Source organism: Curtobacterium sp. Leaf154 (assembly GCF_001424595.1).
GTDB classification, from domain to species: Bacteria; Actinomycetota; Actinomycetes; order Actinomycetales; family Microbacteriaceae; genus Curtobacterium; species Curtobacterium poinsettiae.
The window spans coordinates 112,881-170,551 of the sequence record NZ_LMOS01000006.1 but is presented as its reverse complement, the minus strand read 5'-3'; the positions used below and the strand labels follow the sequence as shown (position 1 = coordinate 170,551).

Sequence of the window (57,671 nt, the reverse complement as noted above, 5' to 3'; positions counted from 1 at the left end):
CGCGGACAGCGCCTCGAGCGCCGATGCCGTGTTGGTCGGCCCGGGACTCGACGAACCGGACGGTTCCCGTGACCTCGTGGCCGGACTCGCCGACGTCGTCGGTCCGCGGACCACCGTCGTGCTCGACGCCTTCGCCCTCGGTGTCGCCGCCGACGTACGGGACCGCCTCGAACCGCTGCGTGGACGGCTCGTGATGACGCCGAACTCCGGCGAGGCAGAACGCCTGCTCGGTCGGGAGTGCAGCGACGACGACGTGGCCGACGCCGTCGCGATCGCGAACCGGTTCGGTGCGGTCGTCGCCCTCGGTGACGCCATCGCGACACCGCACGGTCGTGCGTGGCTCAAGGGCACCGGCTCGGGTGGCCTCGGCACCAGCGGGAGCGGGGACGTGCTGTCCGGCGCGGTCACCGGGCTGCTCGCCCGCGGTGCCGATCCGGCACAGGCCGTGGCGTGGGCGTCGTACGTGCACGCTGCCGCCGGTGACCGGCTCGCGGTGCAGGTCGGACCACTCGGCTACCTGGCGAGCGAACTCGTGACCGAGATCCCGCGGGTCCTCGTCGAACTCGGAGCCTGAGCGCGCCCGGAACGACCCGCGGCACCGTCGTCGTGAACCGCATCCGCGCCTCCAGGCCTGGTGCGGGCGCAACCCTGCGCCCAGAACGAGCAATGCGTACAGCCGCACCCGCTGTTCCGCCGTCGTTCACCACCGGAGCACGGGCCGGAAACCGGCTGCGTCCACGATCGACCAGAACCCGGACACCCGGTCTGGCGCAGCACCCTCTCCCACCCGAAAGGCCCACCCGTGCAGCACAAGCGCACCCTGGCCGGCATCGCCCTGGCCGCCGCCGCAGTCGTCACCCTCGCCGGATGCTCCTCGACGAGCTCCGCCAGCACGAGCAAGGGCGACGCCGACTGGAAGACCACCACCAGCGCCCAGTCCGCCGGCGGCATGGACGCCCTGGTCAAGGCCGCCAAGGCCGAGGGCCAGCTCAACGTCATCACGCTCCCGCCGACGTGGGCCAACTACGGCAAGATCATCGACGGCTTCACCAAGAAGTACGGCATCAAGATCAACTCCGCGAACCCGAACGGCTCGAGCGCCGACGAGGTGGCAGCGGTCAAGTCGCAGAAGGGCCAGTCCACCGCCCCCGACGTGCTCGACCTCGGCAACGCCGTGCTGCAGGAGAACCTCGACCTGTTCGCCGACTACAAGGTCGCGAACTGGGACGACATCCCCACCAACCTGAAGGACAAGGACGGCGCCTGGACGCGCGACTACACCGGCCTGATGTCGATCGGGTACGACTCGTCGAAGATCTCCGACGCCCCGAAGGACATGACGGACCTGCTCGGCTCCGAGTACAAGGGCAAGGTCTCGATCGGCGGCGACCCGACGCAGGCCAACCAGGCCGCGTCCGCGGTGTACCTGGCGGCGCTGGAGAACGGCGGCTCGGCCGACGACATCACCAAGGGCGTCGACTTCTTCGGCAAGCTCAAGCAGGCCGGCAACTTCCAGAACGTGCTGCCGACGCAGGCCACCGTCGCCTCGGGTGAGACCCCGGTCGTCGTCCAGTGGTCGTACAACAACCTGGCCTGGGGTCCCGCCGCCGGCGGCTCGGGCAACAAGGACTGGAAGACCGTCGTCCCGAAGGGGCAGGCGCTCGGCTCGTACTACTCGCAGGCCATCAACAAGGACGCCCCGCACCCCGCGGCCGCCCGCCTGTGGGAGGAGTACATCGCCAGCCCCGAGGTCCAGAACCTGTACCTGCAGGCCGGCGCCTTCCCGTCCACCCTCGCCGCGCTGACGAAGTCGGGCAAGGTCGACCAGGACGCCCTCGACGCCGCCGGTGGTGCGCCGAAGGACTACGTCGAGCTGACCGACGCGCAGGTCGCCGCCGCCGCGAAGGTGCTCAAGGCCAAGTGGTCCTCGACGATGGGGTCCTGAGCAGCATGACCACCGCATCGGCAGACGCGCCCGCGACGGCGACGAGCGCCCCGAGCACTGCGCGCACGGCGTCCGCGGCGGCGCCCGCCGATGCCGTCCGACGCGGCGCCGGACCCCGTGTCCGGCGCCGCGTCGGCCTCGCCTGGCTGGGGCTGACCCCCTTCGCCGCCTACGTCCTGCTCTTCCTCGCCGTCCCCGCCGTGATCGCGATCGGCAGCGGGTTCTTCGACGGCTCCGGCGCGTTCACGCTCGCGAACCTCGCAGCCTTCGCCGACCCCTCGGTGCTGCAGGCGTTCGCCGGGTCCTTCGGCCTGTCCGCCGCATCCGCGGTCATCGGCGCGGTGCTCGGCGCGGTCGTCTGCTGGGCGCTCTCGGCGCTGCGGCCGGACGGACTGGTCCGGTCGATGATCGACTCGGCGGCCAGCGTCCTCGCCCAGTTCGGCGGCGTCATGCTCGCGTTCGCGTTCATCGCCACGATCGGCGTGCAGGGACTCGTCACGACCTGGCTGGTCACGGTCTTCCACGTCGACCTCAACGCCGACGGGGCCTTCCTGTACACGGTGCCCGGGCTCGTGATCCCCTACGTCTACTTCCAGGTGCCGCTCATGGTCCTCACGTTCATGCCCGCACTCGAGGGCGTCAAAGCGCAGTGGGGTGAGGCCGCGGCGACGCTCGGCGCCTCGCGCCTGACGTACTGGCGCCGCATCGCGTTGCCCGTGCTGGCGCCGGCGTTCTGGGGGTCGCTCCTGCTGCTCTTCGCGAACGGCTTCTCGTCGTACGCCACCGCCGCGGCCCTCATCTCCCAGGGCGGCATCGTGCCGCTCACCATCCGCACGCAGCTCACCAGCGAGACGATCGTCGGCCTGCAGAACGTCGCCGGGGTGCTCGCCTTCGGCATGGTCGTCGTGATGGCGGTCGTGATGGGCGCCTACTCGCTGCTGCAGCGCCGGGCCGCCAGGTGGCAGCGATGAGCGCCGCGGCTCCGGTGCGGCCGGTGCGGCCGGTACGTCCCGTCCGGTCTGGAGGCTCGTCCCGCGTCCGCCGGTTCGGCACCGCCCCGTCCCGTGGTGCGGCAGCCATCGTGCTCACCGTGATCGGGCTCCTGTTCGCTGTCCCGCTGGTCGCGCTGCTGCAGTTCACCTTCCGGCAGGGCACGGACGGTGGGCTCACCCTCGCGCACTGGGCGGCGATCGGTGACCCGGCCAACGCCTTCACCTACCAGCCGGTGTTCGACGGGCTCGGGGCGTCGTTGCTCATCGCCGTGATCACCGTCGGGATCGTGCTGTTCGTGCTGCTGCCCGCCCAGATCATCACCGCGCTCCGCTACCCCAGGCTCCGGAGCGTCCTGGAGTTCGTCTGCATCGTGCCGATCACCGTGCCGGTCGTGGTGCTCGTCGTCGGGTTCATCCCCGTGTACCAGGTCGTCTCGCAGGTCTTCGGGTCCGGCTCGTGGACGCTGGCGTTCGCGATCGGCATCATCACGCTGCCGTTCGCGTTCCGCCCGATCGCGGCCGCCATCACGGCGACGGACCTGATCGTCCTGTCCGAGGCGGCCAGGTCGCTCGGCGCCTCGTGGTGGACCGTCACCTGGCGCGTGCTCCTGCCGAACCTGCGCCGGGGCATCACCGCCGCGTGCTTCCTGACGATCACCGTGGTCCTCGGCGAGTACACCCTCGCCTCGTTCCTCTCCCGCTCCACGTTCCAGACCGGGCTCGTCCTCGTGCAGGGGACTGACCCGTACGTCGCCGCCATCTTCTCGGTCGCCGCGCTCCTGTTCGGCTTCGTGCTGCTCGTCCTCATCGGCCGGATCGGGACCCGCCGCACCACCCGCGTCCGCCGCACCCGCACCACCCGTCGTCCCCGACTCGAGGAGTCCGCATGACCGTCACCGCCCCGGTAGCCCCGGCGTCCCTCGCCACCACCGGTGCCGTCGTCGAACTGCACGCCGTCGAGAAGCACTACGGCCCGCACCGGGCCCTCGCCGGACTGTCGCTCCGGGTCGAGCCGGGGGAGTTCGTCTCGCTCCTCGGTCCGTCCGGCTGCGGCAAGACGACCGCGCTCCGAGCACTCGCGGGCCTCGAGGCCATCGACGCCGGCTCCATCCGCATCGACGGCCAGGACGTCGCGGACACCCCGGTCAACAAGCGCGACATCGGCATGGTGTTCCAGCAGTACTCGCTGTTCCCGCACATGACGGTCCGGCAGAACGTCGCCTTCGGTCTCGAGATGCGCCGGGTCCCCGCCGCCGAGCGCAAGACCCGCGTCGTCGAGGCCCTCGACATGGTCCGCCTCGGCGAGTTCGCCGAGCGGTACCCGCACCAGCTCTCGGGTGGGCAGCAGCAGCGTGTCGCCCTGGCCCGAGCGCTCGTCACCCGGCCCCGTGTGCTCCTGCTCGACGAGCCGCTGTCGGCGCTCGACGCGAAGGTCCGGGTCTCACTGCGCGACGAGATCCGCCGCATCCAGAGCGACCTCGGCATCACCACCGTGTTCGTCACGCACGACCAAGAGGAAGCGCTCGCCGTCTCCGACCGGATCGCCGTGATGCAGGCGGGTGACATCGAGCAGATCGGCACGCCCGAGGAGCTCTACCGGACCCCGTCGTCGGCCTTCACCGCGGACTTCGTCGGGCAGTCGAACCGGCTGCAGGGCGACCTGCGCGGCGCGGACGTGTTCGTCTACGGGTTCCGCGTGCCGGCGCTCGACTCGTCGATCGCGGACGGACCGGTGCTCGCCTACGTCCGACCGGAGGACATCGCCTTCGCCGCCGAGGGCGTCACCGGCACCGTCGTCAGCTCGAGCTTCCTCGGGTCGATCCGCCGCACCACCGTTCGCCTGGACGACGACACCGTCGTGACCGTCCAGCACGAGGTCGGTGACCGCCGGGCCACCGGCGACCCCGTCGCCGTGCGCCTGCTCGGCGCACCCGTCGCCGTCGCGCCGCTCGCGTAGTCGCGAGGGCGACAGTTCCCGCCGGGCCTGCCGGTGTCCTCTGCGGAAGCGACAGTTCGCTGCGGAACGTTCGCGGCACACTGTCGCTTCGGCGGGGTGGGCGCGACCGACGGGCGGACGGGAGGCCCGTGGCGGCCTGGCACCGCGCCTCCAGGCCGGTGAGGTCAGCGCTGGAAGCGCGCCTCGCGCTCGTCGGCAAGCCCGGCCTCGACGCGTGCGCGCATGTTCTCGGACATGTCGGGCAGTGCGTCGAGCCGGGCCCAGAACGCCTCGGTGTTCTCGCCGTCGGCGGGGTTCGGCGTGCCGGAGACGTACCGGCAGGCGAAGACCAGGTCGAGGTACTGCGAGCGGTCGCCGTTCGGGTAGGTCATCTCGGGCAGCACCTGGACCCACGCCAGGCGTTCGGCGACCGCGACGACGTCCGCTTCTTCCAGGACCTCGCGTTCGGCGGCGACGGCGGGCTCCTCGCCCGGGTCGACGATCCCGGTGACCGGGGTGTACGCACCGGTGTCGGCCCGCCGAACCACGAGCAGTTCGCGATCGGCGCCGGAGCCGCGGGTCACGATGGCGCTCACGCCCGACAGCCAGAGCGGCGCCGTGCCGATCTTCTCGCGCAGGGACAGGACGAAGTCGGGGGTCGGCATGCCTCCACGCTACCCACCCGACCCCTGTCGCAGACTGGTCATGACCAGTAGGCTGGTGGTGTGGAGATCATCATCCTGCCCACGCCGGACGAGGTCGGTCGCGTCGCCGCGGCCAAGATCGCGTCCGTCGTCGCTAAGAAGCCGTCCGCCGTCATCGGTCTCGCCACCGGATCCAGCCCGCAGGGCATCTACGCCGACCTGCAGCGCCGGGTGCAGGCGGGCGAGATCTCGTTCGCCGAGGCCCGTGGGTTCGCCCTCGACGAGTACGTCGGCATCCCGCTCGAGCACCCCGAGTCGTACGCGGCCGTGATCGCCCGCGACGTCGTGGCACCGCTCGGCTTCGACGCGTCGCGTGTGCGTGTGCCGGACGGCCGTGCCGCCGACCTGGAGTTCGCGGCCAAGGAGTACGACGCCGCGATCCGTGCCGCGGGCGGGATCGACGTGCAGATCCTCGGCATCGGAGCGAACGGCCACATCGGGTTCAACGAGCCGACGTCGTCGTTCGCCTCGCGTACGCGCATCAAGACCCTCGCGCCGTCGACCCGTGACGCCAACGCGCGCTTCTTCGACTCGCCCGAGCAGGTCCCGACGCACTGCATGACGCAGGGGCTCGGCACCATCCTCGAGGCCCGCGAGCTCGTCCTCGTCGCCCAGGGACCGTCGAAGGCAGCGGCCGTCGCCGCCGCGGTCGAGGGGCCGCTCAGCTCCTTCGTGCCCGGATCGGCCCTGCAGCTGCACGAGCACGCGACCGTCGTCGTCGACGAGGAAGCCGCCGCCGGGCTGCAGCTTGCCGACTACTACCGCTACACGTACGCGAACAAGCCGGCCTGGCAGCGGTTCGAGTAGGCGCTGCGCCCTTCTCTCCACTCACACGCCGGCGTCTCGCGGCAGCCACACGCCGGTCGACGCAGCTCGGGTTCAGGCGCGGGCGGCTGCGGCCAGGCGGCTGAGTCCCTCGTCGAGGGTCTCCGCCGAGCACCCGAAGTTCAGCCGCGCGAAGCCCCGGCCCTGCCGTCCGAACGCCGGGCCGGAGCCGAGCGCCACCTTCGCCCGGTCGACGAGTTCCGCTGCGGGGTCGTCGCCCCACGGCTGTGCCCGCAGGTCGAGCCACGCCAGGTACGACGCCTGCGGCTGCCGGTACTCGGCGCCGGGCAGCACGTCGCCGATCCGCTCGGCCAGGGTGCGCCGGTTTGCCGCGAGCTCGGTGAGCAGTGACGCCAGCCACGGTCCGCCCTCGCTGAAGGCCGCGACGCTCGCCGTGTAGCCGAGGATGCCGGTGCGCTCGACGACCTCGGTCGGCAGGCCGTCGAACCACGCGCGGGCCCGCTCCGAGGCGCCGATCATCATCGCGCACTTCGTGCCGGCGAGGTTCCAGGCCTTGCTCGCGCTCGTCAGGGCGACGCCGAGCGACGCGGCCTCGGGGCAGGACTCCAGGAACGGCGTGAACACCGCGTCGGCGTGCACGAGCGGCGCGTGGATCTCGTCGGACACCACGACGGCGTCCCACTCGGCGGCCAGCTTCGCGAGTGCGACGAGCGACTCGCGGTCGTGCACCAGGCCGAGGGGGTTGTGCGGGTTGCAGAGCAGCACCGTGCGGGCTCCGTCGGCGAACGCCTGCGCGAGGCCGTCCAGGTCCATCCGCCAGCCGGCCGTGGTGTCGAAGGGGTCGGCCGGGCCCGCGGGGGCGAGCAGCGGGACCTCGGTGACGGTGCCGCCGGCCTCGGACACGTACTCCCAGAACGGCGGGTACACGGGCGGCATGATGACCACCTGGTCACCCGGCTCGATGACCCGGCGCAGCACCTCGACCGCAGCGACCGACACGTCCGTGGTGGTGCGGACCAGGTCGGGGTCGACCCGCCACGCCCACCGGCTCTCGGCGAAGTCGGCGAACGCCTCGGGCAGGGCCCGTCCGTGCCCGACGTAGCCGGTGTCGCCGTTCGTCACCGCGGTGACCAGGGCGTCGCGGATCGGTTCGGCGAGCATGCTGTCCATCTCGGCGACGAACATGGGGAGCACGTCCGGCGGGTAGGCCGTGTACTTCTCGCTCGTGCGGGACCGGTACGCATCGAAGACGGACACCATGACGCTCATGCGCCCATCCTGACAGCGACCCCCGCGGGGCGCGAGGGTCGGGCCTGGGCGGCGCCGCGTCCGACGCCGGACCCGACGTGAACAGCGGGAGAGCGATCGGTGACGCGGGCGGCGTCCCCCGTCCGAGGGGGCTAGCGTCGCCGATGTGAACCGATCTCGCGTGCACCGTCGCCCGCTCGTCCGTCCGTTCCCGCTCGCCGCGGTGGCCGCGATCGCCGCCCTGGTGGGAACAGCGATCGTCGCCGCGCCCGCTGTGGGCTCGCCCTCGGCACAGGCCGGGCGGACCGTCAGCGATCCTGCGCGGTACGTCGACCCCTTCATCGGCACGAGCAACAACGGCAACACCTGGCCGGGTGCCACGGCGCCGTTCGGGATGATGCAGTGGAGTCCCACGGGCACCGCGGGTGACCAGACGTCGACCCCGGTCGCGAACGGGTACTCGTACGACGTGAACCGCTTGCGTGGCTTCAGTCTGACGCACCTGAACGGCGCCGGGTGCGCTCCGGGGGCAGCCGGCGACGTGCCGATCATGCCGGTCACCACCCCGGTCACGACCTCGCCGTCGGCAGACTCGAAGGACGCCGTCTACGCCGCCGGGTACTCGCACGACCAGGAGTCGGCGAGCCCCGGCCGCTACGGCGTGACGCTCGACAACGGCGTCCGCGCCGACCTCGCCGTGACCACGCGTGCCGGCGTCGGTGCGTTCACGTTCCCGGCGGGCAAGGACGCGAACCTGCTGTTCCGCACCTCGAACTCGATCAACGGCAGCGAGGCCGCGGTCACCCGCGTCGACCCCCGCACCCGCACCGTCAGCGGCAGCGTCCTGACCGGCGGCTTCTGCAGCCGCCGCGCGAACGGCGGCGGCGCCACCAACCCGGACCGTCGCAGCTACTACCGCCTCTACTTCACCGCGACCTTCGACACGGCGTTCGCGAGCACCGGCACCTGGAAGGACGGCACGGTCCAGCCTGGAGGCACGTCCTCCTCCGGTGGGGAGGGCTACCTGACCGGCGCCGACCGCGCCGGACGCGGCTCCGGCGCGTGGGTCGGGTTCGATGCGCGTCGCGGAGCGACGGTGCAGGCGAAGATCGGCATCTCGTACGTGAGCGCGGCCGGGGCGGTCGCGAACCGTGACGGCGAGGTGACCGGCCGCTCGACCGTCGCCAGCGTCGCGGCCGGCACACGGGCCTCCTGGAACCGTGAACTGTCGCGCCTGCGCGTCGGTGGCGGCACGGCGGACCGCACCACCCAGCTCTACACGTCCGTCTACCACGCACTCATGCAGCCGAACACGCTGAACGACCGCGACGGGCGCTACCTCGGGCCGGACCTGCGGGTGCACCGGATGGACCGCGGACACCGGGCCGTCTACGGCACGTACTCCGGGTGGGACCAGTACCGGGCGCAGATCCAGCTGCTGGCCCTGCTGCGGCCGGACGTCGCCGGGGACATGGCGCAGTCGATGCTGCGGTTCGCCGAGCAGAACGGCGGGGTGTGGGACCGGTGGCTGCACCTCGGAGCGCCGACGCACGTGATGACCGGCGACCCCTCGGCCGCGACGCTCGCCACCTGGTACGCCATGGGCGTCCGGAACTTCGACGTCCGGGCCGCCTACGCCTCCCTCAAGCGCCAGGCGACGGTCGAGAACGCGGACGCCGAGAGCGACGTCGGGTGCCCCGGACAGTGCCTGTCGCAGCGGCCCGCGCTCGACGAGTACCTGGACCGGCAGTACGCCGCGAACGACGACTGCGCCTGCTGGGGTGGTGCGGCCGAGACCCTCGAGGACTCGATCTCCGACAGCGCGCTCGGGTACTGGGCAGGCGCACTCGGACTGCACTCCGATGCCCGGATGTTCGCCGCTCGTGGTGGGTACTGGAAGAACACCTTCAACGCGGCGGTCGGCCACCAAGCCGCTCGGCAGGCCGACGGATCGTGGACGACGGACTGGTCGCCCTCGACCGGCACCGGGTTCGCGCAGGGCACCAGTGCGCAGTACACCTGGCTCGTGCCGCAGGACGTGCGGGGGCTGTCGAGCGCGCTCGGTGGTGACGACGCCGCCGTCGCACGGCTCGACGACTTCTTCCACGACGCCTCGGGCAACTGGGCCGTCACGGGCGGGGACGCCACGAAGTTCGACCCGACGAACGAACCCGACATCCACACACCCTGGATGTACAACGCACTCGGCACGCCCTGGAAGACGCAGGAGACCGTGCGCCGGGTCGTGGACGACGCCTACTCGACCGGCCCCGGTGGGCTGCCGGGCAACGACGACCTCGGCACGATGAGCGCCTGGTACGTCTTCGCCTCGATCGGGCTGTTCCCGCAGACGCCCGGGCGAGCGGAGATGCTCATCGGCAGCCCGACGTTCAGCACGGTCGACATCCGACGCTCCAGCGGAGAGCGGCTCGTCATCCGGTCCTCGGGGACCGAGCCGTACGTGCAGGGGGCGCGGTTGAACGGGTGGACGCACGAGCGGTCGTGGGTGCCGGCGTCGTTCGTGACGCGCGGCGGGACGCTGTCGCTGCGGGTGGGCAACTCGGCGGACACGGGCTGGGCAAGCGGCGAGCGGGGGCGCCCGATCGATCACTGAACACCCCTTGACACACCGTACTTCAGCGGTGATATGTTGACCTCCTCGGGGAACACGAGGGGGAACCATGGGGGATCTGACGGTCGATCTGCCGACCATGCAAGCGGTCGCGCGAGCGGCGGGGCGAGCGGTCACTGACCTGCATCCCGAGCGACCGTTGTCCGGTTCGGACGGCGGTGCGTTCGGCTCAGGGGCGGTCGCATCCGCGTTCATCGCATCGTCCTCGGCCCACGATGCGATGATCCGTTCGCTCGGCGACGACGCGGACACACTCCGTGCGTACGTGACCACCGCCGCCGAAGCAGTCCTGCGGGCGGACGCCGACCTCGCCCGGCGGGTCCGGTGAGCGCGGACCCCGTGGCGGGCGATCCGGACGGCATCCAACGGATCGCCCGAAGGCACGAAGACCGCTCGGACGCGGTCCGTGACGGCGCCCGGCACGTGCTCGTCGCTGCCGAGCACGCCGCCTCGGGCTGGGCTGGGCGGGCACAACAACAGTTCCTCGTGGCGGCAGCGGCGATGCCGGCGAGTGCGCATCGCGTCGCGGCGAGGCTGGACGCGGCGTCGGCTGCACTCGCCACCTACGCGCGCCAGGTGCGGGAGATCCAGGACGACGCCGCGAGCCTGCAGACGACGCGGCGGAACACCGCGGATGACATCGCGGCCAACGACCGAGCGATCCGCGACGCGACCGCGGTGGCATCCGGACCGGACGCGGTCGAGTCGGATCGGGCACTCCTGCAGCAGCTGCAGCACAGCGGCGAGTGGCTGGCCGGGCTGGACGCTCGGCTGTCGGCGCAGTGGGACGAGCTCGTCGCCCGCCGGGCCGCAGCTGACCGAGCGGCGGCCGCTGCACTCGAGGACCGCTCGGTGCTCGGCAAGCTGGTCTCCGCCGCGGTCGTGTCCGCGATGAGCGACGGGCAGTTCCTCACGTGGCTCGCCACCCTCGATCCGGAGAGCATCGCTGCGCTCGGTGGCGACTCGCGGGTCGTGAAGCGGCTCGCCGGCATCGACGCGGCGCAGGTCGCCGGGTGGTGGCAAACGATGTCGGGCGCCGACGGTGCGCCGTCCGCGGCCCAGCGGGCGTTCGTCGCGGCGATGCCGGCGGTCATCGGCAACCTGAACGGTGTCGCCTCCTGGGCGCGGGCACGGGCGAACACGACGGTCTTGGCCGACCGGCTCGCACACGCACGGCGGCAGGTGCGCCACTGGCGCGAGCTGCACGACGCCGCCCGGAACCCCGCCGACGCGGCCGCGGCGCGCGAGCAGCTGCTCGTCTGGGAACGGCAGCGTGACGCCTACCGGAACATCCAGGACACCCTCGCGACGACGCCGGTCTCACTGGTGGCACTCGTCGACGACCGTCCACCGCTCGCGCAGATCGTCGCGGGTGACCTCGACCGTGCCACGCACGTCAGCGTCATCGTGCCGGGCATGAACACCGCGACCTACCAGGACGGCACGGTGCAGGACTACAGCGCGATCGCCCGCGGGATGCGTCGTGAGGAGGCCCGTGTGGCTGGGATCCGCCGCAGTGACATCGCCGTCGTGTCCTGGATCGGCTACCATCCGCCGATGGCCGACGACCCGTCCTTCCGGACCGTCCTGGCGGACGACCGAGCGCGAGCGGGCGCCGAGCGACTCGTCGCCGACCTCGACGGGTTCCACGCGGCGCGAGCGGCTACCGGGCGGGACGCCGACCTGACCGTCATGGGGCACTCCTACGGCACGACCGTGGCGACGATCGCCCTGACGAAGACGCACGCCGACCACGTGGTGCTGCTCGGCTCGGCCGGCGTGACGGACGCCGTACCGAACGCGTCCGCGCTGCACGTGCCCGAGGGGCAGGTCTTCGCCACCCAGGGCGCGAAGGACGGCTGGGCCGTCACCGGGCAGAACCTGTCCGGTCGCCGTGACCCGACCGAGTCCACGTGGGACGCGCACGAGTTCAGCTCCGAGACCGAGGGTCGTGGGTCGGACACCCTGCACGGAGTCACCCGCCACGGGCCGTACGACGGCGATGACGACGACGGCCGGTACTCGTACTTCGACGACGGGACCACCGCCCAGCACAACGCTGCACGAGCGGCGATGGGACACGGGGACGAGATCCCCGAGCGGGGCGGCCCCTTCGACCGGATGCGGCAGCAGACCAAGGACGACTGGCTCATGTACGGCTGGCAGACCGGGGGCACCGGTGACCCCACGCTCTGAACCGCGGGGCGCCGCACTCGCCGGAGCCCTGGTGGTCACCGCACTCCTGACCGGGTGCACCGGCCCCGCCCCGGACTCCCCGATCCAGAAGGACACGTCGATGAACGTCGAACAGTCGCACCAGGACGTCCTGGACATCTTCGCCGCCGTGCGCTCGGTCGTCGGGCAGGACGGTTGGGGTGACGAGGACCCCGGGTGGAACCTCTGCGGAAGTGATGGCGAGGACGCTGCGCAGTACACCTACGCGAGCACTCGGCGGCTCCCGCTTCCTGGTACAGCCGATCAGGTCGCCGAGCGGGTCACCCGGGCCCTCGCAGCGATCGGGTACGAAGGTGCGCGTGTTCAGCACGACACGGAACTCACGCCGGAGCGGACGGTCATCAGCTACCCGAAGGGGTACCTCGGTGGGACAGCAGCAGACGGGTTCGCCATCTTCTTCCAGGCGTTCGATTCGTACGCGGACGTGTCCATCGACGGCCATTGCGTCCCGGGCCGGGCCCCGAGGTTCGGTGAGCCCCTCAACCCCCGCCCGACCGACCTGCCGTGACGTCTCCGAGCGAGCCGTCTACGCCGTGTTCGCTTCAGCGCAGCTCGCGCCCGCCGCCCCAGACGCGCTCGACCTCGAGCGACGGCGACAGCGCCACCAGGTCCGCGGCGAACCCCGGCGCCAGCCGACCCAGGCGGTCGCCGAGCCCCAGCGCGCCGGCCGGCACACTCGTCAGCGCCGCCACGGCCTCGGGCAGGGTCCGCCCGGCGAGCGAGACCGCGTTGCGGAGCGCCACGTCCTGCGTCAGTGTTGATCCCGCGATGGTCTCGGTCCCCGCGACGTGTGCGACGCCGTCGGTCACCGTGACGTCGAGCGACCCGAGTCGGTACGAGCCGTCCGCGGCGCCGGCAGCACCCATCGCATCGGTGATCAGCGCGACACGACCCGGCGTCGCCCGGAAGAGCGTGTCCGCCACGACCGGGTGCACGTGCACGCCGTCCAGGATGAGTTCGAGCGTCACGCGGTCGTCCGCCACGGCAGCGCCGATCGGTCCCGGCGCGCGGTGGTGCAGGCCGGGCATCGCGTTGCACGCGTGGGTCAGGATCGTCGCGCCGGCGTCGAAGGCGGCCCGGGCCTGGTCGTACGTGCCGACCGTGTGGCCGACGGCGACCGTGACACCGGCTTCGACGAACCGACGGACGGCGTCGAGCGCACCCGGCAGCTCGGGCGCGATGGTGACCTGGCGGATGACGCCCTCGCCCGCTTCGAGCAACGCGTCGACCGCAGCGGGCGTCGGGTCGATCAGGAACGACTCGTTGTGGGCGCCCTTGTTGTGCGGGGACAGGAACGGCCCCTCCAGGTGCACGCCGAGCACGAGTGGGTCGGTCGCCATGACGGCACGGACGTGGGTCAGCGACGCCACGAGCGCGGGGACCGGGTTCGCGACGAGCGACAGGACGGAACGGGTCGTGCCGTGCGCGCGGTGCATCGCGAGCGAGCCGTCGAACGAGTCGTCCTCGTACGCCTCGGTCGCCCCACCGTGCCCGTGCAGGTCCACGAACCCGGGCGTCAGGACCCGGTCGCCCAGGTCGACGACCTGGTCGGCCGCGGGGGCCTCGGGGCCGGAGCCGGTCGCGTGGATCGTGTCACCGACGACCAGGACCCAGCCGTCGGCCGTGGTGCCGGCCGCGTCGACGACGCGGGCCGCGCGGACCAGCGTGCGCTGGGCCTCCCGGCCGGTCTGGAGGCCCGTGGCGGTCATGCGGTCTCCTTGCGGAACGCGATCACGCCGCTCAGGGCGGCGATCACGATGAAGACGATCCCGACGACCGGGTGGCCGATGGAGATCCAGGTCGCGCCTGCGGCGACGACCAGGGCGACCTCGACGATGGTCTTGCCGACGATGTCGGTCTCGATCGGGGAGCGCGGTGAGCGGAAGAAGTACCAGACGACCGCGGCGAACAGTGGGGCGCCGACCATGAACAGGTAGCCGGGGAGTGGGAGCTGCCACGACCAGTAGCCCCAGAAGGCCAGGGACAACAGGCCGAACACCATCACGGCGATGCGCAGGACCTTCCAGGCCTCGAACCGCGGTCGAGGCTGCCGGACGGCTGCCGGGTCGGGGACCGATTCCCAGTCGACGGGGGACTGCGGGGCGTTGGTCATGGTGCTGCCTACTTGAAGATGATGGTGCGGGCGCCGTCGAGCAGGACGCGGTCCTCGGCGATCCAGCGCACCGCCTGGGTGAGCGTGCGGGACTCCTCGTCCTGCCCGATGGACACCAGCTCGGCCGGTTCCTTGGTGTGGTCGACGCGGACGACGTTCTGCTCGATGATCGGGCCCTCGTCGAGGTCGCTCGTGACGAAGTGCGCGGTCGCGCCGATGAGCTTCACCCCGCGGGCGTGCGCCTGCCGGTACGGGTTCGCGCCCTTGAAGCCGGGCAGGAACGAGTGGTGGATGTTCACGGCACGGCCCTCGAGCGCGGCGCAGAGTTCGGGCGACAGGATCTGCATGTAGCGGGCGAGGACGACGAGCTCGATGTCGTGCTCCTCCACCGCCTGCAGCACGCGCCGCTCCATCTGCTCCTTCGACTCGGCGTCGGTGACCGGACGGTGCTCGAACGGCACGGAGTAGAACGCGGCGAGCTCGGACAGGTCCGCGTGGTTCGACAGCACGAGGGGCACCTCGATCGGCAGCTGTCCGCCGCGCTGCCGGTAGAGCAGGTCGTTGAGGCAGTGACCGGCCTTCGACACGAGCACGAGGGTGCGCAGCGGACGACCGACGACGTCGAGCTGGACGCGGGCGTCGTAGCGGGTGGCGACGGGCGCGAGTGCTGCCTCGAAGGCGGCGCGGTCGACCGGCGCCATCACCTGCAGGCGCATGAAGAACGTGTTGGTGTCGGCGCTGGAGAACTGCTGCGACTCGGTGATGTTGCCCTGGGCGGCGACGATCGCTCCGGAGACGGCGTGCACGATCCCGGGCTGGTCGTCGCAGACGAGCGTCAGGGTCCAGTGCGTGGGGGTCGGGTCGGTCACCGGATCAGGGTACCGGCCGCGGAAGCGTCAGCGCCGGTGCGCGAGCAGGCGGCGGACGAAGGAGACCTCCATGCACAGGGCCAGGACCGTCGCGGCGATGCCGATGCCGACGGACGCGGAACCCCGGTCGGCGTTGACGATCGCCGCGATCGGGATGCCGATGCAGAGGATGCCGCAGATCACCACGTTCCAGATCGCGCCTGCCGTGGTGTCACTGCTGAACCCGCCGCCCTTCGCCATGCCCCGACGCTCCCGGTCCGCGGGCGGCGAGGCTCCAGGACGTCCGGCGGTCGTCGAGTGAGCAGAAGACGTCGGGTGCGGGGGTGCGAGCCGTCGTCTTCTGCTCACTCGGCGTCGGGCGAGGCTTCCGATGTCGTTCAGGGAACGGCGGACCCGTCGTCGCCCGCGTCCGGCTCGAGCAGCGGGAGCAGGGTCGCCGAGATCGGTTCCGCACCGTCGCCGAACCACGCGTTGCTCGCCCGGACGATCGGGTGGGCGCGTGCCAGCAGCGCCTCGCCCTGGTCGGTCAGTCGCATCCGGGAGGCCCGTCCCCGGCCCGGTGCGGCGCCCCGCTCCACGAATCCCCGCGTCGAGAGCCCCCCGACGAGCGTCGTCATGCTCTGCGGTCGGACGCCGACCGCGCGCGCCAGGTCGGCCTGGCTGAGCTCGCCGGCCGCTGCGAGCTGGATGAGCGCGCCGAACTCGACGGGCGTCAACCCGAGCGGCGCCAGCTCGGCCGCGAGTCGGCGGGAGAGCGTCCGTGCGGCCCGGATGACCGTCCACGCCACGATGCCGTCGACGTCGTCGCGCGGGGCTGGGAGTTCCTGGGGCACGGGGCGATCGTACCGGCGTACGTTCTGGTATCAGGAAACTGATACCAGAACGGGTCAGTGGGACGAGGAGCAGACATGGGCGAGATCGTGGCGGTCACCGGCGTGACCGGGGACGTCGGGGGCAAGACCGCGGAGCTGCTGCGGGCGGCAGGGGTGACGGTCCGCGCAGTGGTCCGACGCCCCGAGCAGGTCGACGCGCTCCGGGCACGCGGCATCGACGGTCGCCTGGCCGACCTGGACGATGAGGACGCGCTCACCGCGGCGCTCGACGGGGCCGACCGCTTCTTCCTCGTGACGCCGGTCAGCCAGCGGCAGCGGGAGCAGGGCGCCAGCGGGGTCCGAGCGGCACAGCGGGCCGGGGTCGGACGGATCGTGCAGCTGTCGGGCGGAGACGCCGCCGAGCACTCCCCGATGTCGTGGGCGAGCGCCGCCTGGCACACCGACCGGCTGGTACGCGAGAGCGGGTTGGCGTGGACGATCCTGCACCCCTCGTCGTTCATGACGAACGTGCAGCCCTCGGCACCGGCGATCCGACGGGGGTGGTTCCCGCACACCACGGGCCGCGGGGTGATCGGCTGGATCGACACCGAGGACATCGCCCGGACGGCGGCGCGGGTGCTGACCGAGGACAGCCACGACGGCACCGAACCGGTGCTCACCGGCCCGGACCTGCTCGATGCGCGGGGTGTCGCCGCCGCGCTCGCCGAAGGGCTCGGCCGACCCGTGCGCCCCCTGCACCTGCCGAGCCGGGTCTACGCCGCTGTGCTGCGCCTGAGCGGGGTGCCCGCCTGGCAGGCCGAGGGGCTCCGGCAGCAGTTCGGCCGGGTCGTCCGCCGCGGCCTCGACGGCGTCGACGTGATGAGCGCCGACGTCCTGCGCATCACCGGCACCGCACCGCGGAGCCTGGCCGACTGGGCGCGAGCCCACCGCGACGACCTGCTGGGGTGACCCGTCGCGCCGGAGGTGATCCGGGCCTCCAGGCCGTGGGCCGTCAGCGCGACGTGAGCGTGACGACCAGGTGTTCCTGTACGAAGCCGAGCCAGTCGTAGACGTCGCGCAGGCCGACGCCCGCGTCGGCCTCGACCGAGCGCTCCTCGTCGTCGGCGTCCTCGATGCCCAGCCGGTCGGCGATCGTCAGCCGCAGGTCGGTGAGGGTGCGGAGCCACGCCTGCTCGTCCTCGGCGTCGAGCGAACCGTCGCGGGTGCCCGTCAGCCACTCGTGCACGATCGAGGCGTTCGTCGTCTTCTGCGTGAGCAGGTCGGACTGCGTGTACTTCCGGAACTCCGCGCTCGCCTCGTCGTCACCGGGGTAGGCGTCCGGGAACATCCGCTCGCTGATCGGGTCGGCGGACAGGTCGCCGCCGAGCACCTGCCGCAGCTGCTCGGTGAGCGAGGCGAGCAGGTCGCGCTCGCCGGAGGACAGGCCGAGGTGGACGCCGTCGGCGCGGCGGACGAACGGGATCACGCTTCGGGGGCCTTGTCGACGGTCGCCTGCAGGCCGTAGCCGTGCATCGACTGGACGTGGGCCTCCATCGACTCGCGCGGGCCCGTTGCCACGATCGCGCGGCCGTCGTCGTTCACCTGGTGCATGAGCCGCTCGGCCTGCGCGCGCGAGAACCCGAAGTGCTGCTGGAAGACGTAGGTGACGTAGGACATCAGGTTGACCGGGTCGTCCCAGACCACGGTGACCCACGGGGTGTCCGCCCGTGCACTGGTCCGTTCGTCCGTGGTGGTCCGTTCGTCCACGTCGGGCGAGAGCAGCGTCATGCATCCAGGGTGACACAGGGCGGGGTCGCTCGGTACGATCGTCACGTCGCGACTGGCGTTGGATGGGTCACCATCAGGGAGCGACAAAGACACGGTGCGCGGCCGTACGCCTGGGCTGCACCGACCGACCGTCCGAGTGCGACCAGCTGGTCGTCCGCACACCGTAGGAGTCCCGTGTCCATTGCCGATCTGCCCCCGTTCGTCTCCGACTCTGCCGAGGTGGCCGAGCAGGCCGCCGCCCGCGCCGCGTTCAACGCCCCGCTCACCGAGGTCGACCCCGAGATCGCCGCCGTCCTGCAGCAGGAGCTCGGCCGCCAGCGCGACACCCTCGAGATGATCGCGTCCGAGAACTTCGTGCCGCGTGCCGTGCTCGAGTCGCAGGGCTCCGTGCTCACCAACAAGTACGCCGAGGGCTACCCGGGCAAGCGCTACTACGGCGGCTGCGAGTACGTCGACGTCGCCGAGCAGCTCGCCATCGACCGTGCCAAGGCGCTGTTCGGTGCCGAGTACGCCAACGTCCAGCCGCACTCCGGCGCGACGGCCAACGCCGCTGTCCTGCACGCCATCGCCTCGGCGGGCGACACCATCCTCGGCCTCGAGCTCGCCCACGGTGGTCACCTGACCCACGGCATGAAGCTGAACTTCTCGGGCCGCATCTACAACGCCGTGGCGTACGGCGTCGACCCCGAGACGTTCGAGGTCGACTACGACGACATCCGCGCCAAGGCCATCGAGCACCAGCCGAAGGTCCTGATCGCCGGCTGGTCCGCCTACCCGCGCCAGCTCGACTTCGCGAAGTTCCGCGAGATCGCGGACGAGGTCGGCGCGAAGCTCTGGGTCGACATGGCGCACTTCGCCGGCCTCGTCGCCGCCGGGCTGCACCCGTCCCCGGTCCCGCACGCCCACGTCGTCTCGTCGACGGTCCACAAGACCCTGGGCGGCCCCCGCTCGGGCATCATCCTGTCGAACGACGAGACCCTGTTCAAGAAGCTGAACTCCGCGGTCTTCCCGGGCCAGCAGGGCGGCCCGCTCATGCACGTGATCGCCGCCAAGGCCACCGCGTTCCTGCTCGCCGGCACCCCCGAGTTCAAGGACCGTCAGGAGCGCACGATCCGCGGCGCCCAGGCCCTCGCCGCCCGCCTGACCGCGGACGACGCCAAGGCCGCGGGCATCGACGTGCTCACCGGTGGCACCGACGTGCACCTGGTGCTCGTCGACCTGCGCACGTCCGAGGTCGACGGCAAGCAGGCCGAAGACCTGCTGCACGAGGTCGGCATCACCGTGAACCGCAACTCCGTGCCGTTCGACCCGCGTCCGCCGATGGTCACCTCGGGTGTCCGCATCGGCACCTCGGCGCTGGCGACCCGCGGCTTCGGCGACGCCGAGTTCACCGAGGTGGCCGACATCATCGCGCTGACCCTCATGCCGAACCCGGACGTCGCAGCGCTCTCGGCACGGGTGAAGGCCCTGACCGACGCGTTCCCGCTGTACGCGTGAGCGGCACGATCCCTCGGACGCTCTGGGACGGAGAGGGCAGTGCCGTCCGCATCGACGGCACGGCCCTCGCCGCCCGGACGCTCGACGAACTGCGGGGCCGGATCGACCGCCTGCACGAGCACGGCATCCGTCCGGGCCTCGGCACGATCATGGTCGGCGCGAACCCCGGCTCGATCTCCTACGTCGCGGGCAAGCACCGCGACTCGGCGTCGATCGGCCTCGACTCGCACCGCATCGACCTGCCGTCGTCCGCGAGCGCCGCGGACATCCGGGCCGCGATCCTGCAGATGAACGACGACCCCCGCGTCACCGCCTTCATCGTGCAGCTCCCGCTGCCGCAGGGCATCGACCCGACGCCGATGCTCGAGCTGATGGACCCGGCGAAGGACGCCGACGGCCTGCACCCGACGAACCTCGGCGAGCTGGTGCTCGCCGTGCCGGGTGGTGCCGGCACGATCGACGCACCGCTGCCGTGCACCCCGCGGGGCATCGTCGCGATGCTCGACGCGTACGAGATCCCGATCCGTGGTGCGCACGTGACGATCATCGGCCAGGGGCTGACCGTCGGACGGCCGCTCGGCCTGCTGCTCACGCGACTCGAGGCCACCGCGACCCTGACGCACTCGCTGACCGCCGACGTCGCCGCGGAGTGCCGTCGCGCCGACATCATCGTCGCCGCTGCCGGGGTCGCCGGGCTCGTCAAGCCGGACTGGGTGCAGCCCGGTGCCGCCGTGATCGACGTGGGCATCACCCGCGTGGTCAACGAGGAGACCGGCAAGGCGAAGCTGCACGGCGACGTCGACCCCGCGGTCGCATCGGTCGCGGGCTTCCTGTCGCCGACTCCCGGTGGTGTCGGGCCGATGACCCGCGCGATGCTCATGAAGAACGTGGTCGAGGCCGCCGAGCGCCAGCTGTCGTAGCGGATGGGTGGCTCGCGGTCGCGGGGCTCGGTCGCGCGGGGCTCGGCGCGGTCGCGATCGTGAGCAGCAATGGTCGGGTGGCGTCATCGCACCCGACCATTGCTGCTCACGAAGTGCACCCCGCCGGTGCTACGGTCGCGGCATGGGGGACGAACGACTGCAGACGGCGCCGGTGATGCGACCCCGGCCCGAGCCGTCGCAACTGACCAAGGACGCCCGGTGGCTGATCGTCATCGTGGCGATCTGCGTGCTGTTCCAGGCTCCGGGATCGAGCTGGGCGACGACCTTCGTGCACGCCGGCCAGGAGTACACGTTCACGTCGGGTCCCTGGTTCGGGTGGACGCTCGCGACGGTGGGGTTCGCGGTCGTCGGGTTCGTCGTCGCGATCGCCCGCCGTGGGGCAGCCCGGTTCGACGAGCACACCGTGATGGGCCTGACCCTGGCTGCCGTGCTCGGGACCACCGCGCTGGTGTGGCTGCTCATGCCGGCGCAGTCCACGTGGGTGGAGTGGGCCGTGGAGCACGGTCGGCCACACCCGTTCGTGCTCGGGAACGTCGTGGAGCACGTCCGGTACGCGGACTACCTCGGCTGAGTCGGCCGAGCCGTCGAACGCGCGGCGGGCACGGCTCGTCCGGCCTCGCCGTGCTTTCGTGATGAACGACAGCTCACGGGCTGATCGCCGCGTGACCTGTCGCTGAGCGCGAAACGTCGAGCGCCGAGCGGCCGAGCGCGCGGGTGACGGCCTGCGCCGCAGCGGTCAGTCGCGCCGAGCGCCCTGCGCGGCGTGCACCGTGAACACGTTCGGCTCGCGGTACCCGGCGTCGGCGAACGCGGCGGTGACTGCTGCGGCGATCGCGTCACGCGACGCCTGGTCGACGAGCGCGATCGCCGCACCGCCGAACCCCCCGCCGGTCATGCGGGCACCGACGGCGCCGTGCTCGACGGCCGTGGCGACGGCCAGGTCGAGCTCCGGAACGGAGATCTCGAAGTCGTCGCGCATCGACTCGTGCGACGCGACCAGCAGTGGACCGATCGCCCGGGGGCCCTGTTCGCGCAGGGTGCGGACGGTGTCCAGGACACGCTGGTCCTCGGTCACGATGTGCCGCACACGACGGAAGGTCTCGTCGTCCAGGAGCTCCTGCGCACGGGGCAGGTCCTCGATGCTGACGTCACGCAGTGCCTCGACGCCGAGCACCTCGGCGCCCTTCTCGCACGAGGCCCGACGAGCGGCGTAGCCACCGGTCGCGTGGGCGTGCTCGACACGGGTGTCGATCACCATGACCTCGAGCCCGTTCGCTTCGAGCGCCAGGTCGACGACGGCGGTGTCGAGCGTGCGGCAGTCGAGGAACACGACGGCGTCCTGCTCGCCGAGCAGCGAGGCCGACTGGTCCATGATCCCGGTGGGGGCGCCCACAGCGTGGTTCTCCGAGTACTGCCCGACGCGCGCCAGGGACTTCCGGTCGAGGCCGAGTGCCCACAGGTCGTTGAACGCCAGGGCGACACCGCACTCGATCGCGGCACTGGACGACAGGCCGGCACCGACCGGGACCTCGGAGTCGATGAAGACGTCGAACCCGGTCTTGTCGCTCAGATCGGCACCCGCCTGCTCGCGCAGGGCCCAGGCGATCCCGAAGACGTAGGCCGACCAGCCGTCCATGGCCCCGGGCGACAGGTCGTCGAGGGACAGTGCGACAGGCTCGCTCGCGGCGTCGAAGGCCGATGCGACGCGGATCATCCGGTCGTCGCGCTGGGCGATGGACGCGGTGGTGCGGCGGTCGATCGCGAAGGGCAACACGTAGCCGTCGTTGTAGTCGGTGTGCTCACCGATCAGGTTGACGCGACCCGGTGCGGAGTACCGCACCGTCGGCTCGTACCCGTAGACCTGCTGGAACGTCATGCGCGCTCGACTCCTTGTCGGATGAACTCGGCCGCCTTCTCGGGCACGAGGTCCCCGATCCAGGCGCCCATGGCGGCTTCGCTGCCGGCCAGGAACTTCAACTTGTCCGCCGCGCGTCGCGGCGAGGTGATCTGCAGCATCAGCCGCACGGTGTCGCGGGCGGTGTGCACCGGCGCCTGGTGCCACGCGGCGATGTACGGCGTCGGGTCGCTGTAGAGCGCGTCGAGCCCACGGGTGAGCCGGAGGTGCATGTGCGCCAGCTCGTCCTTCTCGGCGTCGGTCAGGCCGGCGAAGTCGGGCACGTGGCGGTGCGGCAGCATGTGGATCTCGATGGGCCAGCGCGCGGCGAACGGGACGAAGGCGGTGAAGTGCTCGCCGGCGAGGACGACCCGCTCGGAACCCCGCTCGTTCGCGAGGTGCTGCTCGAACAGGTCCGGCCCGAACCGCTCGATGCTCGCGAGCAGGCGCTGGGTGCGCGGCGTGATGTACGGGTACGAGTAGATCTGCCCGTGCGGGTGGTGCAGCGTGACGCCGATCGCCTCGCCCCGGTTCTCGAAGGGGAACACCTGCTGGATGCCCGGCATCGCGGAGAGCGCGGCGGTGCGGTCGGCCCAGGCTTCGACGACGGTGCGGGCACGCGACTCGGAGATGGAGGCGAAGGAACCGGAGGTCTCGGGGGAGAAGCACACGACCTCGCACCGGCCGACCGAACGGAGCTGGCGGTTCAGGCCGACGTCGCTCAGGGAGTCGAGCGACTCGGGGGCGTCGTCGGCTTCGAGCAGCGGGCCGAACGACGGCGAGCGGTTCTCGAACACCGCGACGTCGTAGCGGCTCGGGATCTCGGACGGGTTGGCCGGGCTCTGGGGCGCGAGCGGGTCCTGGTCGGCCGGCGGCAGGAACACACGGTTCTGCCGGGACGCAGCGATCGACACCCACTCACCCGTCAGGACGTCCTGCCGCATCCGCGCCGTCTCGGGCCGCGGGTCGAGTACGCGGTCGTCGATGCTGCGTTCCGCGGGCAGCGTCGAGTCGGCGTCGTCGAAGTAGAAGAGGTCGCGGCCGTCCGCGAGCTTCGTCACGCGCTTGGTGATCACCGGAACAGCTTAGCGCCCATCCGAAGCGTTGCGAAGGACATCGGAAGCAAGCGAAACTGTCCACATGACGGACGCCGACCTCTCCTTCCTCGCCGGCGCGCTGCCCGCGCCCCTGCGGCAGGACCGCATCGTCGCGATCGTCGACGGTGCCCCGGGCATGGTCCGGACGGCCGCGTTGGCCGCGTCCCTCGGCACCAGCGAGGTGACCGTCCGCCAGGACCTCGCCGTCCTCGACCAGGAGGCCCGGATCCGCCGGGTGCACGGGGGCGCGGTCCGCCTCGGGGCCGGCTCCACCGAGCGCCCCTTCGAGGAGACCGCCGTCGAGCACCAGGTGGCCAAGGCAGCCATCGGCCGTGCGGCCGCGGCGCTGGTGCGGCCGGGGGAGTGCGTCGTCCTCGACGTCGGCACCACGCCGGCCGCCGTCGCCGAGGCGCTCGTGGCCCGGACCGAGCTCACGGGCGTCACCGTCGTCACGAACTCCCTCACCACCGCGCTCGCGCTCGAGCGAGCGGTCCCGCGCTTCACCGTGATCGTCACCGGCGGCACCCTCCGGCCCCTGCAGCACTCGCTCGTCGCACCCTTCAACGGCGCCGTCCTGCCGATGATCGCGGCCGACCTCGTGTTCCTCGGCGGCACCGGCCTCGACGTCGACCACGGCCTGACGAACGTGAACCTGCCCGAGACCGAGGCCAAGCGGATGCTCGCCACGACGGCCCGGCGTACCGTCGTGGTCGCGGACGGGTCGAAGTTCGGCCGGGCCCACATCGGGGTCGTCCGCGCGCTCGAGGACATCGACGTCGTCGTCACCGCCGACGCCGACGCCGACGCGGTCGCCACGATCCGGGCGGCCGGGGCCCAGGTGATCGTCGCCGACGGCGAGCAGCGCACCGAACCAGCCGGAAGGAAGAACACCCCATGACCGCAGCACCCACTGGTGGCCAGTACCGCCTCCACCACGCCGGACCCGACGGGGTCGTCGAAGCCGTGGTCACCGAGGTCGCCGCGGGCATCCGCGAACTCCGTGTCGCCGGCTTCGACATCACCGAGCCGTTCCCCGTCACCGAGCAGCCGCCGGGCGCGAACGGCATCGTCCTGGCGCCCTGGCCGAACCGCGTCGCCGGTGGTGTGTGGGAGCTCGAGGGCAAGCGGCAGCAGCTCGACATCTCGGAGCCGAAGTACGGCAACGCCTCGCACGGGCTGCTCCGCTTCGCACCGTACCGGGTGGTGTCGCAGACCGAGACCTCGATCCAGCAAGAAGCGACGATCCACCCGCAGCACGGGTGGCCCTTCACCCTCGAGACGCGCGTGCTGCACGAGCTCGTCGACGACGGCATCCGTGTCACGCACGAGGTCACGAACCGCTCGGGCGTCCGCGCACCCTTCGCCGTCGGCGCGCACCCGTACCTGCGTGCCGGTGACACCCCCGCCGACGACCTGGTCGTCACGCTCGACGCCGCGACCGCGTTCACCGTCGACGAGCAGAAGGTGCCGAACGGGTCGGTGCCGGTCGAGGGCACGCCGTACGACCTCCGTCAGGGCCGGCGGGCCGGGGACTCGGACCTCGACACCGCGTACACGGACGTCACCCCCGACGCCGAGGGGATCCGCCGCACGACGATGCACGGGCCCGAGGGCGACGGGGTGGAGCTCTGGCAGGACGCCTCGTTCCCGTACGTGCAGGTCTTCACGTCGCGCGAGTACCCGCGCGGCGACGGGAAGGGCCTGGCCGTCGCGGTCGAACCGATGACGGCACCCGCGAACGCCCTGAACTCCGGCGAAGGTCTGCGCTGGCTCGAGCCGGACGAGACCTGGACCGGTTCGTGGGGGATCCGCCGCGTCTGGTCCTGAGGACTCCGGTCGGCTCGCACTGCTGACACGACGAAGGCCCCGCCGGGTGTCCGGCGGAGCCTTGTGCGTTCGTGTCGGAAGCCGGGCGTCAGCCGCGGCGCATCCGGAGCGCCTCGACCGCGAGGGACTCGGTCGCGTACCGGCCGACCTCGTGTGCCCAGGCCGGGTCGTCGCCGCGGAGCGCGATGAAGTCCTTGCGCTGGCGGCAGACGTAGCCGAGCACGGCGGTGGCGGTCGCGACCTCGATGAAGTCCTTGCGGATGTGGCGGGTCGTGACCTGGGCGTTGCGGCGGAGCGTGTCGAGCAGGAGCTCGTTGCTCATCGTCGTGTTGGTCGCTGCTGCGAGCTCGACGATGCGGCGCGCGTCACCGGTGGTGCTGGTCTGCGTGGCTTCGATGGGCTCGATCACGGTGTACCCCGTTCGTTCGTGGTGGTGCGGTGCTGCAGGATCCGGTGATCGGATCCGGGAACGACACTATCGGCGGGAGCCCAACAGTCCGCTGGGGACCGACTGTGCTGTGCAGGGGATCTCCCATGAGCTCGCTGGGGACGGGTTGTACCCCGTTCAGGAGCGGACGGCACCCGTCAGGCGCACCGGGCACTGTCGGCGGGGGTGGCGAGGGCGTCCAGCGCCTCGCTGACGCGGTCAGCCAGGTACTGGTGGCCGGCGTCGTTCGGGTGCCCGCCGTCGGGCGCCGAGTACCCGGGACTGTTCGTGGTCGTGAACCACCGGCCGGCGAGGGCATCGATGTAGGGGACCCCGACTGTGGCTGCAGCCGACGAGACCGAGGCGGCGACACCGACCGTGGTCTTCGCGTGCGGCAGGGGTGCCGACGGACCGAACGCGACGACGACCGCGTCCGGCCAGGTCTGCTGCGCCGTGCGGAGCGTGCGCTCGACGGCGGCGCGCAGGGTGTCGGCGTCGACGAGCCAGTCGTTCTGGCTGCCCTGCACGATCACCAGTTCCGGGTCCAAGGAGGCGTCTCGTTCGATCCGGGGACCGAACGTGAAGTGCGACGAACCGGAGGCGCCGACGTCGACGTAGCCGGTGCCCGGGTAGTCGTCGATCTTGGCCTTCCACCCGCGGTCCGCGCTGATGTCCTGGGCCCAGCCGTGGATCCCGCTGGTCGACCCACGACCGGACGTGTACGAGTCGCCGACGATGAGGACACGCGATCCGGGCTCGATCGCCGCCGCGATCCGCTCGGCCGAGACCCCGGGGGCCGCGACGGCCGAGGCCGAGGTCGACGAGGAGACGGGCTGGCAGGCGCTCGACACGCTCGGCAGGATCAGCAGGAGTCCGGAGAATCCGAGTGCCATGGCGCCGAGGGCGAGTGCGGGGACGAGTCTGCGGCGGCGTCGCGGCATCGTCGCCGGGTCGGTGGAGGTGCCCGGCCGTGCGCGCTGCGATCCTCGGCCCATCGAACCGATTGTAGACAAGAGCAACAGGGAAGACTGGTGGTGGGCCCCGTGGGGCTCGAACCCACGACCCTCGGATTAAAAGTCCGGTGCTCTACCAACTGAGCTAGAGGCCCTCACCCGCAAGGCTAGCGGGTGAGGGCCTCTGGGACAGAACCGTGCGAGCGGGTCAGCCCCGGCGTCCGGTGAGCGTTCGCAGCAGCCACGCGATGACCGCGATGATCAGGAGCACGATGCCGACGTAGAGCAGGAACTTCAGGCTCGCGGCGAACCCGCCGACGAACAGCAGGATGACTGCGATCACAGCCAGGATGATGAGCAGGGCGTTCATGGAAGATCCTCTCCTTCACGTGCAGGGAGGAGCGCCTCCCTGCCGCAACACGGTACGCGCGGCGCAGTCGTTGCGTTCTCGGCGAACGGGCCGCGGGCGTGTCACCGGCCGCGCCTACACTGCTGCGGTGCCTCGCGATCACCACCGTCCTGTCCACTTCACCGACGCCGAGTTCGCCGCCATCCAGGGCGGTGAGGACCCGGCGCTGGTGAACCGTGTCGCGCACGAGACCGCGAACGCCCTGCTGCACCGTGTGCGTGAGGACCCGGACCCCGCCGTGGTCGAGCGGCTCGTCACCTACACCGACGTGCACGGCATCGACGCCATCGCGGAGCTGTGGGCGCGGGTGGGGGCGCACACCCTGCCGGGGGCGCTCTGGCGGGTCTACCTGGTGCGCATCGTCATCCGGCAGAACCCGGAGGAGATCGCGTACCTGTTCGAACGGGGCACGGCGCAGATCGGCACGATCGACCAGGCGGTCGCGGGTGCTGAGGAACCGACCGGCCCGGCCGAGATCCTGACGCTCGCCGACCGCATCCTGCACGGCCTGTACACGGGCGACCTCGCGGTGGCGCTGGACCGCGGGGCATCGTTCTGCCGCCTGACCGCCGCCGGTGCGACCGCCGTGGCGGACGAGTCCGACCTGGTCGCGTCCGAGCGGGCGGGCGAGCTGACGACGCGGGCGCTCCGCCTGACGGAGCTGGCGGCCGACCTGACCGAGGCGGCGGCGCTCTGGCGTCGCGACAGCCTGGACTGAGCGGGCGGAGGGGCGGACCCGCACCCAGCCTCCAGGCCAGGGGCGCGGAGCTTCGCGACGACGCGCACGGCCGCGCGAGCGCGCGACGCATCCGGGCATGGAGAAGCCGAGCCGCAGAAAGCGCCTCTCGGCGCGAGGCCGCTCGAAGCGGCGAATTTTGGAGCCCGGGGCTTGCTGCGGCCCGGCGATCACCAGTCTACGAGACGTCGGCTGATCACTCGACCCTGTTCACTCATGGTGGACAGAACCGGCCCCGGGCGTGCCAGCGCACCGCCCGCGGGGAGCCCGCCGCGCCCGCGCCGCCGAGAAATCCCGATCCCCGCCCAATCCACAGCGGGGACCGCGCCGAATCATCATCGTGGCGGACGGAATGCCCGTCACGAAGCGAGAGGCCCGGTGTGACCCGGACCGGCACCGCCGGTCAATTCCCTGTGGGTCACGCCGGCCCCTCGTCTCGACCGCCCATGCGGGGGCTTCGTGCTACCCGCCTGGTCAACGAAAGCAACCGAGAGGAGGGAAACCTGCAATGCTTGCCCTCGTGGATAGCGACACCGAACGCTGGAGCTCGTCAGAGCCAGCTCAGGCATCGCCGGACGACCTCCTCGCCCGGGTCGCCTCCGGTGACCAAGCCGCCTTCGCGGACCTCTACGACGCACTGTCCGGCCGGGTCCTCGGTCTGATCACGCGGCTCCTCCGGGACCGCGCGCAGTCGGAAGAGGTCACGCAGGAGGTCTTCCTGGAAGTCTGGCAGCAGGCCACCCGCTTCGACCGGAAGCGCGGAACGGCCGCCAGCTGGGTCCTCACCATGGCCCACCGCCGCGCGGTCGACCGGGTCCGCGCCTCGCAGTCCTCGCACGACCGCGACACCAAGATCGGCATCCGCGACCTCGAGGCCGGTTTCGACCAGGTCTCCGAGTCCGTCGAGATCCGCATCGAGCACGAGCGCGTCGGCCGAGCGTTGGCGAAGCTCACGGAGTTCCAGCGGCAGGCTGTGCAACTCGCGTACTACGGCGGCTACTCGCACAGCGAGATGGCCGAACACCTCGGTGTCCCCATCGGCACCGTCAAGACCCGTCTCCGTGACGGGATGATCCGACTCCGAGACGAGATGGGGGTGACCTCATGACCGAACGCCACGACGACCCCGCACTGATGACGGGGTCCCACGCACTCGACGCGCTGTCCGATGACGAGCGCGCGCTCCTCGAGGACGCCCTCCGGACGTCCCCCGAGCTGCAGGCCGAGAACGACTCGCTGCGCGAGACCGCGCTGCAGCTCGCCTACGCCGTCGCACCGATCGAGCCCCCCGCGTCGCTGAAGGCGTCGCTGCTGGCCCAGATCGCCACGACCCCGCAGGCCGCACCCCTCGCCGACACGACGGTCGACCAGACCCCGGTCGCCGAGACCACCCCCGCCCAGGAGGCCCGCCCTGCGCCCGCCGTGCCCGTCACCTCGATCGCCGACGGCCCCACCGCCGGTGGCCGGGCGTCGTCCGAGGCTCGCCGCCGCTGGTTCCAGCGTCCGGCGGTGATGCTGACGGCCGCTGCTGCCGTCGCCGCGGTCTTCTTCGGGGGACTCGGCGTCGGATCGGTCTTCGACCCGAACGGCTCCGGACCGGGCACCACGCAGGCCTCGAGCGGCCTTGACCGCATCTACGCCGCGTCGGACTTCCAGCGCACCACGACCAAGGTCGCGGGCGGCGGTTCGGCGACGGTCGTGTGGTCGAACGACCTCGGCAAGTCCGCGGTGATCCTGGACGGCGTCGAGCAGGCGCCGAAGGGCAAGACGTACGAGCTCTGGTACATCGGCTCCGAGGAGCAGGGCGGTGCCATCAAGTCGGCCGGCCTGGTCGACGGCGCGGCGGACGGTGTGCACTCCGCTGTGCTGAAGGGTGCGATGTCCGAGGGGGCGACGATCGGCATGACGGTCGAGCCCGCCGGTGGTTCGAAGCAGCCGACCTCGTCGCCGATCATGGCGGTCCCCACCACCACGGCCTGACGGTACTCCGGAAGGTGCCCGTGCAGTCGATGCGCGGGCACCTTTCGTCGTTCCACGAGTCGATCGACGCGTGGATCGTCGGAACATGCGCACGCAACGTCTGCGTGCGCATCGAGCGACGTTCCACGAGTCGATCGACGCGTGGATCGTCGGAACATGCGCACGTCTTGCGGGCCGCCGCGGCACCCGGCGCAACCACGAAGGCCCGGTGCGCGTCCGTGGCGGACGTGCACCGGGCCTCCAGGCCGTCCGTCAGCGCGACGGACGGATGCCGATCAACCGAAGCGGCCCGAGACGTAGTCCTCGGTGGCCTGCACGGACGGGTTCGAGAACATCGTCGCGGTGTCGTCGAACTCGATGAGCTTGCCCGGAGCGCCGGTGCCGGCGATGTTGAAGAACGCCGTCTTGTCGCTGACGCGCGACGCCTGCTGCATGTTGTGGGTCACGATCACGATCGTGAACTCCTTCTTGAGCTCCTCGATCAGGTCCTCGATGGCCAGGGTCGAGATCGGGTCGAGGGCCGAGCAGGGCTCGTCCATCAGCAGCACGTCCGGCTCGACCGCGATCGCGCGGGCGATGCAGAGCCGCTGCTGCTGGCCACCGGACAGACCCATGCCGGGCTTGTCGAGGCGGTCCTTGACCTCGTTCCACAGGTTCGCACCCTGCAGCGAGCGCTCGACGATGTCGTCGGCCTCGGAGCGGGAGACGCGCTTGTTGTTGAGCTTGACGCCCGCGAGCACGTTGTCGCGGATCGACATCGTCGGGAACGGGTTCGGTCGCTGGAAGACCATGCCGACCTGACGGCGGACGAGCACGGGGTCGACGCCGGGGCCGTACAGGTCGTCGCCGTCGATCTTGACCGATCCCTCGACCCAGGCGCCGGGGATGACCTCGTGCATGCGGTTCAGGGTGCGGAGGAAGGTGGACTTGCCGCAGCCCGACGGGCCGATGAAGGCCGTGACGGTGCGGGGCTCGATGGTGATGTCGACACCCTCGACCGCCTTGAACTTCGAGTAGTAGACGTTGAGGCCGTCGACCTCGATGCGCTTGGACACGTTGATCCTTCTGGGTGGGTGGTGACGCTGGATCCGCGGGGGCGGACGGTCAGCGGCTGAGCTTGGGGGCGAAGAGGCGGGTGATGATCCGGGCAAGCAGGTTGAGCAGCATCACGATCAGGATGAGCACCAGGGCCGCGGTCCACGCCCGGTCGACGAACGGCACCGGGTTGGCGCCCTGCTGCGAGTACTGCGTGTAGGCGTACACCGGCAGGGTCATCATCGGGTCGCGGAACAGGTTGTAGTTCATGCTCGCGGTGAAGCCGGCCGTGACGAGCAGCGGGGCGGTCTCACCGATGACGCGGGCGATCGAGAGCATGATGCCGGTCATGATGCCCGCGAGGCTCGTGGGCAGAACCACCTTGAGGATCGTCAGGTACTTCGGGACACCGAGGGCGTACGAGGCCTCGCGGAGTTCCATCGGGACGATCTTCAGCACCTCTTCGGTGGAGCGCACGACGATCGGGATCATCAGCACCGACAGGGCGACGGAGCCGACCAGACCGAAGCGGGCACCCGGGCCGAGGAACAGCGCGAAGAGCGCGTAGGCGAACAGCCCGGCGACGATCGACGGGATGCCCGTCATGACGTCGACGAAGAACGTGATGCCCTTCGCCAGCGCGCCACGACCGTACTCGACCAGGTAGATCGAGGTGAGCAGACCGATCGGCACCGAGATGAGCGCCGCGAACAGGGTGATCTCGAGGGTGCCGATGAGCGCGTGGACCGCGCCGCCGCCCTCGGAGATGACCCCGCGCATCGAGTACGAGAAGAAGTTCGCGTCGAGGCGGGCGACGCCCTTGGCGATGACCGTCCAGAGCAGCGACACCAGCGGCAGGACCGCGATGACGAACGCCGTGATGACGAGCGAGGTGACCAGGCGGTCGACGGCCTTGCGACCGCCCTCGACGATGCGCGAGACGACGACGATGAGCACGTCGAACAGGACCGTGCCGAGGAAGATCGCGGCGACGACGTTGAAGTCCTTGACGGCGCCACCGGCGTTGAGCAGGGCGAAGACCAGGACGAGGGCGACCCAGCTGCCGACCAGCAGCAGCCACGGGACGGACGCGTGCAGCTTGCCATTGGCGTAGACGTTGCCGGCGGTGCCGGTCTGACGGAGCGCGAGGGACATCGGGTGCGACCTCTCAGCTGACTCGGCTGCGGACGATGTACCGCGCGAGCATGTTGATGACCAGGGTGATGACGAAGAGGATGAGACCCGACGCGATGAGCGCGTTCAGTGCCGTCCCGGAAGCCTCGGCGAACTGCAGGGCGATGTTCGCGGCGATCGTCGAGGGGTTCTGCGACGTCAGCATCTCGAACGTGACGTTCGTCGAGACCGACAACACCAGCGCGATCGCCATCGTCTCGCCGAGTGCACGACCGAGGCCGAGCATGATCGCGGACACGATGCCGGACTTCGCGAACGGCAGGACAGACAGGCGGATCATCTCCCAGCGGGTCGCGCCGAGGGCCAGGGCCGCTTCCTCGTTGAGGGTCGGGGCCTGCAGGAAGATCTCACGCATGACCGCCGTCATGATCGGGATCGCCATGACGGCGAGGACGATCGAGGCCGTCAGGATCGTGCGGCCGGTGCCGGACACCTGACCGGAGAACAGCGGGAACCAGCCGAGGTACTCGTTCAGGAACACGTAGAAGGGCTTCACCAGGGGAGCCAGCACGGCGATGCCCCAGAGGCCGTAGACGACCGACGGCACCGCGGCCAGCAGGTCGATGACGTAGCCGAGGACCGGAGCGAGTCGACGCGGCGCGAAGTGCGAGATGAAGAGGGCGATCCCGAGGGACAGCGGCACGGCGATCACGAGCGCGATGAGCGCGGACCAGACGGTGCCGAACACCAGGGGGCCGACGAAGTCCCAGAAGTTCGTGGCCTTCCCGGGCAGCTCGCCGACCTTGGCGGAGAACGCCGGGATGCTCTGCCAGACGAGGAACGCGGCGACGAGCACGAGCACGAAGAGGATGAGGCCGCCGGCGATGACCGAGGCGGCGGAGAAGATCCGGTCACCGACGCGGACGACGGCCTTCGGCTTGATCGGGGTGACGGTGGCCCCTGGCTGGGCCGGTGCGGTCGTCATGGGGTACTCCAGTCGGAGGAACGCCGGGGGAGGCGACGGGTGCGGGTGGTGGAGCGGGGTGGGACGTCCGGGTGCGGGCTCTTCCCGGTGGGAGCGGTGATGCTGTGCTCCCGGTGGCGGCAGTCGTGCTGCGCTCCCGGTGGCGGCGGTGGTGCTGCACTCCCGGTGGGGCCCGGACGGGCGAGGGCCCGGACGCCGGTCATGTGGGTGGGACCGGCGTCCGGGCGCTCAGGGGGCCTTACTTGATGGACGCGACCGCGTCCTTGGCCTTCGACGCCAGGTCGGAGGAGAGGGCGGCCGACTTGGCCTCCTTCGCAGCGGCGTCCTGAGCAGCGCTCGAGACGACGTAGTCCAGGTAGCCCTTCACGAGCTCGGCCTTGTCGGCGTCCTTGTACTCCTGGCACGCGATGGCGTAGGAGACGAGGACCAGCGGCCAGGCACCGTCAGCGGTGTCCTTGCGGTCGATGTCGATCGCGAGGTCGTTGTCCTCGCGGCCGGTTGCGATCTTCGAGTCGGCGACGACCTGCGCGGCACCGTCGGCCGAGATCTCGGTCGCCTTGTCGCCGACCATCAGCTTCGCGCGGTCGAGGTCACCCGCGCCGGAGTCGTCGATGTAGGTGATGGCGTTGGTGGCGTTGCCCATCGCGGAGGCGACACCGGAGGTGCCCTTCGCGCTGTCACCGACCGAGTACGGGAAGGTCTGGCTCGGCTCTTCGGTCCAGACGTCGCCGGCGTTCGCGGAGACGTACTCCGAGAAGTTCTGCGTGGTGCCCGAGTCGTCGGAGCGGTGCACGACCGTGATGTTCGCGTCCGGCAGCTTCGCGTCCTTGTTCAGGTCGGCGATCTCCGAGTCGTTCCACTTGGTGATCTTGCCCGAGAAGATGCCCGCGATGGTCTTCGCGTCGAGGGTCAGGTCGCTGACGCCGTCGACCTTGTACGCGATGGCGATCGGGGAGATGTAGACGGGGATGTCGATGCCCTTGGTGTCCGCCTTGCAGGACTCGAACTTGCCCGAGAGCTCCTCGTCCTTCAGCGCGGCGTCGGAGCCGGCGAAGTCCGCGGCACCCGACATGAAGTTCTCGCGGCCGGCGCCGGAGCCGTCCGGCGTGTAGTTCACCGTGACGCCCTTGGCTTCGTCCTGGAAACCGGCGGCCCAGGTGGCCTGCGCGGTCTGCTGTGCGGACGAGCCCGAGCCGGTCAGGGTGCCGGAGAGCTTCGAGTAGTCGCTGCCGCTGGTGGAGGAGGACTTGGTGCTGCCCGCGTCCTCGTTTGCCGCGCACGAGGAGAGCACGACTGCGCCGGCGATCGCGATTGCTGCGATCGAACCGATTCGCTTGATGTTCACAGGGGTCCCTTCGGGAATGGAATGCAGTGGGACCACTGCGGTCCCTGGGCCGGTGCCGACCCGGGAGCGACTGTAGGGACGCGAGGTGACGGGGATCACCCCCGCTGGTGAACGGAAGGTGAACGAGGGGTTGTCCGCGTCGGGGCGGCGTGCGCCGCGCCCGCGCAGGGAGCAGGATCGGGGGCACTGTGCGCGCGTTCGGAAGATACGCACGCATGATCGCGGAAGGGCGGTCGGGAGGCCCGGATCGCGTTCTCCGGGCGCGGCGCGGCCCCGTCATGTGGTCGGGTGCCGGGCGCGTCGGCTGCGGCGCTCTGGTCCGGCGGCGCTGCGGTCCGGCGGCGCTGCGGTGCGGCGGCGCTGCGGTCCGGCGGTGGCCGGCTACGCCGGGGTCGTGTTGCGGTGCGTCTCGACCGCGACGAGCGTGTCTCCGGCGATGTGCATGACGGAGAAGTCCCCGACGGACAACATCGCCGCGCGACGCAGGTCGAAGCGGCCGGAGTCGTCGGCGGTCACGGTGGCGATCCGGGCGATGATGTCGGGCAGCACCGGGCCGTGCGAGCAGAGCACGGCGGTCTTGCCCTTGTCGAGGCGGCGCCGGACGACGCCCTTGACGTCGGCGGCTCCGCGGTCGTGGGCGTCCTGGCTGATGTCCGGGGTGCTCGAGACGCCGAGCTTCGTCGCGGCCGAGAGCGGTTCGACGGTCGCGAGGCACCGCGCCGCCGTGCTGCTCACGATCTTCTTCGGGCCGAACGCCGCGACCGGCGCCGCGGCGGCCTTGGCCTGCGAACGGCCGACGGGCAGCAGCGGTCGGGTGGCGTCGGGACCGTCCCAGTCCGAGCCGGGCACGGTCTTCGCGTGGCGCAGGGTGATCAGGGCGAAGGTGCGGTGCTGTCCGGCGGCGGCGCGTTCGGCGAAGCGGTCGAGGATCGCGACGTCCCGCTCGTACGTCAGACGGTTGCGGGCGTCGTCGATGGTGACCCACTCGAGTGCGGCGACCTCGTGGTTCGGCTCGAAGGCCCCGGCGCGGGCGTACTCCTTGGCCGAGACCCGGGCCGCCCAGTAGTGCACGACCTTGTCGCGACCGTTCGGCAGCACGTACTCGGCGGTGCCGAGCGGAGCGCCGAGGTGGACGCGGTAGCCGGTCTCCTCGTCGATCTCGCGCACAGCGGTCGTCGGGACGGCCTCGCCCGGGTCCACCTTGCCCTTGGGCAGGGAGACGTCCTTGTGGTGGTCGCGGTGGATGAGCAGCACGAGGGGTGTGCCGTCCTGTTCGCGCCAGACGACCGCACCCGCAGCGACGACGGGGCCCGAGGGACCGCCGCTCACCGAGTCGAGCGCTTCCGAGCCGAGATCTTCCGCATGGTCACATTCTGCACGTCCTCGAGCGGGCGGCCCGCATCGTCGGTGGAGTGCCGCGTCCACTCGCCGTCGGACTCCAGGTGCCACGAGCTGGCGGTGTCGGCCATCGCCAGGTCGAACATCTCCTGGACCTCGTTGATGTGGTCCGGTGCGACCAGCCGCACGAGTGCCTCGACGCGACGGTCGAGGTTGCGGTGCATCATGTCGGCGCTGCCGATGAAGACCGCCGGGTCGCCGTCGTTGTGGAACGCGAAGGCGCGGGAGTGCTCCAGGTAGCGGCCGACGATGCTCCGCACGCGGATGGTGTCGCTGACGCCTTCCATCCCCGGCTTGAGCGAGCAGATGCCCCGGACCCAGACGTCGATCGGCACCCCGGCCTGGCTCGCCAGGTAGAGCGCGTCGATGATCTGCTCGTCGACCATCGAGTTGACCTTGATCCGGATGCCCGAGGGCTTGCCGGCACGGGCGTTCGCCGCCTCGGTCTGGATGCGCTTGAGCAGGCCCTTCCGCAGGTGCAGCGGTGCCACGAGCAGGCGCTTGAACTTCTTCTCGATGGCGTAGCCGGACAGCTCGTTGAACAGGCGGGTGAGGTCCTTGCCCACGGTGTCGTCCGAGGTGAACAGGCCCATGTCCTCGTAGATGCGCGAGGTCTTCGGGTTGTAGTTGCCCGTGCCGATGTGGCTGTAGTGCTTGAGCGTCCCGCCCTCTTGCCGGATGACGAGCACCAGCTTCGAGTGCGTCTTCAGCCCCACCAGGCCGTAGACGACGTGCACGCCGGCCTTCTCGAGCTTGCGGGCCCAGGTGATGTTGTTCTGCTCGTCGAAGCGCGCCTTGATCTCGACCAGGGCGAGGACCTGCTTGCCGGCGGCCGCTGCGTCGATGAGCGCTTCGACGATGGGGCTGTCGCCGGACGTACGGTACAGCGTCTGCTTGATCGCCAGGACGTTCGGGTCGGCCGCGGCCTGCTCGAGGAACGCCTGCACGCTCGTGGCGAAGGACTCGTAGGGGTGGTGGACCAGGACGTCGTTCGCCTTGATCGCACGGAACAGGTCGGGCTTCGTGTTCGGCTCACCCGGCTGGAACTGCACCGGGGTCGTCGGCACGTGCTTCGGGTAGTGCAGGTCCGGGCGGCTGATCTTCGAGATCTCGAACAGCCCGCCGAGGTCGAGCGGCGACGGCAGCCGGAACACCTCTTCCTCGGTGATGTCGAGTTCACGCACGAGCAGGTCGAGGGTCACCGGGTCCATGTCCTCGGTGATCTCGAGGCGGATCGGCGGGCCGAACCGGCGGCGCAGGAGCTCGCGCTCGAGGGCCTGGATGAGGTTCTCGGCCTCGTCCTCCTCGATCTCGACGTCCTCGTTGCGGGTGACCCGGAACACGTGGTGCTCGAGGACCTCCATCCCCGGGAACAGGTCGTCGAGGTGGTTCGCGATGAGGTCTTCGAGCGGGATGAAGCGCATCCGGCCGGAGTTGTCGTCGGGGAGCTTGATGAAACGGGAGAAGTTCTGCGGCACCTTGAGGCGCGCGAACTCCTGGCGCTGCGACTTCGGGTTGCGGACCCGCACCGCCAGGTTGAGCGAGAGCCCGGAGATGTAGGGGAACGGGTGCGCCGGGTCGACCGCCAGCGGCATGAGCACCGGGAAGATCTGCTCGTTGAAGTACTCCCGCATCCGCTGCCGGTCGGCTTCGTCGAGGTCGGACCAGTGCTCGATGTGGATGCCCGCGGCGTCGAGGTCCGGCTTGAGCGACCCGATGAACGCCTGCGCGTGCCGGTCCTGCAGCTCGTGGGCCTTCTTCGCGATGTCGCGCAGGACGTCACTGGGGGCACGGCCGACGTTGGTCGGGACGGCGATGCCGGTGTCGATGCGGCGCTTCAGGCCGGCGACGCGGACCATGAAGAACTCGTCGAGGTTGGACGCGAAGATCGCCAGGAAGTTCGCTCGCTCCAGCAGGGGCTGCGTGCGGTCTTCACCCAGCTCGAGCACGCGCTGGTTGAACCTGAGCCAGCTGAGCTCGCGGTCGAAGTAGCGGTCCGTCGGCAGCGACTCGTGCTCGATCTCGACGACCTCGTCGAAGTCGTCGAGGTCGGGTGCGACGGATTCGCCGTCGAGCTGCGGTTCGGTGTCCATCCCCACATCCTGCCACCCGGCCTCTGCTGTCGGAGGGGCCCCGGTGGACGCTGTGGAAACCGGTGGTGAACCGTTCGTGTGTGGAGGAACGGTCACGATATACCGACGGTGACATCTGCCCGGGTTTGTGGGTATGGTGGGCCGTGTCAGAGCCTCCGGGGGGATTCCACTGCGCGGGGGTGCAGCTACGAATGAAAGAGGTTCATCATGTCGCGTGTCCTTTCGACCGAGCAGGCCAAGACCGCCATCCGTCAGGTCCAGTCGATCGTCAACGGTGGTTTCACCGATCAGATCTCGCAGCTCGACGCTCAGGGCCGGATCCTCTCCGACTCGAACGTCTGGGACGGCCCGCTCGCGGCGACGTTCCGTGGGTCCACCTGGCCGGAGACCAAGGCTGCTCTCGACAAGGCGAAGACCGAGCTCGAGCAGCTCCGCACGCAGCTCGACAAGATCTCGCAGGACATCTTCACCGCAGGCGGCGGCGCGTAAGCACCGGCCTGTTCCCGCCCGGACCGTCGCATTCGCGGCGGTCCGGGCGTTCGCGGTCGGTGGGGCCGCTTCACCAGCACGATCAGCACGACAAGCACCGACCCTGGGGGGACGACCATGGCGAAGATCCACGCCAACACGGATCCGATCGAGTTCGACGATGCCACCGCGGATGCGCTCAAGAGCTCGCTGACCGCGTCGGCTGACGCGATCAGCGGACAGAAGGCATCGAGGCAGTCGTACGTGACGACCGCCTCGCAGGAGTTCCGCGGGCACTTCTCGCAGCTCTTGACGCAGAACGCGGGGACGGCATCGAGCGATGCCACCAACATCGTCGACGCCCTCGAGACCATCGCCGGGTGGATCGACACCATGAAGGCCGCCGCCGCGGACGAGCGCGCGCGCCGCAAAACCGCCCGCGAGTGGCAGGAGCGCGAGGACGATCGCAACGGGTTCCAAGACTTCCTCAACGATTCCTTCCACTACGACCCGATGCCGACCGTCGAGAACGAACCGGCGCCGAAGTTCGACCCGCCGGCCGTGACGACGAAGCCGCGTGAAACCCCGAACCCCGGGGCCGGCGGTGGTGGTGGCGGCACGTCGTCCGCCCGGCCCGCTGACCTCCGCTCGTTCGCGACCGGTTCCTCGACGCTGAACCGCGCCCTCGACGGCAAACCCGGGGCGCTCCGCGGCAAGCTCGCCGACTTCGCGACGAAGTGCTCGTGGGCGCACATCGACGCCGGCAGCGTCGTGACGGCGTTCGAGCAGTGGATCGGGGCGAACGACCAGGACGTCACGTGGGCCAACACCGTCGCCGACGCCTTCGCGGCCGCCGGCGGCGAGGGTGCCGTGTCCACCGTCGCAGACTCGGCCCTCGCTGCGGCGCTCGCCGCGGCCGGCGTCTCGCAGACCCGCACCGACCTGCAGTTCGAGCCGCCGACGGCCTACGGCGCTCAGCCCACCACCGGCTTCTCGATGGACCCGGTGAATACCACGACGGGCAACTTCCTCGAGCCGGAGTTCGACCTGGCGTTCACCGGTGCATCTGCGGCGCTGCAGGTGACCCGCATGTACAACTCCCTCGACCAGCACGTCGGGCTCTTCGGTCCGGGGTGGGCGTCGATCCTCGAGACCCGTCTGCTCCTCGACGACGAGGGCGCGTCGTTCGTCGGCGCCGACGGTCGTCAGGTGCGCTTCCCACGTGACGGCGAGGGGTGGGCCCGTGGCGTCGGCGAGAACCGCTGGCTCGCGGCCGAGGGCGACCGGCTCGTCGTCCGCGACAACCAGGGCGAGCGCATCGACTTCTCTCTGTCGGGGCTGTGGCTCGGACAGCGCGGCGGTGCCGGTACCGCGGTCCGCGTCGAGCGGGACAGCGACGACGTCGTCGTGCGTCTGGTACACGAGCGCGGCCGCGCGGTCGACATCGACCACGTCGACGGCCGGGTCGCGGTCCTCCGCGCATCCGACGGCCGCCGGGTCGAGTACGGGTACGACGAGCGCGGCCGACTCGTCTCGGTGACCGACGCCGTCGGCACCCGCACGTACGGCTGGAACGAAGACGACCTCATCACGACGGTCACGAGTGCGGCCGGTGTCGTCGAGGTCGACAACACCTACGACGCACAATGCCGCGTGGTCGAACAGATCAGCCCGCACGGCCGCACCGTGCGGTTCGCCTACCTGCCCGGCCGCGTCACGGTGGTGTCCGACCACGACGGCTCGCGGTCGAACTCCTACATCGCCGACGCCAAGGGGCGTCTCGTCGGGGTCATCGACTCCGACGACCGACGCCAGTCGATGAGCTACGACCGGCACGGCAATCTCGTGTCCGCGACCGAGCGCGACGGCTCGGTGACCGTGCACGCGTACGACGACCGCGGCCGTAAGACCCGCACCGTCACGCCCTCCGGCGGCGACCTGACCTACGGGTACGACGACCAGGATCGCGTGACGACCGTCGTCACCGAGGCCGGTGCGGTCGTGACCTACGAGTACGTGGGCGACGACCGCGACCCGTCGGTCATCGTCGACCCGGTCGGCGGCCGGACGGAGCTGAGCTGGGACGGGGGGCTCCTGCGCCAGGTGGTCGACCCCACCGGCGTGCGGATCGAACTCGAGTACGACGCCTTCGGCGAGCTGGTCGCGACGACGAACGCGCTCGGTGACACCGCGCGCGTCGAGCGTGACGCCGCCGGTCGGCCGACTGCGGCGATCAGCCCCACTGGCGCTCGCACCGAGTACCGCTACGACGCCGCGGGTCTGCTGGAGTCCCGGCAGGATGCCGACGGAGCGGTCTGGCGCTTCGAGCATGCCGCCGGCGGCCGGATCAGCGCGGTCATCGGCCCGCTCGGGGCGCGCACCGAGTACACATACTCACCGGACGGCGAACTGCACACCGTCACTGACCCCCTGGGTCGCACCGCGACCCGGACGTACGACGACCAGGCGAACCTCGCGCGGCTCGAGATGCCGGGCGGCGCGGACTGGACGTTCGCGCACGACGCTTTGTCGCGCCTCCAGGCCGTCACCGACCCGACCGGCGCGACTTGGAGCCGCGAATACGACGTGAACGGCCGCCTGTCGAGCGTGGTCGACCCGACCGGGGTCCGTCAGGACTTCTCGGAGGACGCCAAGACCGGGGTCGCGTCGCTGCGCGACGCCTTCGACGCGGTCACAGTGCAGTTCGACGCCTACGGACGACCGGTCGAGAGCGCCAGCGACGAGTTCGGCTCCGAGCTCGTCACCTACGACGCTGCGGGACGCCCCGTCGAACTTGTCGATGGGGAGGGCGGACTGACCAGGATTGAACGCGACCTCGCGGGCCGGGTGATATCGCTCACCACCCCGTCCGGCGTCCGCGCAACCTACGAGTACGACCTCTGCGGCCGTCCGTCGGCCGCAACCGATCCGAGCGGCGCACGCACCGTACTCGAGTACGACGCGCACTCGCGTGTCGTCCGGTGGACGCTGCCCACCGGGGACACAGAGCAGGTCGTCTACGACGCAGTCGGGCGCGTGGTCGCGCGGACGACGCCGGGTGCCGGCACCAGTCGGTTCCGCTACGACGCTGCCGGGAGGCTCGTCTCGGTCCATGACGCCCGGTACGGCCGGCGCCGGTTCCGCTACGACGCCTCGGGTCAGCTTGCGGCGACCGTCAATGGTCTCGGCGGTGTCACCACCTTCGCCCACGACGAGCGAGGTCGGCTCACCACCGTCACCGACCCAACGGGCGGCGTCACAACCCGTACGTACGACGATGCAGACCGCATCACAAGCGTGACCGACCCGCTCGGGCGCACCACGACCGCGGCCTACGACGCCGCGGGCCGTCAGGTCGGCCAGACCGATCCCGACGGCCACACTGTCACCTGGTCCTACGACGCGGCTGGCCGGCAGCGGGACGTCGGCGTCGACGGTGTCGTCCAGTTCGAGCTCCGGCGGGACGCCCTCGGCCGGACTCTGACCGTCACCGACCACACCCGCGGTGCCGGACGGAGTGTGGAGCACGAGCTGCACCACGACCGACGGGGGCTCCTGGTCCGTCGAAGCCGTGGCTCGGCGGCGATCGGGTGGGAGTACGACGCCGACGGGAACCGCACGGCGCGCATCGACCCTGCCGGCACCCACACCGCGTTCCGCCGGAACGCCGCCGGACTCGTGACCGCGGTGGAGCGGGGCGGTCTCGGAGTCGGCACCTTCGCGTACGACGCCGGCGGGCGCATCGTCCAGTCGGCGACCGGGGACCTCGTGCAGGCGTGGTCGTACGAGGGCGGTGTCCTCGTGGCGCACACCACGACCACTCCCGACGGCGCCCAGGTCACCCGGATCGCACGAGACGACGACGGCCGGATCGCCGCGATCGATGGCCCCGACGGACGTGTCGATTACACGTTCGACGGCGCCGGGCAGCTCGTCCGCGCAGGCGACTCCACCTGGGAGTACGACTCCGCCGGTCGGCTGGTGTCCGAGACCGTCGACGGCGTCACGACCACGTACGAGTACGACCGCGCCGGACAGCTGACCGCCACGTTGCGCGACGGTCAGCGGACGGAGTACGTGCACGACGGGCTCGGCCGCCGGGTGCGTCGCACCGAACCGGACGGTTCCACGACCGAGTACACCTGGTCGCCGCTGGGGTACCTCGCAGGGCTCGTTACCCGCGACGCCACCTACGCCGAGACCGGGCGCAACGACGTGTGGACGGATGCGCTCGGCGAACTCGCCACCGTCGATGACGTCGAGGCATGGTGGGACACCGCGGCCGCCGTGCCATCCCTGATGTCGATTGGCGGGAAGAGCGTCCTCGACCTCCCGGGTGGCGTCACCGCCGTCGGAACGAAGTGGACGACGCCGGGCTGGCGCAATGCCCGGGCGACCGATGCATCCGACCCGTGGGCGACGCTCGCCGGGGTGTCCGGCGCCGCGCTCCCCGCAACCGTCGGACTCACCGCGACCGGTGGAATCAACATCGGCGGCCTCGAGTGGCTCGGTGCTCGCGTCTACGACCCTGCCGCCCGTGGCTTCCTGTCCGTTGACCCGCTCGCGCCCGTGCTCGGGTCGGGATGGTCGGGGAACCCGTACTCCTACGCCGGGAACGACCCGTTGCACGCGGTGGACCCCTTGGGTCTCCGACCGGCGACCGACGCTGACCTCCAGGCGTACCGGGATGCGCATCAAGGGGTGTTTGATGGCGGCTGGTGGAAGGACAACTGGGAGTACGTCGTTGGCGGAGCTGCAATTGTGGGAGGAGGCATCCTGATGTTCACGGGAGTTGGCGGACCAGCCGGGATGATGCTGATCAGCGGCGGTCTCGATGTCATCACGCAGAAGGCCACCACCGGCAACGTCAACTGGGCTCAGGTAGCCGGCGCCACCGCGCTTGGCGCGATCCCGGGAGGGGCAGGATCGCTCTTCAAAGCGGCGAAGTACGGCGGGCAAGGGCTTCGTGTCGCCGAAAACGTCGCTGCCCCTACGACCAGGGTCGTCAAGTCCCTCGCGACGAACATGGCAGTCAACGGCGCGGCTGGCTCTGGCTTCGGTGTTGCTGCGAACGTCGTCACGAGCGTGACGTCGAACAAGCCGATCACCGCGAGAGGGCTGCTTGGTTCCGCTGGAGGTGGGTTCGTGGCCGGTTCCGTCAGTGGCCTTGCCGGTCCAGCCGGAGGGAGCATCGCAGAGCACTTGCAACGTCCGGTGGAGTCAGTGGTCTCTAAGTTGGGCACATCGGCCGTGGGATCGGTGGCAGCTACGGCTGGCACGACTGTCGACCACTGGATATCCGGCGAGGATATGTCCTGGAACGACGTGATCTGGAGCACGGCGTCGGGTGCCGCCGCCCCCCACCTCTCGTTCGGTGAGAAGTACACCCAGACCAACTTCGAAGCCCTTCGGAAGGTTCCCTATACTCAGACCCAGACGTGGCAGGGATTGACCGGAAGCGGGCGAAACGCTGTGGCCCTTCGGGGAGGCGCGGCGATCGGTTCCGCTGTCGGCGCTGGAGGAGACGTGATCCACGATTCAGTGAGTGGCGTGATGGGATGGTGACTTGAGTACTCGAGTGCGCCGTTATCGCCCGCTGAGTCGAGCGGGCGTCGTCGGCAACATCACGCTGATCGCTCTCACGGGCGCGGTCGCGTTCTTCTTCGGATTGCAGCAGCTGACGTTTCCGGTCGTCTTGGCGAATGTGCTGCTCGCCGTCACCCTCGCCGGCCTTCTGGGGTTCCTCGGCTCGGGGTGGGCAATGCTCGGCTTGGCGGTCGCGTTCTTCGGAGGGCCCCTTGCAACCGAGTTCTTGCTCGTCGGCGCGCAGCTGTCGATCCAGACCTGGTTCATGAGCCTCATCGCTGGTTGGACCCTCGGGGCACTGGCCCGGCGGCACGTCGATAGGGGACTCCCCGGTCGCGACCGAGCCTCGGGACCTGCGCTGCAGTGGTGGGTGCGAGGCCGGCGATGCGTGCAGAACTCCCCGACCCTGGCTCAAGTGGAGGCGAAGGTCCGCGCCCTCGACGGCCGTGAACGTACGTTGGTCTCCGTCATCGATCGAGATCGTCAGATCAACATCTGTGGCGATGCCGCACGGGAGGTCATCGTCTTCAGGACTGAGGACGTGACCGATGGAGAGCGGTGGGAGCTTCCGCTCGGCGGCCCGGTTGATGCGTCGGATGTTGTCGAGATCGCCATGGGAAACGTCTCTGCTCCCGTGGCTCGAGGCCTCACGGTGGACGTTGAAGCGGCGCTGAAGATCGTTGAAGCGTTTCTTGCGAAGAAGAGGGTTGATAGTGGCGCAGGGACCTGGCGCGGTGGTGAGGTGTTGACCGTTCGGCCTTCGCTGCCGTGATCGATGGTGGCGCACTTCAGGGGGCGTCACTACGAGCGCATGGGGAGCGCATCCCGCAAGCTACGGCGTTGATGGTGGTCTCGCCCGGTACGGTCGAAGGGTGGCGGGGGAACGCGAGCTGAAGAAATCTCACGGCAGGCCGGTGCTGGTCCAGGGGAACAGGGTGGTGCCGGTGGCGTGGAGGCTGCTGTCAGCTGGGGTAGTCGCCGCAGGACCGTGGTTGGCGTGCTCGCAGGATGTGTTCGGTGGCGCGTGGTTCACCCGCGTCTGGTGTAGCGCGCTCCTGCTGTTCTTCGGGTTACTGTGACTGATGCTGGCGGTGAGTACCATCCGCACCCGGGTCAAGGTGTTCCCCGACCGACTCGAGGCGACCGTCAACTTCCGCGGCACCAGGACCATCCGTCCTGGCGAACTCGCCCGCTTTCGAGCGTCAGGCAAAGGCAACGACGTGGTCAGCGCCGCTACCGCTCGCGGACGACGCGGATTTCGGTCGAACCGGTTCCACCGTCACTACGACGTACTGAACGACTGGCTTGATCGGAACGGCGGCGAGCCTTGGGTCGAGCACCAGGCCTTCTTCATCAAGCTCACTCACCAGACGAAGCCGCAGCCAATCCGCAACGCGCTGTCGATGCTGACCATCGTCGCGTTCCACCTTTTCACGCTTGCCATGTTCCCGGGACTGTTCGTCATGAACGCATACGACAGCGCGCACCGGGAGCGAGTCACTTGCACGGCGACGTCTGTGGAAGCTGTCACACTGTCGAGTCGGTCCGCGAAGGGCGTCGGCGCTTCTTACGCTGGTGTGGGGTTCGACGCGCCTGATTGTGGCCGTCTGACCTATTCGAAGACGATCTCGTTCGGGAACCAAGACGCTTTCGCCCGCCGCTACGACCGTGCCCCCGGGGAGTACGCATTCACCGTCGGTGGCGCGTCGTTCTGGGTCAGGGAGCATGCGCCGTGGGTGCCGCTGGCCCCGGAGGTGTACGGCGTGAGCGAGCCGGGTGAGCCTGCGGCCGGTATCGATGAATGACTCCGGGGCTGCGCGACTCGCACGGCGAAGACGCGTCCGGCGAGACAGGATCCTGGCTTCGATCGTCTTCTCCGTCTTCGTGCTCGTTCCCTTGCTGGGCTTCTTCGTCGGGCCGATCACGTTGAAGGTCTACGACGCAGGACACCGGCTGCACGTCGTCTGCACCGTCAGCTCCGCGCGCAGCAGTGCGGACTCGTCTCACTCCCTGAAGGGCATCGGCTCGTCGACGTCGCAGGTCGTGTTCGAGACGTCCGACTGCGGAACGCTCGTGCAGACCTGGGGTGTGAATCGCGACAACGAGCACGACTTGGCTCGGGGCGTCGTCGAGGGGGAGCGCTACCGGTTCGACGTCGGCGAGGGGTCATTCACGATGCGGGATTTCTTGAACAGGATCCGCCAGGCCGTGTACGTGAAGAGCTTCGAGCCAGCGCGAACACGGTAGGTCTGGCTGCCCAGCGCGGCAGCAGTCCGCCGCTCAGCGTCCGAAGACCCTGACGAACTCGCCCCACTGCGCCGGTGCCCGATGCTCGAGCCATGCGCAGAGCTCGGGGTAGGCGGCGTCGATCGACAGGACGCTGATCACACCGCGTTGGCCGTGCACCTTGATGTCGAGCCCGCCGAACCGGTTGGTGGTGGGCCGGATACCCTTGATCGCCGCGGGGTCGACGGCCCGCGCCGCACGGAACATCGGCGTCACGACGAGTCTGGAGTCGTACGCCTCGACGCGGCGACGCTTCTGCCCGACTCCGAGGTAGACGAACAGGATCCCGAACAGCACCATGCCGACGCCGGCGATGAGCATGCCGATCGCATCGGGGTCGTCGAGCAGGCTGAGCGTGGCCAGGAAGAAGAACCCGCCGACGACGACGAAGACGATGCCGATGATGCGGAGCAGCAGGTAGCTGAACCGGCGCGCGCGGACGGTGAAGAGCACGCCGTACGCCTCGTCGCCGACGACGGAGGACGGTGGCCGCTTCCTGTCGCTCTGACGGACGAGCGCGCTGACGACGGCCGGGATGGCGACCATCGCGGCCAGGGCTATCACCACCGGCGACAGGTTGATGTTCACCCGTCCGCCCCCGTTCGTGCGTTCGTGCGCGGTCGTTCGAAGGGCATGACGCCCTGGTCCCCCTGGATCATGCGTGCAGAGTATCAGCGGGCTGTGAACAGGGACGGGTAAGCCCGCAGATGCTCTATGTTGGATTTCAGCGGCGAGCTGTGGCCCGAACGGGGGTGGCTGGCGGGGCCGACCCGCCCGGACCCGACGCTGTTCAGCAACTAGCATCGATGTGCTCGACGATTCTCTTGGGGGGAAGACCGTGATCAACCAGCGTGCCGGGAACACCGGAACACGAAGCACCAGTCGCCGACTCGTGGGGGCGGTCGCCGTGACGGGGATCGCTGCGCTGGTACTCGCTGGCTGCACTTCCGACGACAAGCCCGTTTCTGACCCCTCGCGGGTGCTGCAGACCGTCGACACGCGCCTCGCCGCGGATGGTTCGATCACGTCGATCTCGGACACCGCGATCTCGGTCGCCGGCAAGGACTCGTCGTCTGCGACGACCGAGCACGACCCCGCGAAGGCAGCGAGTGACCTGCCACTGCGCATCACGACGCAGTACTCGACGAAGAAGAAGACCGGGACGGACCTCGCCGACCTCGACGGCTACTCGGGTCGGGTGTCGATCGACCTGACGATCGAGAACCTGACGGTCAAGTCGAAGAACCTGACCTACGACGTCGCGGGCACGTCGCGTTCGACCCCGGCGCTCGTGGGCGCGCCCTTCAGCATCGCTGCGTCGACCGTGCTGACGGGGACCGCCGCGGACCGCGTCGTGACGGACTCCGCCGACTCCGGCTCCTCGACCGACGGTGTCGTGAGCACCAACGAGGACGGCGACGCGGTCGTCCAGTGGGGACGGCTGCTCGCCCCGCCGACCTCCGGCGCGAGCAGCACGCTGCACCTCGTCGCCGACGTCGAGGACTTCACCGCGCCGACCATCGACGTCGCGGCGCAGCCCGGGCTGTCGACGGACCTGTCCTCGACCGGCGTCGTGAACGCGGCGTTCGGGTCCGACAACGATTCCGAACTGGCGCTGCAGCGCCGCACGATCGACCTCATCGCGCAGGTCAACGAGGTGCTTGCCCGTGCCGGCGGCACCATCACCGAGGTCCGGTCCAACCTCGAGACGACGTCCGAGACCCTCGGCGTCAGGACGGCGGAACGCCTGAAGGAGAGCAGCTCCTCGCTGGCGAGCACGATGCAGTCGCTCTCCGGGCAGCTCGGCTCCCTGAACGGCGATCTCGGCACCACCGTGAAGGCCACGCAGTCGACGGTGTTGCAGCAGCTCCAGCAGACCACCACGAGCCTCGACAGCCTGCTCGGCGACACGTCCGCGACCGCGCCGGCAACGGTGCTCGACGGCAACGGCTGCGCGGCCACACCGAAGACCCCGTCCGCCGGGGGCAGCGTCTACGGCAACCTGCTCCGCGTCTCGGCGCAGCTCACCGGCTACGCCGACGCCAGCGAGGCGTGCAAGCAGCAGGTCAGCACGCAGCTGGCGGGATCCGTCGGCCCGGCGTCGCCGGACGCGGCGACGTGCGCCCCTCAGGAGGCCCGTGGTTCGTTGACCTGCGCGCTCTGGGAATCGTCGCGTGCGGTGAGCACCTCGTTGATCGGTCTGGTCAACACCGGGCAGCAGCTCGCCGACCAGCTCGACCCCAAGCTCGCGGACGCGGCGATCGAGCAGTCGGACGCCCTGCGGGCCAAGCTCGGGGAGATCGACACCGCCGTGCAGGCGCTCGGCAGCGACGGCACCGGTGAGGTCGCGCGCACCCTGCAGGCGTTGCAGGACCTGCGTGACCAGACCGCTGACGACCTCGGCCCTGTGCGCGACGCCGTCACGACGGTGAACCGGCAGGCCATCGCAGCGCGCGCCCTCGTGGGCGGCGCCGGCGACGGTCTGTTCAGCACCTCGATGCAGGCGCAGAACCGCGAGGTCGCCGACCAGCTCTGCGCTCTCGCGGCGACCGACCAGCTCGACGCGGAGCAGGCGGATGCGCTGCGCGGGTACCTGACCACGACGCCGTGCCCCGGTGCCGAAGAAGGCACGACGCTGAAGCCCGGTGGGCGGTTCAGCACCCCGATGGACGAACGCCTCACGGACCAGGCGGAGCAGTGGGATGCGGTGGTCGCGGCGACCGATCTCCGTTCAGCGACCGGTATCGGTGCCGCGGTGACGACGCTGTCCGACGACGTCGAAGCGCTCGACGACGGCATCGCCGAGGTGCGTCGAGCGGTGCGCAACGACGGTGGCTCGGTCGACGGCGCAGCCCGCCAGCTCGAGGAACTCGTCGAGCAGGCAACGAAGTCGAGCGCAGTGGTCGGCACCCAGCTGACCGCGATCAGCACGCAGCAGACCGAGCTGCAGGACGCCGTCCGCAAGGCCTTCGCCGACGCGTCCACCCAGTCCGAGAAGGACGTCCAGAAGATCATCGACCAGCAGGTGCGGCAGGTCAGCGAGACGGCGAAGGGCAGTCGTGACGCCGTCATCTCGGCCTTCGACAAGTCGATCGCCGGCCTCCGTTCCACCTCTGGCGAGGTCACGAAGGACTCGAAAGGCACGATCGACGAGCAGCGGGGGACGCTGGAGCGGGAAGGCTCCGAGCTGGCGTCCGCCGTCGACCGCCAGACGGCGTCGAGCCTGGAGCAGATCGCCGCGAGCACGAGTGCTTCGACGCGCGACGTCCAGGGCGCGTCGACACTGCTGACGGGCGACCTCAACCGGGTGATGCTCGACCTGGGTGACCGCAAGGTCAACGGATCCGGCATCCTCGGCGCGATGGCCACGAGCGCGGCGAAGTCCGACTCTGCGGACTACCAGCTCGCCCTGGCATCGCAGAACGCCGCCGGCTACGCGAACGTCCGCGCCGAGGACGTCGCCGGGATACTCCTCCAGCAGGAGCAGTTCCGCGCCTCGATCGACGCGGCGACGACGCTGCCGGCGTTCCAGCTCAAGGTGCCGGCCAGTGCGACGTCGACCACGCTGTACACCTTCCGGATCGGGGCTGAGCGATGAGCGACCAGACGACCGACCAGACGATCAACCAGACCGAGGGCACCGACGCCGGGCGTCCGCGCAACCGACGCCGACTGCTCATCGTCGGCATCGCCGTGCTCCTGGTGGCCGCGGTGGTCGCCGCCGTCCTGACGTTCCGGGCGATCGGCAGCAGCGCGCCTGCCGAAGCCGTCCCGGCCACGGTGCCCGTGGGCATCACCGTCAGGGGCGTTCCGGAGGACACGAAGATCGGCGTCGTCGTCACCCTGGGCGACGGCGAGGGCTCCGAGTGGAACGAAGCGGCGCAGGGCGCCCTCGTCGCCGAGCGACGACTCGCGCTCGGCGGAACCGACATCACCCTCGTCACGGAGAACGACGGAGGGACGACCGCTGGGGCGAAGGCCGCTGTCGCCGACCTCGCCGAGAGCGGCGTCGCGGGCATCGTCGTCGCTTCGTCCGGCGCGCACGTGACCGGAGCGCTCACCGCTGCGGCGGCGAAGGGCGTCCCGGTCGTGCTGCCCTACGCACCCGCCGAGAAGGACTCCTGGACGACCGCCCCGGCAGCCGGCTCGGTCAGCAGTGCCATGACTGCTGCGCTCGGTGACGCCGGATCACCGCTCCTCGTCGACCTCGGCGGCGGTGCTCCTGCAGGGCTCCGGGTGGCGCACGTCATCGACGGCGACGACACCTCGGACACGGGCTCGCTCGCCGAGACGATCGCCGCACGGACCGGTGTGAGCGGTGCGGGCGAGGGTGCCGACGAAGCGCAGGACACCGACCGCAAGGTGGACCCGGACTCCGATGCGGTCGTCATCAGCGGTTCGGCGCAACGACAGGGCGCCCTGGTGGCAGCACTCCAGGCCGCCGACGTCACGGTGCCAGTCATCCTCACCCCGGACGCGACGAGCCCGGCCTTCGGCGCAGCGCTCGTCGACGGCGGTGGCAGCCTGAGCGGCACCTTCCGGACAGTCGGAGTGGCCACCGATGACGCACGGGCGCTCTCCTCCGACGCCGAGGGGCGGGCGATGTCCGCGTTCCTCGGTGGTGTCCGGGTGCTCGCGGACGATGCAGACGCCCAGAACCTGACGGGCGACCGGCCCTTCTCGGCGGTGGCGGGAGCAGCGGACTCCCGGAGCCACGACGCCGTCGTCGCGCTCATCCGCGCGGTCGGGAAGGCCCAGAGCGTGGAGCCGACGGACGTCACCGACGCCCTCGCCACGCTCGACCTCGACTCCGCGGCGGGGATCGCCGGCCCGCCGCTCGACTTCACCCGGCAGCAGGCGCTCGGCGCGCGCGCGACGGTGCTGTCGGCCTCGGCGCAGCAGCTCGGTCTCCGACCCGCCAACGTCGCCGCTGGCGGCTCCGATGACGCATCCGGCGACGACGCGGCCCAGGCAACCTCGCTGGTGTGGTTCGAGGACTCCACCGCACGCTGACCCACCCACGCACGGACCCCCGAGAAGGACAACGCGAGCATGCGCCTGCTGATCGAGCTCGACGACCGTCGCGAGGCGGTCGAGGTGGACGGATGGTCCGGCGCGTCCTCCCTCGGAGAACTCGTCGCCGCCGCGATCGGCGTCGAGCTCGACGCCGAGACCTCCCTCGCGGTCGACGGACACCGAACCAGCGCGGCGACTCCGCTGCGTGACCTCGTCCTGCTCGAGGGGTCCCGTGTCGGACGCACGCCGCAGGAGCGCCCGCAGCTGGTCGACGACTGGAGTGTCACACTCGCCGGGGGGCTCGACGCGGGTCTGGTCGTGCCGATCCCGCGCAGCCGGAAGCTCGTCGTGGGCCGGGCACCGCAGGCCGACGTCGTGCTGCCCACCGAGAGCGCGTCGTGGGAGCACTGCACGATCGAGCGCGAGGACGACGGGGTCCGGGTGCGCGACGCCGGTTCGACCAACGGCACCGTGATCGCGGGCGAGCGCATCGATGCCGACGGTGTGCTGCTCACCGGGACCACGAGCGTCATCGTGGGCGGCGCCGTGCTGTTGGTCCGGCCAGCGCTGGACGAGGTCCCCGTGCCGGCCGCGGGCTCCCTGGCCAACCTGACGCCCGCGGCGACCGCGCCGTTCAACCGCCCGCCCCGAGCCGGGCGGAACACCGAGACCGAGACCGTCGACCCGCCGGCCAAGCGCGAGGTCCCGCAGGCATCGAAGTTCAGCTGGATCACCGTCGCAGCGCCACTGGTCCTCGCCGGTGCGATGGTCCTCCTGCTCGGCGACGCCCGGTTCGCCCTGTTCGCGCTACTGTCGCCGGTCACCGCGATCGGCATGTGGTTCGAGCAGAAGCACCGTCGGGCGAAGAACCTGAAGGAGGAGGACACCCGCTTCGCCGAGGCCGTGGAGTCCTTCCGGGGTGAGATCGCCGAGGCCGCAGCGGTCGAGGCGGCCCGTCGGCAGGAACTCGTCCCCGACCCGGCCACCGTCGTCCGCCGGGCCGAGCTCCCCACCACCCTGCTGTGGCAGCGACGCTCCGAGGACGCTGACTTCCTCAGCCTGCACGCCGGCACCGGTGACGCACCGTGGCGCCCCGAACTCGATCAGCGGGCGGCGTCGTCCAAGCTCGAGGACGAGGCGAAGGCCGCCATCGCCGACAGTCGCCTCACCGCTGCGCCGGTCGTGGCGGACCTGTCCGACGCCGGCGTCGTCGGGATCGTCGGCGACCGCGAGGGCGCGCTCGCGCTGGCGCGCAGTCTGCTCACGCAGGCCACCGTGCACTGCGGGCCCGCCGACCTGACGGTGGGCATCTTCTGCGACGCCGGCCGCGCGGACGACTGGGGATGGGCCTCCTGGCTGCCGCACGCGCGCGTGGCGGGGAGCAGCACCGGTGCCCGTTGGATGTCGGCACAGCGTGACCAGAGCGCGGCGATGCTCCGAGGGCTGCGGGAGTCGCTCGACGAGCTACCGACCCCGAACCTGCTCGTCGTGGTCGACTCCGAGGTGCTCACCGAGGGGCGCGATGCGCCCGCCCGCAACCTGCTCGGCGAAGGGCGCACCGTCCCCGGACAGTCGCTCCGTCCCGGTGAGCAGCCACGGCGGGTGAGCGGGATCGTCATCGCGACCAACGAGCAGCAGCTTCCCGCAGCCTGCACGACGATCGTCACGGTCGGTGCCGACGCCGCCGCGACGGTCTACCGGCCGGAGGACCGGACCCGCGTCGAGGACGTCGTGCTCGCCGGACTCAGCGTCGAGACAGCCGAACGGAGCGCCCGCGGCGTGGCGCACTTCGACGATCCCGAACTGCTGGTTCCGGGGGCGTCCTTGCCGTCGCTCGTCCGCCTGCCGGAGCTGCTCGCGGGGGACGACACGGTCCCGCGAACCCAGACGGCCACGAGCCCCGTCGACACGATCCGAGCGGCGTGGGGCGCCCGCACCGGCTTCTCGACCCCGATCGGGTCGTCGGAGAGCGGCGTCCTCGAGCTCGATCTGGTCCGCGACGGGCCGCACGGTCTGGTCGGTGGCACGACGGGTTCAGGCAAGAGCGAGTTCCTGCGCTCGCTCGTCGCCGGGCTCGCTGCACGCAACGATCCCACCCGCCTCAACTTCCTGCTCGTCGACTTCAAGGGCGGCGCCGCGTTCGCCGCCTGTGAGCGACTGCCGCACACCATCGGCACCATCAGCAACCTGGACGAGCAACTCGCCGACCGTGCGATCCGTGCACTCGAGGCCGAACTCGAGCGTCGTCAGCGGGTGTTCGCCGCAGCCGGCGCGGACATCGACAACCTCGACGCCTACCTGGCGACGAAGCCCGACGAACCGATGCCGCGCCTGCTCCTCGTGGTGGACGAGTTCGCGATGCTGGCGAAGGACTTCCCCGACGTCCTCACCTCGCTCGTCGCCGTCGCCGCGGTCGGTCGGACACTCGGCGTCCACATGATCCTCGCCACCCAGCGGCCTGCTGGCGTCGTGAGCGAGGACATCCTGGCGAACACCAACATGCGGGTGGCGCTGCGGGTGCAGAGCCGCGAGGACTCGACCAACGTGATCGGCGTGCCCACCGCCGCGGGTATCGGTCGCCAACAGACCGGTCGCGCGTACGTGAAGCTCGGGCAGGACGACATCACCCCGGTGCAGACCGCGCTCGTCACCGGCCGTGCTCGCGACGAGCGTGCGGAGCAACCGGTGTCCGTCCGACCGACCGACGTCTTCGGCGTGCCCGCTCCGATGCCCGCTCCGGCGCCGACGGCGGCCGACGTCACCGACCTCGACCAGCTCATCGAGGCGATCGCGCAGGCGAACGCCGCCGCCGGGCACGCCCCGCCGCGACCGATCTGGCCCGAGGCCCTCGGCGATCGCGTCGAGCTGGCCGAGCTGGCGCCCGTCGTCGGACCGCTGCGGACCGTGCCCGTCGCCCTGGCCGACGACCCGGACCACCAGCGCCAGGTCACGACCGGGTGGGACCTCGACGAGGGCAACCTCATGCTCATGGGCATCCCCGGCAGCGGGACGAGCACGGCCCTCGCCACCCTCGCCTTGCAGCTCGCCGAGGCGACGAGCCCGGACGACCTCGACCTGCTGGTGCTCGACATGGGTCCAGGCGACCTGGCGCCCCTCGCGCAGCTTCCGCACACGACCGCCTACGTCGGCTCCGGTTCCGGCGCGGGGGAGGTGCAGGCGCGGTTCCTCCGGCACCTGCGCGTCGAGCTCGAGCGACGTCGCGCCACTCCGGGTGGCCGCCGGGCAGTCGTGTTGATCGACGGCCTCGCGGCCCTGCGCGACGAGTACCAGGACTTCGAGGGGCAGCTGCTGCTCGACGCCCTGTACCGCGTCTACGCCGAGGGGCCCGCGCTCGGCATATCGTTCGCCGTCTCGACGACCCGCGCCAAGGCGGTCCCGTCCGCGATGGACGAAGTGACGACCCAGAAGTGGATGTTCCGCCTGGCCGACCCGTACGACTACGCCTCGATCGGCGTCCGCCCGAAGGACGTCCCACCGCCCGTAGCCGGTCGCTTCATCGACTCGATCCTGCGGCTGCAGTCCCACGTGGCGACGCCGGGCGTCCCGCTGGCGCAGGCCGTCGATCGCCTCGTCGAGCGCTGGCCCGGCACGGCTCCGAAGGCGAGTGCGGTCGGTCGGCTGCCCGACGCCGTCCTGGTCGACGAACTCGGTGCGGGTGCGGTGTTCGCGGGGGAACCGTGGCGGATCCCGATCGGGGTCGCCGAGGACGACCTCCGTCCCGCAGCGCTCGAGGTCTACGACGGCGAACACGTGCTCGTTGCGGGTCCAGCCCGGTCGGGCAAGTCGACCGTGCTCCTGGCGCTCGCGGCCCTCGCTCGCGCCGCGGATGGCGTGCGACCGGCGGTCTGGGCGATCTGTGATCGCCGTTCGCCGCTCGCCTCCGGGGACTTCAACCGCATCGCCGTCGGCCCCGACGAGGTCCCGGCGCTGCTGGCCGGGCTGCGGCTCGAGCGTGGACCGGTGCTGCTGTTGATCGACGACGCGGAACGCTTCGATGACGGCGACCAGGCCATCGCGACGCTGCTCGCGACCGAGCGCCCCGGGCTCTGCGTCGTCGCGGCGGGCCGCTCGGCGGACCTCCGATCGCTCTACAGCCACTGGACACGAGCGGTCCGCAAGTCGCGTTGCGGCGTCCTCCTGCAGCCGGACGTCGACTACGACGGCGAGTTGCTGGGCGTCACGCTCCCGCGCCGAGCACCGGTGGCGCTGACCGTGGGTCGCGGCTACGCGTCCTCCGGCGGCGCCGTCCGCCTCGTGCAGACCGCGTCCGCAGGCAGCTGACCGACTGACTGACGGACTGGAGGCCCGTGGCGACGCCGCCACGGGCCTCCAGGCCGTCAGCTGGTCGCGCGACTGACCCGCTCAGCCCCGACAGGCCCGCTCAGTCGCGCGTCGTGATCCCGAAGGGCGAGCTCTCGAGGTTCGTGAAGTTCCCCACCGTCGCCCGGACGGTGCACGACGGGGCGACGGAGAGTGCGGTGACCACGAGCCCGTCGGACGACACGGCCAACGCGCCCGAGCAGCCGTCGGCAAACCGGACGCCGGACTCACCGCCGGCCACGTCGACGAGCATCTGCGACGGCCGCCCGCTGCTCGGACTGCGGTAGAGCGGGTTGAGCTCGTCGGCACCGTTCGGCCAGACCGGCACCAGGGTCACCGGCAGCGCCGTCTGGCTGACCGTCCGGTCGGGCGTGCGGACCTCGACGCCCTGCAGCCGCTGGACGGGGTAGGCAGTCCCGCGGACGGCGTCGTCGGTCACGGCTGTGGTGGTCGCCTCGCCGACACCCTCGAGCCAGGTCTGCAGCGCGGCACCGTCCTTGACAGAGAGTGGCACAGAGGCCTCGACCGTGACGTCTCCACCGGCGGGGACCTCGACGCCGGACAGGCTCCACGCACACGCCGTGTCCACACCGGTCAGCGACGGCTGGTTGCGCTTCGCCGTGATGCCCTCGCCGGACCAAGTGGCCGCGGGGCAGGAGGCTCCCGACCGAGCACCTGGCAGCACCTCGAGGAACGGTCCGCTGAGGGTGGCCGCCTGCGCCGCGTACGTGATGCGCAGGTCCACGGTGCCCTTCGCCGGGTCGATGGTGGCACGCCGTGTGGTCGCGAGGCCGGTGGGAAGCGGCTGGTCCTGCTGGTAGGCGTTGGCGGCCTGTGCGGTCGCGGAACCGGGCCCCGGCGTCTTCTGGAGAGCTCCGGGCAGCCACACGACGCCACCGACGATCAGTGCGGCGACGAGCACGACGCCGATGCCGCCGAACAGGAGCGCACGGTTGGTCAGCCATTCGGGGCGGGCGAACCGACGCGTCGGTTCGGGCTCGGCGGCCGGTGCGGCGGGCAGCGGCTGCCGCGCCATCGGCCGGATGACGGTCTGCGACCCGGCGGGGCCGAGCTCCGGGGCCGGCCCGACGACCGCGGTGTCGTCCCCGGTGGCGGTGGTCCGGGATCCCGTCGCGTCGTCGGGGCGGACCCCACGGACGACGGTCGCCGGACGCTCGACCTCGTCGAACGAGTCCGGGTCGCTGGAAGCGACCAGCGCGGATGCCGAGGCGAGGGACCGTGCGAGCCGACGGAGAGTCCCCGCCGCGTCGGCCGCCGACGGCCGGGCGTTCGGGTCCTTCGCCAGCAGGGCAGACACCGCCGTCCACAACGGGTCCGGCACGTCGAGTGGGGGCGGGTTCGACGTGACGTGCCGGTACGCCACTGCGAAGTCCGTGCCAGGCCCGGCGAACGGCGTGCGACCGGACAGCAGCTCGTAGAGCATGACCCCGGCGCCGTAGACGTCGGCGGCCGGACCCGAGCGGCCGTGGCTGATCGACTCGGGTGCCATGTACTGCGGTGTGCCGAGGAGCCCGGTGGTGGTGCGCTCGCGCTCGGCGACGACGGAAGCGATGCCGAAGTCGCTGACCCGGACGTCGCCGGTCGCGCCGGACTCCCACGGGGCCTGGAGCAACACGTTGTCGGGCTTGACGTCACGGTGGGTGACGTCCTGCTCGTGCGCCGCAGCGAGGGCGTCGAGGGTCTCGGCGGTGATGGTCAGGGCGTCACGCGGAGTGAGCGGCCCGTTCGCCGCGAGCAGGTCGCGGGCGGATCCGCCCGGCACCAGGTCCATGACGATCGCGAGCCGGTCACCCTCGACGACCAGGTCACGGACGCGCACGACGGACGGGTGCTGCAGGGCGAGGAGCACGGAGCGCTCCCGGACGAAGCGCTCGACGATCTGCGGGTCGGCGGCGAGTTCGGCACGCAGGAGCTTCGCTGCGAAGGCCTCACCGGTCGCAGTGTGTTCGACGCGCCAGACCTCACCGGTGGCACCGGTCCCGAGCAGTTCGACCAGTCGGTAGGACGCACCGAGCGGTTCGCCCTGGCCGTACTGCCCTTGACGGTCCTGCGCCACGCGTTCCCCGATCCCCCCGATGGCCGACCCCTCGCCGACCACGCAATGTTACCGGCCGGGCTGCTCCGGCGCCGCGTACTGCACGT

Annotated in this window: 49 protein-coding genes, 1 tRNA gene and 1 riboswitch (2 of these 51 cut by a window edge); of the genes, 26 read left to right on the top strand and 24 right to left on the bottom strand. The window is 70.8% G+C overall.

Annotated elements, in window-relative coordinates:
* The 5 genes from ASF75_RS12600 to ASF75_RS12580 form a co-directional block, all read left to right on the top strand.
* Nucleotides 1-574: the 3' portion of an NAD(P)H-hydrate dehydratase gene (locus ASF75_RS12600; protein WP_056071897.1), read on the top strand. It extends 290 nt beyond the left edge of the window; the window shows 574 of its 864 coding nt (coding positions 291-864); its start codon lies off the left edge, out of view; its stop codon occupies nt 572-574.
* Nucleotides 575-802: 228 nt separating this feature from the next.
* The gene (locus ASF75_RS12595) at nt 803-1,945 is read left to right on the top strand and encodes an ABC transporter substrate-binding protein (protein WP_017888126.1); all 1,143 of its coding nucleotides are present in this window, start codon (nt 803-805) and stop codon (nt 1,943-1,945) included.
* Nucleotides 1,946-1,950: 5 nt separating this feature from the next.
* Nucleotides 1,951-2,916, top strand: a complete 966-nt coding sequence (locus ASF75_RS12590) for an ABC transporter permease (RefSeq protein ID WP_031260253.1) — start codon at nt 1,951-1,953, stop codon at nt 2,914-2,916.
* Nucleotides 2,913-3,827 (top strand): ABC transporter permease, encoded by a 915-nt coding sequence (locus ASF75_RS12585; RefSeq protein ID WP_082509733.1) that lies wholly within the window; start codon nt 2,913-2,915, stop codon nt 3,825-3,827. Before ASF75_RS12590 ends, ASF75_RS12585 begins: the two co-directional genes overlap by 4 nt.
* Nucleotides 3,824-4,894 carry an ABC transporter ATP-binding protein gene (locus tag ASF75_RS12580; protein WP_017888123.1) on the top strand — a complete coding sequence of 357 codons (1,071 nt, stop codon included), beginning with the start codon at nt 3,824-3,826 and terminating at the stop codon, nt 4,892-4,894. The genes ASF75_RS12585 and ASF75_RS12580 overlap by 4 nt, the downstream gene beginning before the upstream one ends.
* A 164-nt stretch (nt 4,895-5,058) precedes the next feature.
* On the opposite strand, the gene ASF75_RS12575 is transcribed toward ASF75_RS12580, so the two are convergent.
* Complete coding sequence (locus ASF75_RS12575; RefSeq protein ID WP_017888122.1) at nt 5,059-5,538, bottom strand: NUDIX hydrolase; 480 nt, start codon at nt 5,536-5,538, stop codon at nt 5,059-5,061.
* Nucleotides 5,539-5,598: 60 nt separating this feature from the next.
* On the opposite strand from ASF75_RS12575, the gene nagB reads away from it, so the two are divergent.
* Nucleotides 5,599-6,384: a glucosamine-6-phosphate deaminase gene (gene nagB, locus ASF75_RS12570; protein WP_056071891.1), complete on the top strand. Its 786-nt coding sequence runs from the start codon at nt 5,599-5,601 to the stop codon at nt 6,382-6,384.
* 72 nt (nt 6,385-6,456) lie between these two features.
* On the opposite strand, the gene ASF75_RS12565 is transcribed toward nagB, so the two are convergent.
* Entirely contained in the window at nt 6,457-7,632 is a 1,176-nt protein-coding gene (locus ASF75_RS12565; protein ID WP_056071888.1) for a MalY/PatB family protein, read from the bottom strand.
* A 145-nt stretch (nt 7,633-7,777) separates the two neighbouring features.
* On the opposite strand from ASF75_RS12565, the gene ASF75_RS12560 reads away from it, so the two are divergent.
* From ASF75_RS12560 to ASF75_RS12545, 3 genes are all read left to right on the top strand, one after another.
* Nucleotides 7,778-10,225 carry a GH92 family glycosyl hydrolase gene (locus ASF75_RS12560; RefSeq protein ID WP_235517667.1) on the top strand — a complete coding sequence of 816 codons (2,448 nt, stop codon included), beginning with the start codon at nt 7,778-7,780 and terminating at the stop codon, nt 10,223-10,225.
* Nucleotides 10,226-10,567: 342 nt separating this feature from the next.
* The gene (locus ASF75_RS12550; RefSeq protein ID WP_056071878.1) at nt 10,568-12,439 is read left to right on the top strand and encodes an alpha/beta hydrolase; all 1,872 of its coding nucleotides are present in this window, start codon (nt 10,568-10,570) and stop codon (nt 12,437-12,439) included.
* Complete coding sequence (locus ASF75_RS12545) at nt 12,423-12,986, top strand: hypothetical protein (RefSeq protein WP_235517660.1); 564 nt, start codon at nt 12,423-12,425, stop codon at nt 12,984-12,986. The genes ASF75_RS12550 and ASF75_RS12545 overlap by 17 nt, the downstream gene beginning before the upstream one ends.
* 34 nt (nt 12,987-13,020) lie before the next feature.
* Here the strand turns inward: ASF75_RS12545 and nagA are convergent, their stop codons facing one another.
* The 5 genes from nagA to ASF75_RS12520 all read right to left on the bottom strand — a co-directional run bounded on the left by nagA (nt 13,021) and on the right by ASF75_RS12520 (nt 16,293).
* Entirely contained in the window at nt 13,021-14,187 is a 1,167-nt protein-coding gene (gene nagA, locus ASF75_RS12540; RefSeq protein WP_056071872.1) for an N-acetylglucosamine-6-phosphate deacetylase, read from the bottom strand.
* Nucleotides 14,184-14,591 carry a YrdB family protein gene (locus ASF75_RS12535; protein WP_052481808.1) on the bottom strand — a complete coding sequence of 136 codons (408 nt, stop codon included), beginning with the start codon at nt 14,589-14,591 and terminating at the stop codon, nt 14,184-14,186. Before ASF75_RS12535 ends, nagA begins: the two co-directional genes overlap by 4 nt.
* Nucleotides 14,592-14,599: 8 nt before the next feature.
* Entirely contained in the window at nt 14,600-15,460 is an 861-nt protein-coding gene (purU, locus tag ASF75_RS12530; RefSeq protein WP_056071870.1) for a formyltetrahydrofolate deformylase, read from the bottom strand.
* A 27-nt stretch (nt 15,461-15,487) separates the two neighbouring features.
* A complete protein-coding gene (locus tag ASF75_RS12525) occupies nt 15,488-15,700 on the bottom strand; it encodes a hypothetical protein (protein ID WP_042539250.1) in 213 nt (70 codons plus the stop codon).
* Between the two features lie 137 nt (nt 15,701-15,837).
* The gene (locus ASF75_RS12520) at nt 15,838-16,293 is read right to left on the bottom strand and encodes a MarR family winged helix-turn-helix transcriptional regulator (protein WP_056071866.1); all 456 of its coding nucleotides are present in this window, start codon (nt 16,291-16,293) and stop codon (nt 15,838-15,840) included.
* A 75-nt stretch (nt 16,294-16,368) separates the two neighbouring features.
* Between ASF75_RS12520 and ASF75_RS12515 the strand changes: the two genes are divergently transcribed.
* Entirely contained in the window at nt 16,369-17,241 is an 873-nt protein-coding gene (locus tag ASF75_RS12515; RefSeq protein ID WP_052481810.1) for an NAD(P)H-binding protein, read from the top strand.
* 43 nt (nt 17,242-17,284) lie between these two features.
* Here the strand turns inward: ASF75_RS12515 and ASF75_RS12510 are convergent, their stop codons facing one another.
* Together ASF75_RS12510 and clpS are read right to left on the bottom strand one after the other, a co-directional pair.
* Nucleotides 17,285-17,758 (bottom strand): DUF2017 family protein, encoded by a 474-nt coding sequence (locus ASF75_RS12510; protein ID WP_017888109.1) that lies wholly within the window; start codon nt 17,756-17,758, stop codon nt 17,285-17,287.
* On the bottom strand, nt 17,755-18,060 hold the full coding sequence (clpS, locus tag ASF75_RS12505) for an ATP-dependent Clp protease adapter ClpS (RefSeq protein ID WP_042539252.1): 306 nt from the start codon (nt 18,058-18,060) through the stop codon (nt 17,755-17,757). The genes ASF75_RS12510 and clpS overlap by 4 nt, the downstream gene beginning before the upstream one ends.
* 38 nt (nt 18,061-18,098) lie before the next feature.
* Nucleotides 18,099-18,183: riboswitch (ZMP/ZTP riboswitch) on the top strand.
* A gap of 96 nt (nt 18,184-18,279) precedes the next feature.
* Here clpS and glyA point away from each other — a divergent pair.
* From glyA to ASF75_RS12490, 3 genes are all read left to right on the top strand, one after another.
* Nucleotides 18,280-19,557 (top strand): serine hydroxymethyltransferase, encoded by a 1,278-nt coding sequence (gene glyA, locus ASF75_RS12500; protein WP_056071863.1) that lies wholly within the window; start codon nt 18,280-18,282, stop codon nt 19,555-19,557.
* Complete coding sequence (locus ASF75_RS12495) at nt 19,554-20,477, top strand: tetrahydrofolate dehydrogenase/cyclohydrolase catalytic domain-containing protein (RefSeq protein WP_082509731.1); 924 nt, start codon at nt 19,554-19,556, stop codon at nt 20,475-20,477. Before glyA ends, ASF75_RS12495 begins: the two co-directional genes overlap by 4 nt.
* A gap of 142 nt (nt 20,478-20,619) precedes the next feature.
* Nucleotides 20,620-21,069 (top strand): hypothetical protein, encoded by a 450-nt coding sequence (locus tag ASF75_RS12490; protein WP_056071860.1) that lies wholly within the window; start codon nt 20,620-20,622, stop codon nt 21,067-21,069.
* 165 nt (nt 21,070-21,234) lie between these two features.
* On the opposite strand, the gene galK is transcribed toward ASF75_RS12490, so the two are convergent.
* Nucleotides 21,235-22,374 (bottom strand): galactokinase, encoded by a 1,140-nt coding sequence (gene galK, locus ASF75_RS12485; RefSeq protein WP_056071857.1) that lies wholly within the window; start codon nt 22,372-22,374, stop codon nt 21,235-21,237.
* Nucleotides 22,371-23,468: a galactose-1-phosphate uridylyltransferase gene (gene galT / locus ASF75_RS12480; protein WP_056071854.1), complete on the bottom strand. Its 1,098-nt coding sequence runs from the start codon at nt 23,466-23,468 to the stop codon at nt 22,371-22,373. The genes galK and galT overlap by 4 nt, the downstream gene beginning before the upstream one ends.
* A 64-nt stretch (nt 23,469-23,532) precedes the next feature.
* Here galT and ASF75_RS12475 point away from each other — a divergent pair, with 64 nt between their 5' ends.
* A complete protein-coding gene (locus ASF75_RS12475) occupies nt 23,533-24,387 on the top strand; it encodes a DeoR/GlpR family DNA-binding transcription regulator (protein ID WP_056071851.1) in 855 nt (284 codons plus the stop codon).
* Complete coding sequence (locus ASF75_RS12470) at nt 24,384-25,316, top strand: aldose 1-epimerase family protein (protein ID WP_017888101.1); 933 nt, start codon at nt 24,384-24,386, stop codon at nt 25,314-25,316. Before ASF75_RS12475 ends, ASF75_RS12470 begins: the two co-directional genes overlap by 4 nt.
* 88 nt (nt 25,317-25,404) lie before the next feature.
* Here the strand turns inward: ASF75_RS12470 and ASF75_RS12465 are convergent, their stop codons facing one another.
* The 4 genes from ASF75_RS12465 to ASF75_RS17905 all read right to left on the bottom strand — a co-directional run bounded on the left by ASF75_RS12465 (nt 25,405) and on the right by ASF75_RS17905 (nt 27,066).
* Nucleotides 25,405-25,725 carry a hypothetical protein gene (locus ASF75_RS12465; RefSeq protein ID WP_027466636.1) on the bottom strand — a complete coding sequence of 107 codons (321 nt, stop codon included), beginning with the start codon at nt 25,723-25,725 and terminating at the stop codon, nt 25,405-25,407.
* Between the two features lie 176 nt (nt 25,726-25,901).
* The gene (locus ASF75_RS12460) at nt 25,902-26,738 is read right to left on the bottom strand and encodes an SGNH/GDSL hydrolase family protein (protein WP_082509729.1); all 837 of its coding nucleotides are present in this window, start codon (nt 26,736-26,738) and stop codon (nt 25,902-25,904) included.
* A 37-nt stretch (nt 26,739-26,775) separates the two neighbouring features.
* Nucleotides 26,776-26,851 (bottom strand) — tRNA-Lys (locus tag ASF75_RS12455).
* A 53-nt stretch (nt 26,852-26,904) separates the two neighbouring features.
* Complete coding sequence (locus ASF75_RS17905) at nt 26,905-27,066, bottom strand: hypothetical protein (protein WP_017888098.1); 162 nt, start codon at nt 27,064-27,066, stop codon at nt 26,905-26,907.
* 127 nt (nt 27,067-27,193) lie between these two features.
* On the opposite strand from ASF75_RS17905, the gene ASF75_RS12450 reads away from it, so the two are divergent.
* From ASF75_RS12450 to ASF75_RS12440, 3 genes are all read left to right on the top strand, one after another.
* Entirely contained in the window at nt 27,194-27,823 is a 630-nt protein-coding gene (locus ASF75_RS12450; RefSeq protein WP_017888097.1) for a hypothetical protein, read from the top strand.
* A 526-nt stretch (nt 27,824-28,349) separates the two neighbouring features.
* Entirely contained in the window at nt 28,350-28,949 is a 600-nt protein-coding gene (gene sigK / locus ASF75_RS12445) for an ECF RNA polymerase sigma factor SigK (RefSeq protein ID WP_056071845.1), read from the top strand.
* Nucleotides 28,946-29,821 (top strand): anti-sigma factor domain-containing protein, encoded by an 876-nt coding sequence (locus ASF75_RS12440; RefSeq protein WP_056071842.1) that lies wholly within the window; start codon nt 28,946-28,948, stop codon nt 29,819-29,821. The genes sigK and ASF75_RS12440 overlap by 4 nt, the downstream gene beginning before the upstream one ends.
* 275 nt (nt 29,822-30,096) lie before the next feature.
* Here the strand turns inward: ASF75_RS12440 and pstB are convergent, their stop codons facing one another.
* The 6 genes from pstB to ASF75_RS12410 all read right to left on the bottom strand — a co-directional run bounded on the left by pstB (nt 30,097) and on the right by ASF75_RS12410 (nt 37,811).
* Complete coding sequence (gene pstB, locus ASF75_RS12435) at nt 30,097-30,876, bottom strand: phosphate ABC transporter ATP-binding protein PstB (RefSeq protein ID WP_017888094.1); 780 nt, start codon at nt 30,874-30,876, stop codon at nt 30,097-30,099.
* Nucleotides 30,877-30,925: 49 nt separating this feature from the next.
* The gene (gene pstA / locus ASF75_RS12430) at nt 30,926-32,011 is read right to left on the bottom strand and encodes a phosphate ABC transporter permease PstA (RefSeq protein ID WP_017888093.1); all 1,086 of its coding nucleotides are present in this window, start codon (nt 32,009-32,011) and stop codon (nt 30,926-30,928) included.
* A 13-nt stretch (nt 32,012-32,024) separates the two neighbouring features.
* Nucleotides 32,025-32,975, bottom strand: coding sequence for a phosphate ABC transporter permease subunit PstC (pstC, locus tag ASF75_RS12425; protein WP_017888092.1), 951 nt, complete (start codon nt 32,973-32,975; stop codon nt 32,025-32,027).
* Between the two features lie 238 nt (nt 32,976-33,213).
* Nucleotides 33,214-34,320: a phosphate ABC transporter substrate-binding protein PstS gene (locus ASF75_RS12420; RefSeq protein WP_017888091.1), complete on the bottom strand. Its 1,107-nt coding sequence runs from the start codon at nt 34,318-34,320 to the stop codon at nt 33,214-33,216.
* 381 nt (nt 34,321-34,701) lie between these two features.
* Nucleotides 34,702-35,649 (bottom strand): NUDIX hydrolase, encoded by a 948-nt coding sequence (locus ASF75_RS12415; protein WP_042539261.1) that lies wholly within the window; start codon nt 35,647-35,649, stop codon nt 34,702-34,704.
* Nucleotides 35,646-37,811: an RNA degradosome polyphosphate kinase gene (locus ASF75_RS12410; protein WP_042539263.1), complete on the bottom strand. Its 2,166-nt coding sequence runs from the start codon at nt 37,809-37,811 to the stop codon at nt 35,646-35,648. The genes ASF75_RS12415 and ASF75_RS12410 overlap by 4 nt, the downstream gene beginning before the upstream one ends.
* A 207-nt stretch (nt 37,812-38,018) precedes the next feature.
* Between ASF75_RS12410 and ASF75_RS12405 the strand changes: the two genes are divergently transcribed.
* The 5 genes from ASF75_RS12405 to ASF75_RS12380 all read left to right on the top strand — a co-directional run bounded on the left by ASF75_RS12405 (nt 38,019) and on the right by ASF75_RS12380 (nt 46,112).
* Nucleotides 38,019-38,300: a hypothetical protein gene (locus ASF75_RS12405; RefSeq protein ID WP_017888088.1), complete on the top strand. Its 282-nt coding sequence runs from the start codon at nt 38,019-38,021 to the stop codon at nt 38,298-38,300.
* 117 nt (nt 38,301-38,417) lie between these two features.
* Nucleotides 38,418-43,844, top strand: coding sequence for a DUF6531 domain-containing protein (locus ASF75_RS12400; RefSeq protein ID WP_056071839.1), 5,427 nt, complete (start codon nt 38,418-38,420; stop codon nt 43,842-43,844).
* 13 nt (nt 43,845-43,857) lie between these two features.
* Complete coding sequence (locus ASF75_RS12395) at nt 43,858-44,637, top strand: hypothetical protein (protein ID WP_056071836.1); 780 nt, start codon at nt 43,858-43,860, stop codon at nt 44,635-44,637.
* A 319-nt stretch (nt 44,638-44,956) separates the two neighbouring features.
* Nucleotides 44,957-45,670 carry a hypothetical protein gene (locus ASF75_RS12385; protein ID WP_156463878.1) on the top strand — a complete coding sequence of 238 codons (714 nt, stop codon included), beginning with the start codon at nt 44,957-44,959 and terminating at the stop codon, nt 45,668-45,670.
* Nucleotides 45,642-46,112, top strand: a complete 471-nt coding sequence (locus ASF75_RS12380) for a hypothetical protein (protein WP_156463877.1) — start codon at nt 45,642-45,644, stop codon at nt 46,110-46,112. Before ASF75_RS12385 ends, ASF75_RS12380 begins: the two co-directional genes overlap by 29 nt.
* Nucleotides 46,113-46,145: 33 nt before the next feature.
* Here the strand turns inward: ASF75_RS12380 and ASF75_RS12375 are convergent, their stop codons facing one another.
* Nucleotides 46,146-46,739, bottom strand: coding sequence for a hypothetical protein (locus ASF75_RS12375; protein ID WP_042539274.1), 594 nt, complete (start codon nt 46,737-46,739; stop codon nt 46,146-46,148).
* Between the two features lie 391 nt (nt 46,740-47,130).
* On the opposite strand from ASF75_RS12375, the gene ASF75_RS12370 reads away from it, so the two are divergent.
* Genes ASF75_RS12370 through ASF75_RS12360 form a run of 3 tightly spaced genes read left to right on the top strand, consistent with a single transcriptional unit; the run spans nt 47,131 to nt 55,469 of the window.
* Entirely contained in the window at nt 47,131-49,749 is a 2,619-nt protein-coding gene (locus ASF75_RS12370) for a hypothetical protein (RefSeq protein ID WP_056071822.1), read from the top strand.
* The gene (locus tag ASF75_RS12365) at nt 49,746-51,164 is read left to right on the top strand and encodes a hypothetical protein (RefSeq protein ID WP_056071819.1); all 1,419 of its coding nucleotides are present in this window, start codon (nt 49,746-49,748) and stop codon (nt 51,162-51,164) included. The genes ASF75_RS12370 and ASF75_RS12365 overlap by 4 nt, the downstream gene beginning before the upstream one ends.
* Nucleotides 51,165-51,203: 39 nt before the next feature.
* On the top strand, nt 51,204-55,469 hold the full coding sequence (locus ASF75_RS12360; RefSeq protein ID WP_056071816.1) for an FtsK/SpoIIIE domain-containing protein: 4,266 nt from the start codon (nt 51,204-51,206) through the stop codon (nt 55,467-55,469).
* Nucleotides 55,470-55,569: 100 nt separating this feature from the next.
* Here ASF75_RS12360 and ASF75_RS12355 read toward each other — a convergent pair whose 3' ends face one another.
* On the bottom strand, nt 55,570-57,585 hold the full coding sequence (locus ASF75_RS12355; RefSeq protein ID WP_056072328.1) for a serine/threonine-protein kinase: 2,016 nt from the start codon (nt 57,583-57,585) through the stop codon (nt 55,570-55,572).
* A gap of 48 nt (nt 57,586-57,633) precedes the next feature.
* Nucleotides 57,634-57,671, bottom strand: partial view of a mycothiol synthase gene (mshD, locus tag ASF75_RS12350; RefSeq protein WP_056071814.1) — the final stretch only. Its footprint extends 790 nt past the window's final position; the window shows 38 of its 828 coding nt (coding positions 791-828); its start codon lies beyond the right edge, outside the window; the stop codon is at nt 57,634-57,636.

Coding starts and splice junctions, on each gene's coding strand:
- ASF75_RS12590 (WP_031260253.1), top strand. CDS start 1,951: ATGACCACCGCATCGGCAGACGCGCCCGCGACGGCGACGAGCGCCCCG.
- ASF75_RS12585 (WP_082509733.1), top strand. CDS start 2,913: ATGAGCGCCGCGGCTCCGGTGCGGCCGGTGCGGCCGGTACGTCCCGTC.
- ASF75_RS12580 (WP_017888123.1), top strand. CDS start 3,824: ATGACCGTCACCGCCCCGGTAGCCCCGGCGTCCCTCGCCACCACCGGT.
- ASF75_RS12575 (WP_017888122.1), bottom strand. CDS start 5,538: ATGCCGACCCCCGACTTCGTCCTGTCCCTGCGCGAGAAGATCGGCACG.
- ASF75_RS12565 (WP_056071888.1), bottom strand. CDS start 7,632: ATGAGCGTCATGGTGTCCGTCTTCGATGCGTACCGGTCCCGCACGAGC.
- nagA (WP_056071872.1), bottom strand. CDS start 14,187: ATGACCGCCACGGGCCTCCAGACCGGCCGGGAGGCCCAGCGCACGCTG.
- ASF75_RS12535 (WP_052481808.1), bottom strand. CDS start 14,591: ATGACCAACGCCCCGCAGTCCCCCGTCGACTGGGAATCGGTCCCCGAC.
- ASF75_RS12525 (WP_042539250.1), bottom strand. CDS start 15,700: ATGGCGAAGGGCGGCGGGTTCAGCAGTGACACCACGGCAGGCGCGATC.
- ASF75_RS12515 (WP_052481810.1), top strand. CDS start 16,369: ATGGGCGAGATCGTGGCGGTCACCGGCGTGACCGGGGACGTCGGGGGC.
- clpS (WP_042539252.1), bottom strand. CDS start 18,060: ATGACGCTGCTCTCGCCCGACGTGGACGAACGGACCACCACGGACGAA.
- ASF75_RS12490 (WP_056071860.1), top strand. CDS start 20,620: ATGGGGGACGAACGACTGCAGACGGCGCCGGTGATGCGACCCCGGCCC.
- galK (WP_056071857.1), bottom strand. CDS start 22,374: ATGACGTTCCAGCAGGTCTACGGGTACGAGCCGACGGTGCGGTACTCC.
- ASF75_RS12475 (WP_056071851.1), top strand. CDS start 23,533: ATGACGGACGCCGACCTCTCCTTCCTCGCCGGCGCGCTGCCCGCGCCC.
- ASF75_RS12470 (WP_017888101.1), top strand. CDS start 24,384: ATGACCGCAGCACCCACTGGTGGCCAGTACCGCCTCCACCACGCCGGA.
- ASF75_RS12460 (WP_082509729.1), bottom strand. CDS start 26,738: ATGGGCCGAGGATCGCAGCGCGCACGGCCGGGCACCTCCACCGACCCG.
- ASF75_RS17905 (WP_017888098.1), bottom strand. CDS start 27,066: ATGAACGCCCTGCTCATCATCCTGGCTGTGATCGCAGTCATCCTGCTG.
- sigK (WP_056071845.1), top strand. CDS start 28,350: ATGCTTGCCCTCGTGGATAGCGACACCGAACGCTGGAGCTCGTCAGAG.
- ASF75_RS12440 (WP_056071842.1), top strand. CDS start 28,946: ATGACCGAACGCCACGACGACCCCGCACTGATGACGGGGTCCCACGCA.
- pstA (WP_017888093.1), bottom strand. CDS start 32,011: ATGTCCCTCGCGCTCCGTCAGACCGGCACCGCCGGCAACGTCTACGCC.
- pstC (WP_017888092.1), bottom strand. CDS start 32,975: ATGACGACCGCACCGGCCCAGCCAGGGGCCACCGTCACCCCGATCAAG.
- ASF75_RS12410 (WP_042539263.1), bottom strand. CDS start 37,811: ATGGACACCGAACCGCAGCTCGACGGCGAATCCGTCGCACCCGACCTC.
- ASF75_RS12405 (WP_017888088.1), top strand. CDS start 38,019: ATGTCGCGTGTCCTTTCGACCGAGCAGGCCAAGACCGCCATCCGTCAG.
- ASF75_RS12400 (WP_056071839.1), top strand. CDS start 38,418: ATGGCGAAGATCCACGCCAACACGGATCCGATCGAGTTCGACGATGCC.
- ASF75_RS12365 (WP_056071819.1), top strand. CDS start 49,746: ATGAGCGACCAGACGACCGACCAGACGATCAACCAGACCGAGGGCACC.
- ASF75_RS12360 (WP_056071816.1), top strand. CDS start 51,204: ATGCGCCTGCTGATCGAGCTCGACGACCGTCGCGAGGCGGTCGAGGTG.